47 protein-coding genes and 3 pseudogenes are annotated in these 53954 nt (G+C 40.6%); 39 read left to right on the top strand and 11 right to left on the bottom strand.

The window, feature by feature from the left end; translation table 11 throughout:
* From F8S12_RS37200 to F8S12_RS37225, 6 genes are all read left to right on the top strand, one after another.
* On the top strand, window positions 1-729 hold a 729-nt coding region (locus F8S12_RS37200; RefSeq protein WP_196521343.1), incomplete at its 5' end, for a tetratricopeptide repeat protein.
* A 109-nt stretch (window positions 730-838) separates the two neighbouring features.
* Complete coding sequence (locus F8S12_RS37205; RefSeq protein WP_230968538.1) at window positions 839-967, top strand: DUF2281 domain-containing protein; 129 nt, start codon at window positions 839-841, stop codon at window positions 965-967.
* A 329-nt stretch (window positions 968-1296) separates the two neighbouring features.
* A complete protein-coding gene (locus tag F8S12_RS37210) occupies window positions 1297-1551 on the top strand; it encodes a UPF0175 family protein (protein WP_196521386.1) in 255 nt (84 codons plus the stop codon).
* On the top strand, window positions 1544-1963 hold the full coding sequence (locus F8S12_RS37215; protein WP_230968540.1) for a hypothetical protein: 420 nt from the start codon (window positions 1544-1546) through the stop codon (window positions 1961-1963). Before F8S12_RS37210 ends, F8S12_RS37215 begins: the two co-directional genes overlap by 8 nt.
* Window positions 1964-2006: 43 nt before the next feature.
* Window positions 2007-3752 (top strand): GTPase HflX, encoded by a 1746-nt coding sequence (hflX, locus tag F8S12_RS37220; protein WP_196521387.1) that lies wholly within the window; start codon window positions 2007-2009, stop codon window positions 3750-3752.
* Between the two features lie 245 nt (window positions 3753-3997).
* Complete coding sequence (locus F8S12_RS37225; protein WP_196521344.1) at window positions 3998-4735, top strand: hypothetical protein; 738 nt, start codon at window positions 3998-4000, stop codon at window positions 4733-4735.
* Window positions 4736-4816: 81 nt separating this feature from the next.
* On the opposite strand, the gene F8S12_RS37230 is transcribed toward F8S12_RS37225, so the two are convergent.
* The 5 genes from F8S12_RS37230 to F8S12_RS37250 form a co-directional block, all read right to left on the bottom strand.
* The gene (locus F8S12_RS37230; protein ID WP_196521345.1) at window positions 4817-5962 is read right to left on the bottom strand and encodes a SpoIID/LytB domain-containing protein; all 1146 of its coding nucleotides are present in this window, start codon (window positions 5960-5962) and stop codon (window positions 4817-4819) included.
* A 158-nt stretch (window positions 5963-6120) separates the two neighbouring features.
* Window positions 6121-6702, bottom strand: coding sequence for a hormogonium polysaccharide biosynthesis acetyltransferase HpsU (gene hpsU, locus F8S12_RS37235; RefSeq protein WP_196521346.1), 582 nt, complete (start codon window positions 6700-6702; stop codon window positions 6121-6123).
* 100 nt (window positions 6703-6802) lie between these two features.
* Window positions 6803-7759 (bottom strand): glycosyltransferase family 2 protein, encoded by a 957-nt coding sequence (locus tag F8S12_RS37240; protein ID WP_196521347.1) that lies wholly within the window; start codon window positions 7757-7759, stop codon window positions 6803-6805.
* Between the two features lie 23 nt (window positions 7760-7782).
* A complete protein-coding gene (locus F8S12_RS37245) occupies window positions 7783-8715 on the bottom strand; it encodes a glycosyltransferase family 2 protein (RefSeq protein ID WP_196521348.1) in 933 nt (310 codons plus the stop codon).
* A 200-nt stretch (window positions 8716-8915) separates the two neighbouring features.
* Window positions 8916-9743, bottom strand: a complete 828-nt coding sequence (locus F8S12_RS37250; protein ID WP_196521349.1) for a hypothetical protein — start codon at window positions 9741-9743, stop codon at window positions 8916-8918.
* A gap of 422 nt (window positions 9744-10165) precedes the next feature.
* Here F8S12_RS37250 and cobU point away from each other — a divergent pair, with 422 nt between their 5' ends.
* From cobU to F8S12_RS37265, 3 genes and pseudogenes are all read left to right on the top strand, one after another.
* Window positions 10166-10723, top strand: coding sequence for a bifunctional adenosylcobinamide kinase/adenosylcobinamide-phosphate guanylyltransferase (cobU, locus tag F8S12_RS37255; protein WP_196521350.1), 558 nt, complete (start codon window positions 10166-10168; stop codon window positions 10721-10723).
* 97 nt (window positions 10724-10820) lie between these two features.
* Window positions 10821-11078: a hypothetical protein gene (locus F8S12_RS37260; protein WP_196521351.1), complete on the top strand. Its 258-nt coding sequence runs from the start codon at window positions 10821-10823 to the stop codon at window positions 11076-11078.
* Window positions 11027-11296, top strand: a pseudogene (locus F8S12_RS37265) (IS4 family transposase); the annotation flags it as partial. The gene F8S12_RS37260 and the pseudogene F8S12_RS37265, both read left to right, overlap by 52 nt.
* 88 nt (window positions 11297-11384) lie before the next feature.
* On the opposite strand, the gene F8S12_RS37270 reads toward F8S12_RS37265, so the two are convergent.
* Window positions 11385-13535 (bottom strand): GumC family protein, encoded by a 2151-nt coding sequence (locus F8S12_RS37270; protein WP_196521388.1) that lies wholly within the window; start codon window positions 13533-13535, stop codon window positions 11385-11387.
* Window positions 13536-14032: 497 nt separating this feature from the next.
* Window positions 14033-14374 (bottom strand): annotated as a pseudogene (locus F8S12_RS37275) (transposase); the annotation flags it as partial.
* Window positions 14375-15425: 1051 nt separating this feature from the next.
* Between F8S12_RS37275 and F8S12_RS37280 the strand changes: the two are divergent.
* The 29 genes from F8S12_RS37280 to F8S12_RS37420 all read left to right on the top strand — a co-directional run bounded on the left by F8S12_RS37280 (window position 15426) and on the right by F8S12_RS37420 (window position 48177).
* Window positions 15426-16772, top strand: coding sequence for a glycosyltransferase family 4 protein (locus F8S12_RS37280; RefSeq protein WP_196521353.1), 1347 nt, complete (start codon window positions 15426-15428; stop codon window positions 16770-16772).
* Window positions 16773-17350: 578 nt separating this feature from the next.
* Window positions 17351-17779 carry a hypothetical protein gene (locus tag F8S12_RS37285; RefSeq protein ID WP_196521354.1) on the top strand — a complete coding sequence of 143 codons (429 nt, stop codon included), beginning with the start codon at window positions 17351-17353 and terminating at the stop codon, window positions 17777-17779.
* 31 nt (window positions 17780-17810) lie between these two features.
* Window positions 17811-18656 (top strand): ABC transporter permease, encoded by an 846-nt coding sequence (locus F8S12_RS37290; protein ID WP_196521355.1) that lies wholly within the window; start codon window positions 17811-17813, stop codon window positions 18654-18656.
* A 15-nt stretch (window positions 18657-18671) separates the two neighbouring features.
* Window positions 18672-19952, top strand: coding sequence for an ABC transporter ATP-binding protein (locus F8S12_RS37295; RefSeq protein WP_230968542.1), 1281 nt, complete (start codon window positions 18672-18674; stop codon window positions 19950-19952).
* A 19-nt stretch (window positions 19953-19971) separates the two neighbouring features.
* Window positions 19972-20502, top strand: coding sequence for an acyltransferase (locus F8S12_RS37300; protein ID WP_196521356.1), 531 nt, complete (start codon window positions 19972-19974; stop codon window positions 20500-20502).
* A gap of 210 nt (window positions 20503-20712) precedes the next feature.
* Complete coding sequence (locus tag F8S12_RS37305; protein WP_196521357.1) at window positions 20713-21750, top strand: Gfo/Idh/MocA family protein; 1038 nt, start codon at window positions 20713-20715, stop codon at window positions 21748-21750.
* On the top strand, window positions 21747-22841 hold the full coding sequence (locus F8S12_RS37310; RefSeq protein ID WP_196521358.1) for a DegT/DnrJ/EryC1/StrS family aminotransferase: 1095 nt from the start codon (window positions 21747-21749) through the stop codon (window positions 22839-22841). Before F8S12_RS37305 ends, F8S12_RS37310 begins: the two co-directional genes overlap by 4 nt.
* Window positions 22842-22853: 12 nt before the next feature.
* A complete protein-coding gene (locus tag F8S12_RS37315; protein WP_196521359.1) occupies window positions 22854-23549 on the top strand; it encodes an acyltransferase in 696 nt (231 codons plus the stop codon).
* A 1-nt stretch (window position 23550) separates the two neighbouring features.
* Window positions 23551-24525 (top strand): NAD-dependent epimerase/dehydratase family protein, encoded by a 975-nt coding sequence (locus tag F8S12_RS37320; RefSeq protein ID WP_196521360.1) that lies wholly within the window; start codon window positions 23551-23553, stop codon window positions 24523-24525.
* Complete coding sequence (locus F8S12_RS37325; RefSeq protein ID WP_196521361.1) at window positions 24518-25744, top strand: DegT/DnrJ/EryC1/StrS family aminotransferase; 1227 nt, start codon at window positions 24518-24520, stop codon at window positions 25742-25744. Before F8S12_RS37320 ends, F8S12_RS37325 begins: the two co-directional genes overlap by 8 nt.
* Before the next feature lie 26 nt (window positions 25745-25770).
* Window positions 25771-28794: a N,N-dimethylformamidase beta subunit family domain-containing protein gene (locus F8S12_RS37330; protein WP_196521362.1), complete on the top strand. Its 3024-nt coding sequence runs from the start codon at window positions 25771-25773 to the stop codon at window positions 28792-28794.
* Window positions 28795-28817: 23 nt separating this feature from the next.
* Entirely contained in the window at window positions 28818-29780 is a 963-nt protein-coding gene (locus F8S12_RS37335; protein WP_196521363.1) for a hypothetical protein, read from the top strand.
* A 378-nt stretch (window positions 29781-30158) separates the two neighbouring features.
* On the top strand, window positions 30159-32456 hold the full coding sequence (locus F8S12_RS37340) for a glycosyltransferase (RefSeq protein WP_196521364.1): 2298 nt from the start codon (window positions 30159-30161) through the stop codon (window positions 32454-32456).
* An 84-nt stretch (window positions 32457-32540) separates the two neighbouring features.
* A complete protein-coding gene (locus F8S12_RS37345) occupies window positions 32541-33269 on the top strand; it encodes a class I SAM-dependent methyltransferase (protein WP_196521365.1) in 729 nt (242 codons plus the stop codon).
* 23 nt (window positions 33270-33292) lie between these two features.
* Window positions 33293-34219: a glycosyltransferase gene (locus F8S12_RS37350; protein ID WP_196521366.1), complete on the top strand. Its 927-nt coding sequence runs from the start codon at window positions 33293-33295 to the stop codon at window positions 34217-34219.
* A gap of 30 nt (window positions 34220-34249) precedes the next feature.
* Window positions 34250-35254 (top strand): hypothetical protein, encoded by a 1005-nt coding sequence (locus tag F8S12_RS37355; protein WP_196521367.1) that lies wholly within the window; start codon window positions 34250-34252, stop codon window positions 35252-35254.
* 26 nt (window positions 35255-35280) lie between these two features.
* Entirely contained in the window at window positions 35281-36144 is an 864-nt protein-coding gene (locus tag F8S12_RS37360) for a glycosyltransferase family 2 protein (protein WP_230968543.1), read from the top strand.
* 5 nt (window positions 36145-36149) lie between these two features.
* Entirely contained in the window at window positions 36150-37115 is a 966-nt protein-coding gene (locus F8S12_RS37365; RefSeq protein ID WP_196521369.1) for a hypothetical protein, read from the top strand.
* A gap of 55 nt (window positions 37116-37170) precedes the next feature.
* Complete coding sequence (locus F8S12_RS37370) at window positions 37171-37953, top strand: glycosyltransferase family A protein (protein WP_196521370.1); 783 nt, start codon at window positions 37171-37173, stop codon at window positions 37951-37953.
* A gap of 76 nt (window positions 37954-38029) precedes the next feature.
* Window positions 38030-39157, top strand: a complete 1128-nt coding sequence (locus tag F8S12_RS37375) for a glycosyltransferase family 4 protein (protein WP_196521371.1) — start codon at window positions 38030-38032, stop codon at window positions 39155-39157.
* A 15-nt stretch (window positions 39158-39172) separates the two neighbouring features.
* The gene (locus F8S12_RS37380; RefSeq protein WP_196521372.1) at window positions 39173-40285 is read left to right on the top strand and encodes a glycosyltransferase family 4 protein; all 1113 of its coding nucleotides are present in this window, start codon (window positions 39173-39175) and stop codon (window positions 40283-40285) included.
* Window positions 40286-40299: 14 nt separating this feature from the next.
* On the top strand, window positions 40300-41637 hold the full coding sequence (locus tag F8S12_RS37385; protein ID WP_196521373.1) for an O-antigen ligase family protein: 1338 nt from the start codon (window positions 40300-40302) through the stop codon (window positions 41635-41637).
* A gap of 163 nt (window positions 41638-41800) precedes the next feature.
* Complete coding sequence (locus F8S12_RS37390) at window positions 41801-43021, top strand: glycosyltransferase (protein WP_196521374.1); 1221 nt, start codon at window positions 41801-41803, stop codon at window positions 43019-43021.
* 12 nt (window positions 43022-43033) lie between these two features.
* Window positions 43034-44164: a glycosyltransferase family 4 protein gene (locus F8S12_RS37395; protein ID WP_196521375.1), complete on the top strand. Its 1131-nt coding sequence runs from the start codon at window positions 43034-43036 to the stop codon at window positions 44162-44164.
* 122 nt (window positions 44165-44286) lie between these two features.
* Window positions 44287-45081: a class I SAM-dependent methyltransferase gene (locus tag F8S12_RS37400; RefSeq protein WP_196521376.1), complete on the top strand. Its 795-nt coding sequence runs from the start codon at window positions 44287-44289 to the stop codon at window positions 45079-45081.
* A gap of 161 nt (window positions 45082-45242) precedes the next feature.
* Window positions 45243-46022, top strand: a complete 780-nt coding sequence (locus tag F8S12_RS37405; RefSeq protein WP_196521377.1) for a glycosyltransferase family 2 protein — start codon at window positions 45243-45245, stop codon at window positions 46020-46022.
* Between the two features lie 2 nt (window positions 46023-46024).
* Window positions 46025-47035, top strand: coding sequence for an SGNH/GDSL hydrolase family protein (locus F8S12_RS37410; RefSeq protein WP_196521378.1), 1011 nt, complete (start codon window positions 46025-46027; stop codon window positions 47033-47035).
* Between the two features lie 16 nt (window positions 47036-47051).
* Window positions 47052-47636: a YdcF family protein gene (locus tag F8S12_RS37415; protein WP_196521379.1), complete on the top strand. Its 585-nt coding sequence runs from the start codon at window positions 47052-47054 to the stop codon at window positions 47634-47636.
* 1 nt (window position 47637) lies between these two features.
* Window positions 47638-48177, top strand: a complete 540-nt coding sequence (locus F8S12_RS37420; protein ID WP_196521380.1) for a WcaF family extracellular polysaccharide biosynthesis acetyltransferase — start codon at window positions 47638-47640, stop codon at window positions 48175-48177.
* 208 nt (window positions 48178-48385) lie between these two features.
* Here F8S12_RS37420 and F8S12_RS37425 read toward each other — a convergent pair whose 3' ends face one another.
* Together F8S12_RS37425 and F8S12_RS37430 are read right to left on the bottom strand one after the other, a co-directional pair.
* Window positions 48386-50029 carry a hypothetical protein gene (locus F8S12_RS37425; protein WP_230968545.1) on the bottom strand — a complete coding sequence of 548 codons (1644 nt, stop codon included), beginning with the start codon at window positions 50027-50029 and terminating at the stop codon, window positions 48386-48388.
* A gap of 381 nt (window positions 50030-50410) precedes the next feature.
* Window positions 50411-50716, bottom strand: a complete 306-nt coding sequence (locus tag F8S12_RS37430; RefSeq protein ID WP_196521382.1) for a hypothetical protein — start codon at window positions 50714-50716, stop codon at window positions 50411-50413.
* Between F8S12_RS37430 and F8S12_RS37435 the strand changes: the two are divergent.
* Window positions 50703-50972 (top strand): annotated as a pseudogene (locus tag F8S12_RS37435) (YdcF family protein); the annotation flags it as partial. The gene F8S12_RS37430 and the pseudogene F8S12_RS37435 sit on opposite strands and share 14 nt — an antisense overlap.
* Before the next feature lie 259 nt (window positions 50973-51231).
* Here F8S12_RS37435 and F8S12_RS37440 read toward each other — a convergent pair.
* Together F8S12_RS37440 and F8S12_RS37445 are read right to left on the bottom strand one after the other, a co-directional pair.
* A complete protein-coding gene (locus F8S12_RS37440; protein WP_196521383.1) occupies window positions 51232-51924 on the bottom strand; it encodes a serine/threonine protein kinase in 693 nt (230 codons plus the stop codon).
* Window positions 51925-53016: 1092 nt separating this feature from the next.
* Window positions 53017-53634: a sporulation/spore germination protein gene (locus F8S12_RS37445; RefSeq protein WP_196521384.1), complete on the bottom strand. Its 618-nt coding sequence runs from the start codon at window positions 53632-53634 to the stop codon at window positions 53017-53019.
* Window positions 53635-53954 lie beyond the last annotated feature (320 nt).

Below are 53954 nucleotides of genomic sequence, written 5' to 3' on the forward strand. Positions count from 1 at the left end.
AAACCAGATTACCACCAAGCTTGGAACAATCGGGGCTATGCGCTAGGCAATTTAGGACGCTTTGAAGAAGCGATCGCATCCTACGACCAAGCACTGAAATTGAAACCAGATTACCACCAAGCTTGGAACAATCGGGGCTATGCGCTAGGCAATTTAGGACGCTTTGAAGAAGCGATCGCATCCTACGACCAAGCACTGAAATTGAAACCAGATTACCACCAAGCTTGGTACAATCGGGGCATTGTGCTAGATGATTTAGGACGCTTTAAAGAAGCGATCGCATCCTACGACCAAGCACTGAAATTGAAACCAGATTACCACCTAGCTTGGTACAATCGGGGCATTGCGCTACGCAATTTAGGACGCAATGAAGAAGCGATCGCATCCTACGACCAAGCACTGAAATTGAAACCAGATTACCACGAAGCTTGGTACAATCGGGGCATTGCGCTACGCAATTTAGGACGCTTTGAAGAAGCGATCGCATCCTACGACCAAGCACTGAAATTGAAACCAGATTACCACCAAGCTTGGTACAATCGGGGCATTGCGCTAGACAATTTAGGACGCACTGAAGAAGCGATCGCATCCTACGACCAAGCACTGAAATTTAAACCAGATTACCACCAAGCTTGGGACAACAGGAGAATTGCCGTTATAAAATTGAAATGGCAAAAATTAACTCAGGCTGTGACGGGATTTTTGCAAATGCTCGGTTTTAGGCGTTGATTCAAGAGTGGCGATCGCCTTACCACCTCACTTAGAACAACTGAAATTAAAAGCAATACTTATAAATGACAAATTAAAGAGTTAACCTATCTTGAAGAACGCAAATCAAATGTCAGAAACAATCAATATTGAACAAGCTGTATTAGATAATCTGCGAATTCTCTCGAATGACAAGCAACAAGAAGTATTAGATTTTATTGAGTTTCTTGTAAAAAAACAGTCAATAACCAACACTTAGACACTGAAGATTCAAATTATAGTATCTCATCAAATCTTCAACAGCAAAAACGGCTATCTCTCCGAGAAATTGCCCGACTACCTATAGCAGAACGTCACAAAATACTAGAACCTTTTATCGCCGCCACAGCCGAAGATTTTTTTAACGACCCTGAATTAACAGAATTCTCAGTTTTAGATGGTGAAGACTGGGAAACTGAGAATGACAACATAATTCATGGGGAAAAACTCGAAAGCATCTGTAGCCATGATGCTTTTTTGAACGGCTACATACTAGAAGACGAAGGACTTTATGACGACTGAAAATTAAAAGCTATTATCTTGATAAAAATCATGTCACAACTTAAAATTGACTATCCAGAAACTTTACCAGATGCCTTACAGCAAACGCGAGAACAGTTTGAACAAGAAGCAAAAATGGCAATGGCAGTTAAACTATTTGAAATGAAACGTATTTCTTCTGGTTTAGCGGCACAATTAGCAGGTATAGATAGAGTAACTTTTTTACTTAACTTACACTGTTATGGTGTAGCGATGATTGATTTAACTGAAGAGGAACTGATATCTGATTTAGAGAATGCTTGAAACTAATATAATTGTTATCAACACAGCACCACTTATTTCTATAATAGCAGCAATAGGAGATTTAAGAATTCTTCAATCTTTGTATACTCAGGTCTTGGTTCCCTTTGAAGTTTGTCAAGAAATACTTGTTGGAGGTGCAAGGGGATTTGGTGTAAGTGAATTTGAGGATGCACATTGGCTACAAAAATTACAAATACCCTTAAATAATATTTCTCCATTCTTACTTAATTCTTTAGATTTAGGAGAAGCTTCTGTTATACAACTTGCGCTCAATGAAAATATTCAGACTGTTTGCATGGATGCAGGTGAATACCACCAAAAGAGCCTCAAATCAAGACCCTGCACGACTAATTCACAATGTATGTCTCAGAGGAGAGAGCTAGCAGTCTTAACCTTGTTGTATGTAAAATAGACATATAAGGATTCGGGGGGCCATTAACTGGTCATAAACGCCTATAGAAACTATTTTTGGAAATCTCCAAGGTTTGAAGTCCAGCCAGCTGAAGCAACTACAGCGGCTGTATCACCAGCGCATACCAGGCGATCGCATCACCACGCCTGACTTTTCCCAGCGTCTGGCAGCAATTAGCACAGAAGTCAATCAGCCTGTGTGCGCCTACATCAACCGTCGTGGACAAGTGATTCGCGTCGGGGTAGGTACACCGCGTCAAACGCAAATACCACCACTGGAATTGCCCCGTTACGGTGCAGAACGACTCAGTGGTATTCGTTGTATTGCCACCCATCTCAAGCCAGAACCGCCCAATGAATCGGCGCTCACGGCGATGGCACTGCAACGCTTAGATGCCTTAGTTGTCCTAAACATTACCGGAACGGGATTTACACGGCGAGGAGGCGGTGCTACTGGGTATGTCAAAGAAGCTTATCTAGCTCATTTGATACCCCAAGAATCTCGCACCCTGATTACTAGTCCTGCGGCTCTCAAGGTAGAGCAAAGCCAAATCCAATCCCCAAGTTGGAATATATCGCCACCTCTGGACTTGGATGATCTGGCAGAGCAGGATTTAGTAGACTTGGTAGAAAATCTGGAAGCGGAATTCCAGCGCGAATTTATTGCCCAGGAAGTCGATGCTGACCACGATCGCGTGCTAATTGTCGGGCTGATGACCAGTGAGATAACTCCCCTACAATTCCAAGATACCCTCGTGGAATTGGCACGTTTAGTTGATACCGCCGGGGGAGATGTATTACAGACAATACAACAAAAGCGATCGCGCATTCATCCCCAGACGGTAGTTGGCGAAGGTAAGGTGCAAGAAATTGCCCTAACCGCCCAAACACTAGGAGTCAATCTCGTCGTCTTTGACCGCGATCTCTCACCCTCCCAAGTCCGCAACTTAGAAATGCAAATTGGTATCCGGGTGGTTGACCGTACCGAAGTCATTTTGGATATCTTTGCCCAACGCGCTCAGTCTCGTGCTGGTAAGTTGCAAGTAGAACTAGCACAATTAGAATATATGCAGCCGCGACTGGCTGGTAGAGGTCGCACCATGTCCCGATTGGGTGGTGGTATTGGGACTCGTGGCCCTGGTGAAACAAAACTAGAAACAGAACGCCGTGCTATTGGGCAGCGCATATCCCGACTGCAAAAAGAAGTGACCCAGTTGCAAGCTCATCGTTCACGGTTACGGCAGCGACGGCAGCATCAAGAAGTTCCCTCAGTGGCTTTAGTTGGATATACCAACGCTGGCAAGTCCACTTTGCTGAATGCTCTCACCAATGCAGAAGTTTACACAGCCGATCAGTTATTTGCCACTCTCGATCCCACGACGCGCCGCCTGGTAATTCCTCATGGCCAAACAGATGAACATCAGGAAATACTCATTACAGATACGGTAGGGTTTATACACGAACTGCCAGCATCATTAATGGATGCCTTCCGCGCCACCTTGGAGGAAGTCACAGAAGCCGATGCCCTACTACATTTAGTAGATTTGTCTCACCCCGCTTGGTTGCGTCATATTCGCTCAGTTAGGGAAATTCTGGCACAAATGCCAATAACTCCTGGCCCGGCGTTGGTTATTTTTAACAAGATTGATCAAGCGAATAGCGAGACACTAGCTTTAGCTAGGGAAGAATTTCCCTTAGCGGTGTTTATTTCTGCGAGTCAGCGCTTGGGATTAGAAACCCTACGTCAGCGCCTTGCCCAGTTGATTCAATATGCCGTTGACTGCGGGTAAATACTGCATTTAAATAAATTTTTGTTTTAACAAACCCCAGTATTAATACTGGGGTTTATCTTATATGAAGCCAAAAATAAAGTCTTTTTGAACTTAAGGCTTGTATCATAGACAACTCCTAATTCCATGTTTAGATTAGTAAAAGGCTTTTAACTAGGTGCATCTGATTTTAGATAGGTAGGAAGCAGCAAATTCCTATCATCCGCAATGAGTCTTACCATTTTGTTTTGCAAATATCGATTAACATGAAACATCTTTTTTCCATCGCAGCAATACCTTCTTTTTTAGCTGCTACTGCCGTTGTGATATCATCTTCCGCTTTTGCCCCAGCTAATGCCGCTTCGATGAATTTCACTATCAATGATTTCACAGGCGCGGATACTCAGGTAAAGTTTACCTTGGATGACGCAATAGCAGGAGCTGGTAAAGTTCAGTTTAAAGTAGATTATTTAGCGACTGGGAGCAACACAATTGCTGACATCCGCGGAGTCTTCTTCAACATTTTCGACGATACGCTTCTCAGTGGTATCCAAGTGACAGGTACACATATAACAGCCAGCAAATTTGGGACTGCCGGAGCAGTTAACACTGTTGGCAGCAGTAACAACAATCTGAACGGCGGGGGCAAGAATGGCCCGATAAACTTCTTTGATGCTGGGGTACAAATTGGTCAAGAAGGTATAGGTGGGGCAAAAGGCGACATTCAATCGACAACCTTTACCCTATCGCACAATTCAAAAGCTCTAACTTTAGCTCAGTTTTCTGGGCAAAGCTTTGGAGTGCGCTTAATGAGTGTCGGTTCTGGAAACAATCGTGAGGAAAGTAGCAAACTCAAAGGAGAAGCTCCTTTCTACACTCCCCCACCACCACCACCTAAAAAGGTACCTGAGCCTACCACAGCCGCCGCCCTTGGTCTATTTGCTGTGGGTGCACTGAGAGTAGCGAAGAAAAAGCCTTTAATGTCAGTTTCAACAGTCTCGTAGTCGGACGTTAAATGAAAGGGGATATTAGGTATGGGGCATGGGGCATTAGTTATTCTTTTTCCCCCAGTCCCCAGCCCCTGATTACTTCGCCTGAATGGGTGTGAGAGCTACACCTTGATAATAATGCCCCAAAATTTGCAGGTGATTCACTCCTTTCCGAGCGAGATTGTACGCCCCCCACTGACTCATGCCCAAACCATGACCGAAGCCAAGCCCTTGGAGTACAAAACTACCATCTGCTCCCTTGGCAACGGTAAAACGGGTACTTTTTAGTTTCAGGGCTGTCCGCACTTCCTCGCCCCTCAGCATCTTTGTACCCTTGCTGCCAACAATTTTTAAGACTTTAACACTACGGAAACGCGAGAATGTTTCTGGAATCATATCTTTGACATTGCCCACCTCAGGAAATTTAGTACTAATTTCACTAGGCGAGAAGGTTTTCACCCAACTACACTGGCGGATATTTTGATCGTAGTCTTGAACAGCACGCAGGTAAGGCAGGGTATTTCCCCAAACCTCTTCGACATTTTCGGTGTGTCCTCCAGAACAAGCGTGGAAGACTGAGAGAATAATCCGGTTTTTGTAAGTTAGTACTTGTCCTACTGTGGCATCAACTGCTTTGTAAGTAGCAGGAGATTCACTAATTACACCTTTGTAAATTTGCCAACGATCTGGGGTATTGCCTAAATCGTAAATGGGATTATTCCGTTGCTTTTCTCGTTCGTAGAGGGCATAGGTACGGGCTGCGATCGCTTGAGCTTTTAGAGCTTCTTGGGGCCAGCTAGCATCCATTTCGCCACCAAGAACGCTGTAGAGATATTCTTGATCATCAACCCAGTTAACAGCAGTTAAGCCTTTATCTGTGGGAACAACCAGAGTTCTGCCCCGATACCAGCGATCGCCAATATAAACGAATCCTTTACCTGTTGGCTCAATCCAAAATAAACCAGACTGCCACTTGTCTAAAGCCACTCCGCCAGGAACGGCTTGGGCATAATATGCACTCATCGCTGGCAACTGTCCGAGAGTCCGTCCGGTACTATCCTTGACGATCCCAGTGGTGGAACTGCCTACTTTTACCTGATTAACCTCCCTCTCAATTGCCACGCGCAGGATTACAGACGCTTGAGCTGGCACAACCAAAGCAATCCACAAGAGGACACTTACCCACCAATGACGTACTTTAATCTGAGAAAATAAAAAGCCTAAGTAAAGTTGGAATTTCATGCTGACCATCTAATCACATTAGTATCTAATTGACGCTCTGGATTATGGCGTCTACTACTTAAGATGAGACACTTCTCCAACGCAGGAGGTTGCCACCTCCTACTAATTCAACGCAGGAGGTTGCCACCTCCTATTAATTAATTATTTTATTCCTAAAATTACAGCGTTGTGGGGGAATCAAGTTTTATCCGAACTGTATTCGGACGACAGGGACTTCCCCAACAAACTTGCCCAGAAGGCATATTAGTAAAAACACTACTACGAGCGCCAATCACAGCATTAGCCCCAATTTGCACTCCTGGAGCAATAAAACAATCTGCTGCTACCCATGCACCATTGTCAATGGTGATACTCGCTGTTTTCAACCCAAAGGCAGGGTCTTGGAGATCATGACTACCAGTACACAGATAACTTTTTTGCGAAATTACGCAGTGTTCACCGATATGGATCTGATCGAGGCTGTATAAAACTACATTATCTCCAATCCAACTGTAGTTGCCAATGGTAACTTTCCAAGGGTAGGTGAAGCGGGCGGTGGGTCGAATTAATACACCTTTACCGATATGAGCGCCAAATAATCGTAACAGAGCGCAACGCAGAATATTTAGCGGTTGAGGAGTGAGGGGAAAGGCGATCGCTTGTACAAACCACCATAACAAAACATACCAACTTGGACGGCCTCGATCAAACCAAGATTGGTCATATTTGCGTAAATCTACGAAAGGTTGATCATTTGTCATTCAATTTTAGATTTTAGACTTGTCGTGAGCGTTCAGTCGAACGATTTTAGATTTTAAATTTTTCCTTCAATCCAAAATTCAAAATCTAAAATTGGCGGAGTTAGGAGTCAATGGTTAATAGTTCTCCCTCTGTTTCCCTGCTCACTGGCTCCCCTGCTCCCTCCTTGGGGATAGTTGCAGTATTTAAGTGACCGCCACAGTTGCGTAATTCGTAAAGTTTAACCCCAATTTGATATTCATATTGACTTAGCAAGCGTGCATAGATATATCCGGCTTTGCCATCCAAAAAACCGCGTTGAATAATATAAAACAAAACAAACCGCAAAATGGGTTTAAGTGGCAGGTGTACCCACACTTTTTTCAAAAAGCGCTTGCGTTGGACTGCATCACCAAATAGATTAGCTCCGATGGTACCGCTATCACCTTTACCTGTGAGAATATTAAAATAAACACTAGCTTCCCAATTGGAATAGCGGTTATGTCGTTCTAACCAGTGGTAAAGGTCGCGGAAGTCCTCGTGGAGCATATCATTTTTGAGATACCCAACTTTCCCCTGCAAAATTACATGTTCGTGAACTTCGTTGTCACCAGTGTTGGGAATATCCTCAGTATTTAAGTTTTCGTAGCGACCTTTTTTATGCTGAAATAAACGCAGATTCCAATCGGGATATTTACCACCATAGCGAATCCATTTGCCTAAGAAAAATACGCGGCGGTTGAGATAATAACCTGTATATTCATTGTTTTGAATTGCTTGGTCAATTTCTTCCCAAAGTTCGGGGGGAATGCGCTCATCGCAATCTACAATTAGCACCCATTCGTTGCGAAAAGGTAGATTATCTAAAGACCAATTTTTCTTTTTAGGCCAGCGTCCATTGAAGCTGAATTGCACGACATTTACACCGTGACTTTTAGAAATTTCAACGCTGTTATCGGTACTTTGAGAATCTACTACAAATATTTCATCTGCTCTGCTGAGGCTAGCGAGACAGGCAGGCAAGTTCACTTGTTCGTTTTTTGCCGGAATGAGTACGGAAACTGGTATTTTAGATGTCATAGGAGTATAAATTATGTTGTTGGTTATTTCTTATTTGATGGAGATAAAAGACCTTGAATAGCAGCATTTAAGTAACCAATCTGACCGTAAGCATATACAAGTTTGTCAAACCGTTCTGCTGGATCAGAGAAATATTGTAATGCTTTATACAAGCCGCGCACAAATCGTTCGCTACCTCGCTGCAATTGAGCGATGCCAGCTTTACCAGCGAGTTGTTCTCGATAGCATTCACTGATACCCTGCCACCAGCCTCGGTTTAAAAACCAGGAGCGTTGGAGGCGCTCTGGGGCAACATTGTGAGCGACTAGTGCTTCGGGAAGATAGGCAACTTGCCAACCACGCTGTAGGGCAAATTCGGTCATTTGCAGTTCTTCATTAGATAATAGATTTTTCCCTACTCGACCGAGGTGAGGATCAAAACCGCCAATTTCTTCTAGGAAACTGCGGCGGATGGAGTAATTTAAGCCTCTGGGTGTTAAGCCAGGTTGCTCAATGTATGTGATACTGTCACCCAAGTCGTATGCACCCAGATTTGCAGCTAGCCCCGGAGATAGCCACCGGGGTTGTTGGATTCCTTGAGGCCATAGGAGAGTGACTTTGCCACCTGCGATCGCTAGTTTAGAGTTATTATAATAGGCAAAATATAAAACTTGTAGCCAGCCCTTGGTAGCAACGGCATCGTCATCCAAATAAGCAAGAATATCACTACTAGCCACTTTTGCACCCGTGTTGCGGGCGACCGATAAACCAACGGTGGGTTCAAAGACATACTTCAGGCGCGGATTGTGGGTTCTTTGTTCTACAACCTCACGAGTGCGATCGCTAGAAGCATTATCAACTACTACAACTTCAAAGTCAGCACCGAAATCTTGGGCTAAAAGACTATCAATTGCAGCTCCTAAATAGTTATCTCGATTGTGAGTACAGATAATGGCAGAGATTTGGGTGTCTGGCATAGATTTAATTTTCGATTTGAGATTTGGGACTTCGGTTTCTCTCTGAGACGCTACGCGTAGCTTGCTTCCCCGTAGGGGTACGCTCAGTCGAACGATTTGAGATTAAAATATTAAATCTAACGTACACCTGCTGAGAGTTAATCTAAACCAAAAGTTACTGACCCACCAACCGAGTTTCTTCGGATATAATCTTTAAAACTTCATGTTTGTTGAATATGGCTGTGTAAAACTACAAGAGTTTGGGCTAGTTGACTCAGGCGGGTTTCTAAGGATTGTTTGCGCCCTAACAGTTGACGTAACTTTTGGTAACGAGCGATCGCCATGCTAATATTGGGAACCTGATCCGCCGGACATGGGCGCGACCAGACTTTACCAGCATCGTCCACACCACAGAGGCGGTAGCCAGTACTAGATGATTGATAGGATACTTTGCCACCAGTCGCGCAAATTTCTTCTACGTAGTCCATTAGGCGGCCAACTTCTGCGTGGCGCAGTGTTGCGGTTCCTCCCGGTTCTGGTTCCTGGGGATTAGATTCTAACCAGCCATTGACAATTGGGCCTTCTAAATAAATATCTTGAATTTGCTGCAAGATATTTTGCAGTTCTATTTGCCAACCAGCGACAGTTTCTTGAATTTCTTGCAATAGATTCATCGCCAATGCTGGATTGGCTCCGTGGCGATGGCTACTAAAGGTCGGAGTTTTCAACTTGGGTAGGCTGGGTGTTTTGCTACCGTTCTCTTGTGCTTGAAAGGTTTGCACAGAGTCATGGTGAGGAAAGAAATTTTGTTCAGGAGGATAATCACTCTCAGTATCTACGCCGAGATCAACTGTTTGTTCTTGTGTATTGAGTTCTCTATCCTGGGAGGATGCAGTTTGTGTATTGTCTGTGGGTTCGTTAGCTCCGACGCTGATTCTAAAGGAGAAAGGCCGTTTTGTCGTCGAATCACTTGTTTCAGCGTCAGAGGCAGTGCCGCGATTTCCTAAATCGTGTAGAGTTGCTTCAATGCGTTTTAAGCCTGCGTTCATAAAGACATCCTAAAGTTTGCTGTCCCCAATGGTGTTGAATAATTAAGAATGGGGTTGTTGGGATTTTCGGCTTTTGCCAGCCGTGGCATCAATGATGCTGGTGCTAATTTTATCTCTTAAAAGTTATTTAAAACCAAAAATCTCACTCATGAAGTAAAAACTTCGATGATACATTGCAACTAGTACAATGTGGCGAAAGTTTGATTACCTTTAACCAGTTGCTCAGAGCAACTGGTAGCTGAATTGACACCAAGCCATACTATAGGACTCATATTTGATTTTTGAAAAAAATTCGGTACACCTTAATCTTCTGAAATCCTCTTGCCTATTGCCTTTTGCCTATTGCCTACCTACGCAAGTGATTTCAGTAATCAAACCGGATTCCTATAGCTACTTATTGTTAAAATTCTCAGGAAACAACTTTGGGTAAAGTCATTTTAGTAACAGGCCCAGCACGTTCTGGTAAAAGTGAATGGGCAGAAACTCTGGCCATGCAGTCAGGAAAAGTAGTTGTTTACGTAGCAACAGCCACCGATAATCTAGATGATCAAGAGTGGCATCAACGCATTTTAGAACACCAACAACGTCGTCCCCAAGACTGGGTAACTCTATCTGTACCAGTGGAATTGTCTGCTACCCTTGCTGATGCGAAACCCTATACCTGCCTTTTAGTTGATTCTTTAGGAACTTGGGTAGCTAATCTCCTGGAACAAGACGAATTTACCTGGGAAAACATCCTTGTGGAGTTGTTAGAGACGGTGGATTTGGTTGCTGCTGATATCCTGTTTGTAGCAGAAGAGGTAGGTTGGGGTGTAGTACCAGCTTATCCCCTTGGGAGGACGTTCCGCGATCGCCTGGGTTCTTTAGTGCGTCAGCTAGGTGCTATCAGCGAAACTGTTTATTTAGTTACTGGTGGTCATGTTCTAAATCTGAGCGTCCTTGGTTCGCCATTGCCAAATATAAAGAAGCTTCCAGAGTAAGGAGTCAAGATTTTTAACTCTTGTAGGACTAGCCATTTCAAAGTGACTCGTAAAATCTCTTTTTTTCTCTCTGAATTGTCCGTGCCTCTATAGTTTTATGGTTAATATTCAGGATTTAATGGACGGTTGTAGAGGTGTGATTACTGAGGATGAAGCTAAGGAGTTGATTTTGCAAAAGTATTATGATTTAGTGTCTGAACAGTTAGAGAGGTTTTTGAATAGGATTAGAAGAACGGTTATTTTTGTGTTTGAGAATGTTTGGGATAAATATGCGATCGCTGCTGGAACTTTGGAAGAAGAAAGGATGGTATCAAGCTACAAGTCTGGGCTACTTGGTTATTTTATGCTGTTTTGATTGACTTGGGAGATGCTGTTGCAGACGAATTATCTCTGCCATTTGACCGCATTTCTCTGGAGATGATATTTCGCGGTTTGTACCATTTTAGTGTCGCAAATGACAAAGGCAAAGCGGATGACCCGATTAAGTACTTCGCTGCCCCAGAGAATCAAGACTTAGGCATGGTTAAATATCTGCGAAAGACAGTCTCCAAGCTAGATTTATCGCCTTTTCCTGCACCCTCTTGACAAATGTGCAATTATCTTAACCTCTCACAGATGATACATAATAGTCTCAGGCAGATGTTAATTTTCAGACATCCCCTTACATTTTTTGACCGTTACAAACTATGCCTAATATATTTAGCCGAGAAATTTTCAGGTTATCTAAAGCGACTTTTAGCATTGAAGAATTTGTTTTGTGAATTCTGGCTACTATCAAAAGCCCGTCAGTGTGGGGTACTATTAGGCTAGTATCGGCTAATCCCAGCAAGGGAGGAACATCATAAATTACTAGGTCAAAATTGTTATGTAAATCTGCCATTAGTTGCTTCATTTTTTGAGATGAGAGCAACTTTGTGGGATCGGGTGGTATTGGACCAGCAGTAATTACAGATAATTGGCTCATAGAAGGTAGCTCTCGTATTACTTCTCCCACTGACAAGTTTGTAGAAATTAAATTACTTAATCCGAATAGATTATTTAAATTTGATAGGTCGTGAATTGTGGGTTTACGAAAATCAGCATCCACAAGCAGGACTCGTTGTCCCATTGTTGTAGCTATTTGAGCTAGATGGAGAGCAATCGTAGACTTACCATCACCAGGCATAGCTGAACTAATAACTATGGAGCGAATTGGATGATCGGAACTCAGTAGTTTGATATTGGTATGAAGTACCCGTAGGGCTTCTGAAAAGTAAGTAGAAGAGTCACCATACTCTTGATCTGGTAAAACAGCTAACCCAGGAATTCTCAGAGAAAAAGGATTATCTATATTTGCTAAGGATATCTTTTGATTAAAAGTGTGGTTTTTCTTACTTTGAACTTGCTTTTCAAAAGGAATATTTCCTAACAATGGCTGTTTGAGCTTTTTTTTCAGATCATCAACAGTATTATAGGTATTATCTAACTTTTCTACAAGTAAGACAATCCCAATTCCTGAGAAGATACTTGCAAGTAGTGCCACGATAAAGCTGCGTTGGCTATTAAATGAAGAAATAGGAACCTCTGGTGTAGTTGGTGCTTGAAGTAATTGCCAACCAAGCTCTGTTTGGGATATTTCAATTTGGAGATTTTCGCGGGTTAGTAAAAAGCGATTTAAACTCTCTGTAGCAATTTGTAATTTGCGCTGTAAGTCAGTGTATTGTCGAGTTAAAACTGGCAGTTGGTTGCGCTGTTGTGCAAGGTTACGTTCTATTTTGGCAAGTTCTTGGCTTTGTACTTCTAACGTCTGAAGTTGCGTCGCCACTTCAGCAAATTTTACACCCAATAAGCGCTCTGACTCCTGACTTAACAAAGGTAAAAGACTAGCTCGTTTCTCTTTTAATATTTGGATCGTTGGATTTTCTTCTTGCAAACGAGTTGATTCTGTAGCAATCTGAACATCTAATTGACGTATTTGAGTAATCAACTGTTGATATAAAGGAGCACTATTCAGCGTTGTCGTTGCTCCATTTTTTCCTTGCAGGATAGCAATATTAGCACGAGCTTGGGCTAACTGTAGATCAATTGTTTGTTTCTTTTCATAAAAGTCAACAGTTTGTGAAGCAACTTGTGTTCCTTGGGCTTCAGGATTGCTAAAATTGTACTTTTGTCGAAAAACTTGCAATTCTTTTTGAATCTGATCAACCCGATTTTGTATAGATGGCAATTGTTTTTCAATAAATTTAACCCCTTGACGTAACTTAGTTTGCCTTCTTACTTGACTATAGTCTAAGAAATTTTCTGCTAGACGCTCTAGTACAACTTGAGTTTGCTTGAAATTGCTACTTTGATAACGAACTTCTATAATCTTGGTTTCCCCTAACCGAATAATCTTCAGAGACTGGAGAAGAGAATAATAATTTATTTCTGGATAGGAGGCTTGCAACTCTTTAAGAGTGCTTATCATCAATTCAGGGCTCTTAAGAACTTGAATTTGGCTTTCATAATCTAAACTAGAGTTCTGTGAGTTAGAGTCTTTGACGATATCCACAACTTTGGTGTCATCATTTACGGGTTCTACTAGCAGTTGAAAACTACCTTCAAATTCTGGAGGCTTCCGGTTTACTACCAAGTAAATCATTATAAGTGGCATCACAGCAATCGCTACACTTACCAGGAGTAATGATCTTCGCCGTAAAATACTCAGAAATTCTTGAAAGTTCCAGTTGTCTTCTTGTTCTTCAACCCAGGGAACAGGTTGATTTTGAGGAAATGGAGATACATAATTATTACTATGCTTGGAACTGGAGGATTTGGAAGAAGAATTCTCCATCATGTGCTTAATATTTGGTAATATACTGGACAGGATTAAGTAGAAAGAGTTTTAAAAACTTCAGTGAGGTAGCTTGGGCATAAGTAAGAATCTATCCTATGATATTTATCTAATAAACTTATGATTAAATCCCAGGATTTTTCTTGAATGCAGGTTGCTATTTAGTGTCCATGAATAGTATTTATTCAGGTAGAAACATTATAAATAGATTGGCACAAAAAAAACCAAACTATGTAAATTTTGATCAACTACGATAAGGTCGTGCATCAAAGAAGTGTGGGGTTGATAGCCAAGTTGTTCTAAGTCTATTTCTCATCAGTTACAGCACTTCCAGCAGCTATGAGGTAAATTGAGGTACATTTTCAAAGCTGAAAGCTATGCTAGGAAAGGGCAAGGAGAAAAACTGTATTGCATAATAGCGGGAAGCGCTGTAATCCCGCTCTCTGAGCCGCTGTCGTTCCTAACCGACTATTTTCCCAAATCCAGTTAAAATAGCTGACGACTAACCACATCTCATCAGCACTGAGTTTCTCTGTTTCTATCTGTCTGACTTCTTGATTGTGCATCATTTGCGCTTTTTGACTGGCTACTCTCACCAGGGAGGCAACGGTTCTGTAAGCCCTGCCACTAATCCTGCTGACTCCTCGCAGACTGCTCCCTTCGGCATGGGATTGAAGGATGAGCCGAACCTCCTCGGCATTTGAATGGCGGCGATAGTAGAGGGTATCAAAAGTGTCTGTGAAACTTTGTTGGCAATGGGGACAGTAGTATCTCTGACTTCCTTTGCTCGTCTTCCTATGCTTATGAACCTTGTTATGACCACACAGTAGACATTCCATCTAGCATTTTCCGGAATTCATCTACCTTGTTCAGACGTTTCCCACGTTTTCTTGTTGCACCACCGACCAGCCATGTTTATATCTACTTTATAAATAGCTTTTTAGTTATTTGACAATATGATGTTTAAAACCTGATATTTAGCATTTGATCTATTGCAGTTTGCTAGTTAATAGCTTGGTGTATAGAGCTTATAAATGGTAAAACATTTATTTTATACAAGTAAGTGCAATAAAACCGATATATGTTTAGTTTTGTCAAAACAGTAAAACAACGAATTTATAAGCTATGTGCTAAATCTACATTTTGTTCTATATTTAGAAATTTTATCGCTCACTTACTTAAATTTAATTTAAATTTGTTATTCCTTTATAAATTTTCCGTTATGAAAATATATTTTTTTAATGAAGAACTTGATTTCATTTTGAAACATGGTAGTGTAAAAATCTAACGTTAAATCTAACTAACAGCAGAACCTAAACAACTTATTTATGTGATAAAAAACCGCAAAAAACCAAATAAACATTGCTCAAAAGGAAGTACACTAGGTTTGAATTCAAACAGCGCTCTAAATTTCTCAGTTGCCTTTACGGAGAAATAGAGGTTACTACTGTTAAGTATCTATTTTAAAATTGAAGCGATACTAATCTTCTGTAAATTTACACTTAATGGTTCTTCCTTCTCCTGTATCTAGGAGACGCTGTGCAATGGTGGTTCGCTTAATAAATATTAGTGCATTCTCATAGCGGAATGGCAAGTACCTTAAGCCTTCACCACAAAAAAGATTTATCTACTGTCAAATAGTTTGTTGCTGCTTATTCATTGAAAAGCAGACTCTAACAGTATTGCCGTAAATTATGTTCATAAACTCAATTGAAGGGCTGGTAAGGGCCTGGAAAAGTTTTTGAGCTACTAAATTTAGATTAGTTTGACATGAGTTGTAATGTAGGCAGTTATCAGTCATGATATATTTAATAATAAAAATTAATGGCTAGGTTTATTTCAGCGACGTATTTAAAGAAAACTTTCCTTTTTCAGACTAGGACATAGCGTATGAGACTTAATAAATGGATTAATAATAAATTTTTGCAATCTATTTATACTCAGTTAGATGCGAAGAATCAATATTCAGTAAAAGCCCAAAAATCAATTAAATTGTCTGTAGTCACTCAATTTTTCCCCCCAGATTATGCTGCTACAGGGCAGTTGATTGAAGAACTAGTGAACCAGTTAGGGAAGCAAGGGGTAGATATTGAAGTCTTTACAAGCCAGCCAGGATATGCGTTTAGCTCTCATACGGCCCCAACAGTTGAATGGGCTGACCAAGTCCGAATTCAGCGATCACGTAGTGCCCAACTCTGGCCGGGAAGGATTCGTGGTAAAGCTGTTAATGGCGTGCTATATACCTTACGTGCTATGCTCTATCTCCTCAAAGCTTGGCGTCGTAACAATATACTGTTATTAACTACAGCTCCCCCATTTTTGCCAGTGATTGGATATCTGGCTTATATCTTATTTAGATTGCCCTATGTCTGCATCCTATATGATTTATACCCTGATATAGCGATCGCACTAGGGGTAATTCCCAAGGGTAGCTGGCTAGCGCGCTTGTGGCGTGGGATCAACAAACAGGTTTGGTTAAATGCTAAGGGGATTATAGTACTTAGTCCGGGGATGAAACAAAAGATAGTAGCGCATTGTCCTGAAGTCGCTGATAAAATTTCGATAATTCACAGTTGGGCTAACCCAGAAGCGATCGTACCAATTGCCAAGCGAGAAAACTGGTTTGCTTGGAAGTACAACTTAGTTAACAAATTTACCGTACTTTATTCTGGCAATATGGGTCGCTGTCATGATATCGACACAATGTTGGAAGCTGCAAAAGAACTAAAAGATGAGCCAATTCAGTTTGTTTGCATTGGTGCTGGTGCGAAACGCGATGAATTAATTATGGAAGTCGAGCGGTTAGGGCTGAACAATTTTACGTTTCTACCTTATCAAGACAAGCAAGTGCTACCTTATTCCTTAACAGCTTGCGATCTATCACTAGTGAGTGTAGATTCAGCTACAGAGGGTTTAGTTGTTCCCAGCAAACTATATTCAGCTTTAGCCTCTGGGCGACCAATAGCAGTAATTTGCTCGCAGACTTCATATCTTAGAGAAATGATGGCTGAAGCAAACTGTGGTGGAACATTTGACAATGGAGATGGTCAAGGTCTAGCACAATTTATTCGCTTTCTGAATCGAGATCGACAGATAGGAGAGCAAATGGGCAAAGCAGGTCGTCAGTATTTGCGATCGCACTTCACACCTAAAGTTATCTCTCAACAATACTTGCATGTTTTACAGCAGATAGTATTTGATGAGGTAATCACCAGGACTCGAAGCGATGTAAAGTAAGTATGTTTAGGTTTATTGAATTTTTATGATTTTGATAAACCTTAAGCAACTTAAACTTAATCCCTGAATATTTGGTTAGTTATATGGTATATAAATATTATGATAACAATCCAATATTAAAAGCTTTTAGTTTAGTAGGAGGATAACTATTTAAAAATTAAATCTTTTCAATTGTCAATACCTTTGCCAAAATAAGAGCCAACAAAAATTTGGGCAAAAATGGCAAAATGACCCATACATAAGCGTTTAGCTTATAAGGTAGCTTGGAATATCAAACCCTTGATACTACGGACAATACGTTAAAAAACCTTGTGGGAAACCTTGAAGGAATTTTTAGGACTTATTGTTTTTGCCAAGCCTCAGAGAAAAGGGAGTTCAGATATCAACTCACCCTCGTAAATTGGCAAAGGTATTGATTGTAATAAATATTAAATTAATTAAGCGGCAAGGAAAAAATCATCATTATAATTGAATACTTTTGCATTCTTTTTAGGAGTTGGGCTTCGATGGTCTTTTTGATCTCAGTCCCTCCAATGTAACCTTCTGGATTTCACTATTTAATCGAGTGGGAGGTCAAATTGCAGAGAAGGTGTGACCAAAATCGAAAACGTTCAAAACGACGAGATATCTATTGTCCAAATCATGGCTGCTACCTTGAAAGCAGGAGTCAAAAATATCAATTGTTTGCCGATCAGCCAGGGCAGTTGCAGCAACGGGGTATAAGTCGGCGAAGCGCATTAATGTTAGTAGCCAGCCAAACCACAGTTAGCATAGGAGGAGAATGGTTAGAAGCTTTTTGGTGTGACCACTGCAACCAAACAAAGTGGTATCACGTTTGTAAGTCGAATGATCGCACTTATAAAGTTTCTATAGCGCCACAAGAGCTTTGGCGGCAGGTAGCAGGAGTGATTGATCCTCAAGGGAACCCTTCTGTTGGAGAATTTACTCGCAGGCAAGCAAAGGTGCTTAACTATCACAACATCAAAGATTTTAAGTTTGTCAATTAATGCTTAAAAGCAGTGGTCTTTAATCAATATTATGAGTAGTAAAGAAATTACCTCAAAGCCAGAGTTGGTAATTGAAGTTGGACGAACGGATGAGCAGTATTGGAAAGACTTGTGGCGTTATCGAGAGCTATTTTATTTTCTGGCTTGGCGTGACATTCTAGTACGCTACAAACAAACAGTAATTGGTATGCTCTGGGCACTGATTCGACCCTTTTTAACAATGATCGTTTTCAGCGTCATCTTTGGAAATTTGGCAAAGTTACCTTCGGAGGGGGCAGCGCCTTATCCAATACTGGTATTTGCTGGCTTGCTACCCTGGCAATTTTTTTCCAATGCCCTAAGTGAGTGTAGCAGTAGCCTAATTAGTAATGCCAACTTGATTTCTAAGGTCTACTTTCCACGCTTGATTGTCCCTGCCAGTTCAGTGATTGTCAGCTTTGTGGACTTTCTTGTTTCTGCAATGATTCTCTTAGGGCTGATGGCTTGGTATAATTTTGTTCCCACTTGGCGGATATTATTCTTACCATTATTTATTAGCATTGCTTTTGCTGCTTCACTAGGAGTCGGGCTGTGGTTGGCAGCCTTAAATGTGGAATATCGAGACTTCCGATATATTGTACCGTTTATTGTGCAGTTTGGCCTATATGTATCGCCCGTCGGTTTTAGTAGCAGCATTGTGCCAGAGCAATGGCGTTTGCTTTACTATTTGAACCCAATGGTGGGCGTCATTGATGGCTTTCGCTGGGCAATTTTAGGAGGAGAATCTAAACTTTACTGGACTGGATTCACACTATCTCTAGGACTAGTTGCCCTGTTACTGGTAAGTGGCATTTGGTACTTCCGCAGAATGGAACGGTCATTTGCTGACGTAATTTAGCAAGGATCTATGCAGATGTCAGACAATATGATTAGTGTAGAGAATTTAAGCAAAAAATATATTATCGCTCACCAGCAGGAGGGAAGAAGTAACTACAAAGCGCTGCGGGATGTAATTGCTGATGGTGTTACATCTTTTGCCAAGACATTCATCAAACCTAGTGGCAAAAAAATGCCCAACCCAACACGGGAAGAATTTTGGGCATTAAAAGATGTTTCCTTTGATATTCAACAGGGTGAAGCCATAGGTGTGATTGGACGCAATGGTGCAGGGAAATCTACGCTGTTAAAAGTTCTGAGCCGAATTACCGAACCGACGAGGGGACGTATCGCCATTAAAGGGAGGGTAGCAAGCTTATTAGAAGTAGGGACGGGATTTCACCCAGAACTGACGGGACGGGAGAACATTTATCTCAACGGTTCCGTTCTGGGGATGAGTAGAGTTGAAATTAAGAAGAAATTTGATGAAATAGTAGCTTTTGCTGATGTAGAAAAGTTTTTAGATACCCCAGTGAAGCGCTATTCTTCAGGAATGTATGTCCGCCTTGCTTTTTCCGTTGCAGCCCATTTAGAGCCAGAAATTTTAATTGTCGATGAAGTTTTGGCTGTAGGTGATTCGGCATTTCAGAAAAAGTGCTTGGGCAAAATGGGTGATGTTGCGACCAAAGAAGGACGAACAGTTTTATTTGTGAGTCATAGTATGCAAGCGATCGCTCAACTCACGAAACGTTGCATACTGCTTTCTAAGGGCAGCATCCAATTTGATGGTGATAGTAGCAAAGCAGTACAGTTATATCTGGCTGGGCAGAAAGATGATTCTGTCTCACAAGCATATTACCAAGCTCCTGTCAATAAAACTGGCAATCATCTAGCTTGGGTAAGGGTACACACGTCTGAAAAAGAAGGAATTCACTGTTGGGGAAAACCGATGACCTTTGAGTTTGCCCTACATATCACCGAACCTCATGAAAGTCTGCGTTTTTCGTTTCAGATAGTCAATTTTTTACAACAACCGATTTGTATCTTCTGGTTTTTTGAGTCTGACACTCCGTTTCATCGAGAGTCGGGAACATTTATTCTGCGATGTGAGATTCCAAAATTTAGACTGTATATGGGTTCATACACCTTAACGACATGGTTCTCCAACCGTCGTAGTGACACTCTCCTAGAAAATCTCAGAGAGATTTGCCCGTTTGAAGTGACTATGCATAACTTCGAGCGTGCAGATTATCAATGGCAATCTGATGAGTGTACCTATTTAGAAGATGCTATTTGGCAAACTGTAGAAAAGTATTAATTTGAAGGCAGATTAACTAATGGCTGTAAATGATGATGTGAAGTTAGGCACAAACGTCAAGATTTTCCATCCCCATCTCGTCAACCTCTACGGTTGCGTTATTGGTGATGACACGAAAATTGGTACATTTGTCGAGATTCAGAAAGATGTCACCATCGGAAGTCGATGTAAAATTTCATCCCACAGTTTTCTGTGTGAAGGCGTTGTCCTAGAAGATGAAGTGTTTATTGGTCATGGAGTGATGTTCACGAATGACCTTTATCCTCGTGCAACCAATGAAGATGGTAGTTTAAAAACAGAAGATGACTGGTATACAATCAAGACTCTAGTCAAGCGCTGTGCATCTATTGGTAGTAATGCTACCATCCTGCCAGGTGTAACTATTGGTGAAAAAGCCATCATCGGTTCTGGAGCAACAGTAACTCACGATGTTCCTGATTATGCAATTGTAGTTGGAGTTCCCGCACGTGTCATTGGGGATGTGCGCGATCAGCTACGCTCTGCTGTAGGCGATCGCCAAAATTTGCAAATATCAGCTAGCAGTTTGTGAGATGCTTGCTCTGTGCTGTGTGAACAATTTAAGTTTTGTACGCAATCTGTTTATAAATATTGAAAACTACTTGGTGAATTCTGAAGCGTTGCAAAAATAAAGGTTTTTTTATATCAAATAGCAAGTAATTGCCAATACGTCCATAAGCTATTGCCACCTATGAGTGGCAATATTTGATATTGCATAAAAAATTCTGATTAGTTAAAAGCAATGGGAAACATGATTAATATTGGTGTCATTGGTTATGGTTATTGGGGTCCGAATCTAGTAAGAAACTTTGTAGAGATGCCAGGTGTTCAGGTGAGAACCGTTAGCGATTTTCAACCAGAACTATTGGCAAAGGTGCAAGCTCGGTATCCGGCAATTCAAGTTACTAAAGATTGTCGAGACATATTTACAGATCCCAAAATTGATGCTGTAGCGATCGCCACACCAGTTTCAACTCACTTTGAATTAGCTTTAGCTGCTTTGCAGGCTGGTAAACATGTGCTAGTAGAAAAGCCCATGACAACTACCTCAGAACAAGCAATGCGGCTGATTGAAGAGGCAGAAAAACGCAACCTAGTGTTAATGGTCGATCACACCTTTGTCTACACAGGTGCTGTCCGCAAAATGCACGATTTGATTGCCACTAATTCACTAGGTGATATTTACTACTATGATTCTGTCCGCGTCAATCTCGGACTTTTTCAGCATGATGTTAATGTCATCTGGGATTTAGCAGTCCACGACCTCTCAATCATGAGCTACCTATTGCCATCCCAGCCTTATGCTGTCTCGGCTACAGGCATCAGCCACGTTCCTGGAGAACCAGAAAATATCGCCTACTTGACCTTATTCTTTGAAAAGAATCTCATTGCTCACATCAATGTGAATTGGTTAGCGCCAGTAAAAATTCGTCGCACATTGATTGGTGGTAGTCAACGGATGATTGTTTACGATGACTTAGAACCAAGTGAGAAAGTCAAGATTTACGACAAGGGTATTACAGTTAATGGCAACTCTGAAAGCGTGTATCAAATGATGATTGGTTATCGCACAGGGGATATGTGGTCACCCAAGTTGGATATGACAGAAGCATTGAAGACAGAAGGATTGCACTTCATCAATTGTATTGAAAAAGGCGATCGCCCGATTACTGATGGAGAAGCAGGACTGCGGGTAGTCAGAATTCTCGAAGCTGCAACCCAGTCTCTCAAACAGCAAGGCCGATTAATTGAACTGAATACGGCAGGGGTAGCAGCATGATTCCATTTGTAGACCTAAAAACTCAGTATTTAAGTATTAAAGACGAAATTGATACTGCTGTCTTGAAAGTACTTGAAAGTACGCAATTCGTCTTAGGGAATGAAGTCAAAGCTTTAGAAGAAGAGTTTGCAGATTACTGCAATGCAGATTATGGCATTGCCGTCAATACAGGTACCAGTGCCCTGCATCTAGCATTACTAGCAGCAGGCATCGGTGCTGGTGACGAAGTAATTACGGTACCTTTCACCTTTGTGGCGACCACAGCAGCAATTTGTTACACCGGAGCCACACCAGTTTTCGTAGATATCGCTCCTGTTTCCTACACCATCGATGTCAGCCAAATTGAAAAAGCGATAACTGAACGCACCAAAGCTATCCTACCCGTACATTTGTACGGTCAACCAGCAGACATGGAGCCAATTTTGGAAATTGCCCGTCGTCATGGTTTGGTGGTGATCGAAGATGCAGCCCAAGCTCATGGGGCTGAGTACAAAGGGCAACGGGTTGGTAGTATTGGCGATTTCGGGTGTTTTAGTTTTTACCCTGGTAAAAACTTAGGGGCTTACGGAGAGGGAGGTATGGTAGTCACCAAAAATCCAGAATATGCCCGCACTATGGGAATGCTGCGCGACTGGGGTCAAGAACGCAGGTATCACCATATCCTCAAAGGTTATAACTATCGCATGGATGGCATCCAGGGAGCGATTTTACGGGTGAAGTTACGCTACATCGAAGCCTGGACAGAAGCCAGAAGAACCCACGCGGCACAATACGACAAACTCTTGGCAGACTCTGGTGTTAGTACGCCGACTGTAATGCCCTACAGCCGTCACGTTTACCATGTCTACGCAGTGCGCTCGCCAGAGCGAGATGTCCTGCAACAAAGCCTGCAAGAGATGGAAATTCAAACAGGCATTCATTACCCAATTCCTGTTCATCTGCAACCAGCTTATTCAGACTTAGGCTACAAGCCAGGTGATTTTCCGCACTCAGAAGCAGCGTCTAGCGAAGTTTTATCCCTCCCAATGTATGCAGAACTAAGCACAGAGTCACAAACTCAGGTTGCTAAAGCAGTAATTAACTTAACATAACCAAGAAATTCGATGTCCGATCAAGGTAAAATTAAGATAGTCACAGCTATCCACGGCTTACAAGCAGAAAAGCTAGACCCTGATTTTGAAATTCAACTAGCAGAATATTTAAATACTCAATATGAACAAAAACCATTAATCGAATTATATGCACGCTTTGCTACAAGTGATGGCGACTTTGACGGGTTAATGCGGCGAGCTATTTGGCGAGCAGTAGCACGTAAATTTGGACATAACATTCGTATTGGCAATGGCGTAGGTTTTAAGCATCTTGAAACCTTTGAGATTGGGAACCAAGTATTTATAGGTTCACAAAGCTATATTCAGGGAAGGTTCGATGGTACTTGCATCATTGGAAATCATGTTTGGATTGGCCCACAGAGCTACTTTGATGCCCGTAATTTAATTATTGAAGATTATGTGGGATGGGGCCCAGGTGCAAAAGTACTGGGATCATCCCACACTGGATTGCCAATTGATGTTCCCATCATCCAAACAGACTTAGAAATTAAATCAGTAAAAGTGGAAACAGGAGCCGATATTGGGATGAATGCGGTGATCCTACCTGGTGTAACTATTGGCCAAAGCAGCATTGTTGGGGCTGGTGCAGTTGTCACTAAGGATGTACCACCATTTGCGATCGTCGCTGGTGTCCCTGCTAAGTTTTTACGCTGGCGGGAAGGATATGAACCATTGGAGAGTAAATAATATGCAAAATAAGCGAATTTTAATCACAGGTGGTGCAGGTTTAGTTGGTTCCCATATTGCCGATTTGTTGGTCAATGAAGGAGTCTCAGAGATTATTGTTCTAGATAACTTCACCCGTGGACAACTGAACAACCTTGCTTGGGCAAAAGAACATGGTCCTTTGGTAATTGTAGAAGGCGACATTCGGGATCAAAAACTCCTGGGTGAAGTCATGCAAGATGTTGATATAGTATTTCATCAGGCAGCAATCCGTATTACACAATGTGCCGAAGAACCACGTTTGGCATTAGAAGTTTTGGCAGATGGCACTTTCAACGTTTTAGAAGCAGCAGTGAAAGCCGGGGCAAAAAAGGTAGTCGCGGCTTCATCAGCCTCAATCTACGGTATGGCAGAGCAGTTTCCAACAACTGAATCCCATCACCCGTACAACAACCGCACTCTCTACGGTGCAGCAAAGGTCTTTAACGAGGGTTTATTACGCAGTTTCTATGATATGTATGGTCTGGACTATGTAGCCCTACGCTACTTTAACGTCTACGGGCCACGTATGGATATTTATGGTGTATATACTGAAGTATTAATTCGTTGGATGGAGCGCATTGCTACAGGTCAGCCACCATTAATTTTCGGTGATGGCAAACAGACAATGGACTTTGTGTATATCGAAGACATTGCTAGAGCAAATATCTTAGCTGCCAAAGCCGATGTCACTGATGACGTGTTTAATATTGCCAGTCATGTGGAAAGCAGCCTGAACGACCTAGCTTATAGTTTAGCTAAGGTGATGGGTTCAGATTTACAGCCAGAATATGGCCCAGAACGCAAAGTAAACCCCGTAGCACGCCGACTGGCAGATGTGAGTAAAGCCAAACAATTGCTGGGTTTTGAGGCGCAGGTATCTTTAGAAGAAGGATTGCGTCGGCTAGTGAGTTGGTGGCGCGAACAGAAATTGGCAAAGGAAGCAAGCAATGTCTGAGAAAATCCAGTCTATCCCGATCGCTAAACCCTGGATGGGTGAAGCTGAGGCGGAAGCAGCTAGCCGTGCCATTATGTCTGGGTGGGTAACCCAAGGGCCAGAAGTCGCCGCCTTTGAGCAAGAGTTTGCAACTTATGTGGGAGCAAACCATGCTTGTGCTGTCTCCAATTGCACCACAGCATTGCATCTAGCCTTATTAGCTGTAGGTGTGCAACCTGGGGATGAAGTGATTACCGTCAGCCATTCTTATATTGCCACCGCCAACAGTATTCGCTACTGCGGTGCAATACCAGTGTTTGTGGATATTGAACCACAGACATACAACATCAACCCGATGCTAATTGAGGACGCGCTCAGTGATCGCACCCGTGCCATTTTAATTGTCCACCAGATCGGGATGCCTTGCAACCTCAAAGCCATCTTAGATATTGCCCACCGCCACGGGTTGCCAGTAGTTGAAGATGCGGCTTGTGCCATCGGTAGTGAAATTCTCTGGAATGGGCAGTGGGAGAAAATTGGCAAGCCGCATGGGGATATCGCCTGCTTTTCTTTTCACCCCCGGAAAGTCATCAGCACTGGTGACGGTGGGATGCTGACTACAAATAATCCCCAATGGGACAAGCAGTTTCGTCTCTGGCGGCAACATGGGATGAGCGTTCCCGATACTGTGCGCCACGGTGCAAAACAGGTGATATTTGAGTCATACCCCATGCTGGGCTACAACTACCGCATGACTGATATTCAAGCAGCAGTCGGCCGAGAACAACTCAAACGTCTTCCAGAAATTGTGGAACGTCGGCGTTATTTGGCACAGCGATACCAGGAAAAACTCCAAGATGTGCCGGGATTAAAGTTACCCACCGAGCCAAGTTGGGCCAAGAGTAACTGGCAAAGTTTTTGTGTAAGGCTTACAGAGAGATACGACCAGCTTCAAGCAATGCAGCGAATGTTAGATGCTGGCATTGCCACGCGACGCGGAATTATGTGCGTTCACCGTGAAAGTGCTTATCAAACAGAAGCTTGGTCATGTGGAGTTGAGCCGAAAGCTTGTGAGTGTCAAGTTGGAAAGTGCGATCGCCTTTCTGAGAGTGAACAGGCACAAGACCACACAGTCCTGCTACCTCTGTTTCATCAGATGACTGAACAGGAACAGGACTATGTGGTGGAAGTTTTGAAAGTGGCTTGTCAGGTTAAGGAAGTTACTTTTTATCTTCCGTAGTCATTAAACCTTATGAGAAATTAACTATGGCTACCATCTTCAGCAATCAAGTTCCCAGCATTGGGAATTACAGTGATGGCTTTCCCTACGAATTAGGGATGAAATTCCGCAGCACCGCAACGGGAGAGATTTTGGCCGTTCGGTTTTGGAAAGCGCCTAGCGAGACAGGAACTCATATTGGCAAGATATGGTCAGCAACCGGAGTTCTGTTAGCAAGCACCACTTTTACTAACGAAACCGCTTCTGGCTGGCAGCAGCAGGCTCTGAACACACCATTGATCGTTCAAGCAAACACGACTTATGTGGTCTCTGTCAACGTAAATAGCTATTACGTTGCTACTTATCATGAACTGGATAGTGCGATCGTCAATGAAGATATTAGCTCAGTCGCAGACGGTCAAAATGGTGTTTATAATACCGTACCTGGATCTTTCCCCAATGGTTCTTACCGGAATACGAACTATTTCCGTGACATCAACTTCGTAGCTATTCCCCAACCGACGATTAAAAAGATCGGCGGCGACAATCAAACTGGTGCAGCCGCAACTGCCTTACCCAATCCCTTGGTTGTTCAGGTCAAAGATGCAGCTGGCAATCCCCAGTCAGGGACTACGGTGACCTTTGCCGTTAGCAGTGGCGGGGGATCAGTATCGCCTTTAAGTGCAGTCACCGATACTAATGGTCAGGCTAGTACCACCTTAACCGTTGGAGCAAATCCTGGCGCTACAAGTCCTGTGATTAATACTGTAACTGCCACAACACAAGACATAGGCAGCGTTATCTTTTCTGCTAATGCCAGTCCTTCGGGGGAAAGTCAAACTCTGTTTACAAATCAAGTCCCAAGCTTTCCAAATTCTACTGATAACTCTTCCTATGAATTAGGCTTGAAATTCCGTAGCACTCAAGGCGGACGAGTTGCCACCATTCGCTACCGGAAAGCTGCTAGCGAAACAGGAAGTCATGTTGGCAAAATCTGGACGGTAACGGGAACTCTATTAGCAAGTGTCGTTTTTACTAACGAAACGGCTTCTGGCTGGCAGGAGCAGATTTTAGAAACACCGATAAATATTCAAGCCAATACGACTTATGTGGTTTCTGTGAACGTAAACAGCCATTACGTAGCCACTTATGATGAACTGGCTAGCCCGATAGTTAATGGCAATCTTAGCTCAGTAGCAGACGGCAGTAATGGGCTATTTAACTTAAATCCAAATTCTTTCCCAACCAATTCTTTCCGGAATGCCAACTATTATCGCGACATTGGTTTTATCGTCGGCAGTGCCTTAGTTAAAGTCAGTGGAGACAATCAAAGTGCCACAACGGGAGCAGTTCTTTCCAACCCCTTAGTTGTAAGAGTTGTAAACGCTCAAAACATCCCTCAGTCAGGCGTGACGGTGAACTTTGATATTATCAGTGGTGGGGGATCGCTCTCGGTTTCCAGCGCAGTAACTAATGCTAGCGGTCAAGCAAGTACAACTGTAACTTTAGGACAGGCTCCTAGCGCACCTGGAGGGGTGATAGTCAGGGCGACGGCAATAGGTATTGGCACTACCTCCTTTTCTGCTACGGCAATTCCGACAAACCCGAATCCTATCTATTTGGAAAATCTCAATCCAGGCACGACTAACTGGAAACTGGACAACCCTGGCAATGGAGAGATCGCGGGTTATGCCTCGGCCACCAGTGTTAATAAAGGGGGATCGCTAGATATTAAGGTTTCTCTTGGACAACAAGGACAGTATACCATCGATGTGTATCGCTTGGGCTACTACAGTGGCAAGGGAGGAAGGCTGATTGCCAGCAGCGGTACCCTCACAGGCGGGACTCAACCCGCCTGTAGTTTAGACTCTGATACCAGACTTGTTGAATGTAACTGGACAACTTCCTACGTTTTGCAGGTAGGTAGCAACTGGACTAGTGGTCTTTATGTAGCGAAACTCACTGACCTGGCAACAGGCGTAGTAGCCCACGTGTGGTTTGTAGTCCGGGATGATAGCAGTACTGCTGATGTTTTATTCCAGAGTGCCGTTTCTACTGTCCTAGCCTATAGTTCCACGGGGGGTTACAGCTTGTACAGTTCCGACAGCCTTGATGGTCAGCGGGCTTTCAAGGTTTCCTACGACCGGCCGTTCTTCCAAGCAACTTATCAAAATTCTAGCCAACCAGCCAAACCTTTGCAGTGGGAATACAACATGGTGCGTTGGCTAGAATCTCAAGCTTACGATGTTACCTACACCGACAACATGCAGGTTCACACCAACCCACAAGAATTATTCGGTCACAAAGTATTTTTGTCTGTAGGCCACGATGAGTACTGGTCTAAAGAAATCCGCGATCATGTGGAAGCTGGCCGCGATGCCGGAATTAATTTGGGAATTTTCTCCGCCAATAGTTGTTATTGGCGAGTGAGGTTTGAAAGTTCTACTACTGCTGCGGGACAAGTGAAACCTAACCGGGTGATGACCTGTTACAAAGCAGATTGGGCATTAGATCCAGTCGCCCAGCAGCAGGGGCCATCAGCCGCAACTAATAAATTCCGCAGCGTCCAGAACCAGCGGCCAGAAAATGCTTTGTTCGGAGTGATGTACGGTAGCGACCTAGATACCTACGGTGGTTTTAATTTTACCGTCACCAACGCTAACGATCCTTACTACGCGAACACAGGACTTCAGAATGGAGATCAGCTGGCTATGTTAGTGGGTTATGAATGGGATTTTATTGTTAATAATGGGTCTGCTCCTTCTGGACTCGTCATATTGTCCGAGTCGGCAACCATACCCTCCACTGTATTGCCCACCTTCGACGAACGAGTTGGAGAACGGTCACTTCCTGCCAATCAGGATTTTACTAAAGCTCACTCAGTGCGCTACACAGCTAGTAGTGGGGCTAAAGTTTTTGCCTCTGGTACCATTCAGTGGGCATGGGGGTTAGACAGTGACGGCGTTAGCCCATTTCGGGAAGATATTCGCGCCAAGCAAATAACTGTCAACATCTTAGCAGATATGGGGGCTAAACCCCAGACACCAAATGCAAATGTGATTGTTCTTTAAAGCACCGCACAAGGAGTATCATAATGCCATCATTGAAACGCCGACAATTTGGCCAGCTGGCCGCTGCTAGCTTGACTTCTACTGTTGTTGCTGGTTTGTCTAATAAGGCACTTGCTCAGAAGACCGGACTCAAGCAGGAAATTCTTTATGGAGTCAAGCCTCTTAGTACACCCAACAATGAAAACCCGGAAAACCAAACTCCGTCAATAGAGCTGAGTACTGCCGAATTCGCAACGGGGAAAGTTCTCTCTAGGCTCAACCGCCTATCTATGTTCGTTGACAATCCCTTATCCGTACCGAAAAAACCAAGAGCTTTCCATTTTGCTAACTCAAACCGAGTTACAAAGGCGGTAGCGCTTAAAGATGGGAGTCTTGTAATTTCTACTGTGTCTAGCACCAGAAATGGTTTTTTCAACCATCTGCTTTTCACTGTCGGTAATGCTGCTGTCCCTGTATTTAAAGCGAAAAAAGTACTAGGCTTTAAGAAATCCAATCAAACCGTTGAAAGTTTGCTGAGCCTTCCCAATAATCGACTTCTGTGTCTGGTAGGAACTGAGGGCATCCCGCCTTTTAGTCTCAGAACGATAGATTTCGCAACAGGTAAAGTTCTTGACCGCGACGATTTGGATCTACCTTCACTACCGGTCACCCATCGATTCGCTAACCTGTGCCAAGATGCCAAGGGGAATATTTTAGCAACTGAAATCGGCTCAGAAGGTATCCCGATTTTAATTTTAATTAACTTGCAGGAGAAAGCCCTAATTACTGGCAAAGTAAAAATTAAGAGACTGGCGCCACTGATAGTTGAAGGACGCCCTCTTTCCAACGATCTTAAAGACTTGGCCTTCTCTGGTTCTGGTCAATTGTATGCGCTTGCTGCTGACAGTAATAGAAAAAACACTTCCCTGTTTACAGTGGATGTGAAAACCGGCAGAATGGGGCGAGTAAGGAACTTTGAATCTGAGAAGTTTACATTCGCTCTGTAGTATTAGAACTTTATACTAAGAGCCTGTCAAGAAACAACTTTTACAATTTGCCGTCTAAAAAGCTTACTGAGAAAGCATTTCTAACTCAAAAGAAGAAAGGTTGTTTCGTGACAAGCTCTAACCCTCTTGTGTCACTCTCCGAAATTTTTTTTTGTATAGCCTGTGATCGCGCGATTATTTTCTAATAACAAATACAAGAGCGATTTTTTCTAATAGTATAGCTTGTATTGATTGCCTCATGAGGCTTCTAGCGATCGCCCTCCCGGAAAGTGACACAAGAGGGCTAAATAAAACGGTACAAATAAACAGAGCTATGTAAAGAAAAGTAAAGTTGCTTAAAAACCTCTTTAAAAAAATAAATTTATATAAAGGTAAAGTATGAATAATATTAATAAACCCAAACTTGTTTTTTTTCAATGGAATAATCAAGGATCGTCCAAATTTTACAATGTACATAAACAAGAGCATGTTAAGTGCTTATCAGAATTCTTTGAAGTAATTGTTATTAGCGACGAAAGTGACTATCAAGAAATTTGCGAACAATATCAACCAGATTTAACATTGTTTGAAACTGGTAATGCTTCATCTGATAAACGGCGGGTTAAAAATACTCATTATTATCCAGAAATACCAAAGTTAGCTTTCTATAACGGAGATTCTTTTTGTGGATTTCATTCAGCCTTTCTTTCCGATATAGAACATTGGGGAATAGAGACAGTCTTTACAATATCAATTCCTTTAGCTGAATATCTTCCAGAGATTGCCGACAAATTATTTATCTGGCCAAATTTTATAGATTCTGACATATTTAGAGACTATAATCAGCCTAAAAATATCCCAGTGCTGATTACTGGAAGCCAAACATCACTATATCCTTGGCGACAAAAAATAAATAGACTTGTTGCTAAATATTATCCCACTTTAATTTGTCCGCACTTAGGATATATGCAAAACCGAGAAACATCAAGAATGCTTTTTGGTGAGCAGTATGCTCGAACGCTCAATGCTTCTTGCTTTTCACCTACCTGCGGCACAATGGCAAGGGAGTTTGTTCGCAAATTTATTGAAATTCCTGGGTCTAAATCCTGTTTGATCACAGAAAAAAATGCAACTGTTGAAGCGGCAGGTTTTGTTGATATGCAAAATTGTGTGTTCGCTGATGAAAATGACGTATTAGATAAGCTGGATTACCTGTTTCAAAACACAGAAAAATTAGATAAAATTACGAATGCTGGTTATCAACTAGCCCATTCCCAGCATACAATGAAACAACGAGATCAAATTTTGCAATGGTTTCATCTACAGAAAACCCTGAAGCCAAATCAAAGAATTTTTCAAAAAAGCCCTTTTGAACCTTTGACCATTCTAGATAGTTCATCGGCAATTAAAAATTCACATATTGTTCTTAACCCATCAGATATAGTGCTACTGCGTCAAGGAGATGAAAAACTCTGGGCGGGTAAATATGATGAAGCAGAAGCTTTGTATCTCAAATGCTTAAACTTTGTAGACTCTCAAGCACAACCAAAATTCCGGCTGACATTATGTAACCTCTACAAAGGAAATGCAGCAACGGCACATTATTGGATTATTCAGCCAATAGAATGGACTCTCGATCTACTAAAAGCTATAGATCCAGATCCATTAGAGTGGGCTTATTTAATTATTACTCTCCTTTGTCAAGGAAAATTAAATGATGCTGTTAACTATGCTAATAAGTTTCCCTCTCTTTGCCATCCCGAACTATATCGGACTCGTTGGGTTATTAATACTCTCATAAGTGGAAATATTTTACCCTACAGTGACTCATTAAAATGTCGGTATAGCGCTCACCGATTGCCTAGCCGAAACTTCCAAGACTGGCTCAATCAAATATGTATGATGCTTACAAGATGTCAACAATTTGAATTTGCTAAATTGTTGAGCGATCCGGCTTATTTAAAATCTCAATCATTAAACAAACAAACCAAAAGTTTTGCCAAATCATCTGATTTGGGTTCTAAATCGATTGAGTTTATCAGCTTAAAAACTTATAAAACTTCGGTAAAGCAGTGGCTGAGTTTAAATTTAAAAACATTATTACGTAAGCCGCTATCTCGTTTAGAAACTAGATTTGGTTACTTCCTGCCTTACGAATATTCAACTATAAAATCTGATGAATTTTTTCATACAATCCGCCAAATAGTCAAGGAAGAAGATATCAAAACAGCTTTAGTGATTGGAGCGTCTAGTGGAGAAGTGATTACCGAAGCACTTTTAACAGGCATCAGAGAGAATCCAAGCAAGCCAACCGCCTTTTGTATCAATATTTCTAGTCCTAAATTTAATAAGTTGCAAAAGCGTTTCATCGGTGAGTCTGTTGTTAAATTTTATGATATTTTGGCCAGTTATTCAGAAGACTTAGCGAAAGAAACCAGTAAAGTTATCAGAAATATTAAAGAAGAAAACAATGTTAATCTTTTTGACATTGTTTTAATCGATGGTTCTCAATTAAGCATAAGTATTGAAGAATTAGATAATGAATTGGAAGACTACAAATTTGTTTTACTGGATGACATAAATACATTTGAAAACTACAAAAATCATCAAAAACTCCTTTTAGATTCCAATTATTTAGTATTCAGTCAAAATCCGGAATTACGTAACGGTTATGCGATTTTTGAGCAACTTACCTAAATAATCAACTAGGAAAATAGTGATTAGGCAATGGGAAGTGAAGAGTAGAAAATATAAATTTTTATTACTTGTTGTAAGTAGTTGATGAAAACAGATTTTTGGAGATTTAAGAAAATGAAAATGCAAATGAAGGATTTTTCTTACAGAGCATCATATCACTTGGTTTGGCGAGCAGAACAATTATTAACTGAGTTCCAAAGTTCTTCAATTAATAGGGAACTTAGCAAACTAAGTTGCTTAAATAAGAAAAACATAAGCACACACATGACTGCTTGCGAACTAAATACGCTCTACATATTAGCTAAAGAACTTGGAGAATCTGCAAAAGCTTTAGAAATAGGCTCTTATTTAGGAGCATCTAGTTCTTATATTGCGGCTGCTTTGGCTCCAAAAGGCGGACACTTATTTTGTGTTGATACTTGGGAAAACCAAACTATGCCGGAGGGTGAAAGAGATACATTCAAGGAGTTTAAAAATAATACTAAAGCAGTAGCTCATCACATCACTATGATTAGGAAGAATAGCCAAGAACTGATACCTTCAGATTTTCTTGATAATCATCTAAATCTTATTTTTATTGATGGCGATCATAGTTACCAAGGAGCCAAAAGTGATTATGAAAAAGCAACTCCTTGGATTGTGGGAGGAGGTATTCTTGCATTCCATGATTGTATTGCTTTTGAAGGTGTAGCTAGAACAATTGGTGAAGCTCTTGCCAGCGGTAACTGGAAGTTTGGTGGACAAGTTGATAATCTACTTTGGCTACGCAAAGTAGAAAAAGGTTGTTTAGAATTTGAACATTCAGCATTTTAAAAGCAAGCCCAAAGTCATTTTGTATGGAACTACCGCTCAGTATAATTATCTGTGCCCACAATCCTCGTCTAAATTATTTAAAGAGAGTTTTACAAGCACTTCAATCTCAAACATTATCCAAATATTTTTGGGAACTTTTGTTAGTTGATAATGCTAGCGATCGCGTTCTAGCTTCGGAAATTGATTTAAGTTGGCATCCCCAGGCTCGTCATATTCGAGAAGAACAACTGGGGCTGACTGCGGCCAGGCTCAGAGGAATTCGAGAAGCCATAGCTGGAGTAATATTATTTGTCGATGATGATAACGTTTTAGATTCAGATTACCTAGAAATCACATGGCGGATTAGTAAAGATTTTCCATTTATTGGTGCTTGGGGTGGACAAATTAAACCTGAGTTTGAAGTAGCACCTCCATCGTGGGCAAAACCTTATTTAGGAAATTTGGCGATTCGAGAATTTGAGGGCGATCGCTGGTCTAATTTAACAGAGCAATATGAAACAACCCCATGTGGGGCTGGGCTTTGTGTTCGCAAGGTTGTTGCACAAAAGTATAGTGAGTTAGTTCATAAAAATCCTAAACGAGCAAGTATGGATCGCAAAGGTAAAATGCTTACCTCCTGTGGAGACTCAGACTTAGCATTTACAGCCTGTGATATCGGTTTAGGTACAGGGCTGTTTGCATCCTTAAAGCTGACTCACTTAATACCTGCTAATCGTTTGAAAGAAGACTATCTGTTGCGTTTAGTGGAAGGACTCGCTTATTCACAAATTATCCTCGCATATTTTCGAGGCGTTCTTATGCCTCAATCTTTTTGGAAAAGCTCAAAAATATATTCGCTATATTTATTTTTACGATATGGCTTAAAAACATACTCTTTCCATCAAGCAGGAATTAAGGGTAAAAATTTAGCTCTTAAAGAGATTAAAATGCAAGAAAATGCCGTTATATAGTTATTATTAATAAATAACATCCAATTTTATATGAATACGATAATTAGTTCGTTTTTGAATATAAGTAGATATTTAATTTCTCGAAGAAGACCTGGAATTTATAATAGAAATTTAGATAAATGTAAAATAAACTTTGATATCCAAGGTCAAAATGCAGGAGATTATATAAAAGATATTTTATCGAAAGATAAACCATGTATGATTAGCAGACTGGGTTCTACAGAACTCGATACTATTTTGGTATACTTGAATATCATCGATAAATCAAGCCTTTTGCTGAAAAGCATTAAATATATCAATGGTGATTTTGGTTGGTTTTGGTGGGATGAATCAGTCGAGAAAAAAATTATAAATTTATCTGGTTTTTTCCCAGCTGACGAAACTAATTTAAATCGTTTTTGCGAATTGATGATTCGTGATATCAAAAATATTGATGTACTTGGTTCTTGGTTAGAAGCAGAGGAAGAGTTTGCTAAATTATTACCTAATACAATAAATGCAACAAGGGTATCGCTCAAAGATTTAGAACCGTATCGCCATGAACGGCCTTGGTCAGCAGCTTTAGAAGGAAAAACAGTTTTAGTGATATATCCTTTTGAAGAAAGTATTAAACAACAGTATAAGAAAAGACATTTGTTATTTGCAGATAGCAAAGTTTTACCAGAATTTGAACTAAAAACCATACCAGCAGTTCAATCTATTGCCGGAAATAGTGTAGATTTTCCTACATGGTTTGATGCTCTGAATTTTATGTGCGATCGCATTTCCAATATTGATTTTGACATAGCTGTTATCGGCGCAGGAGCCTATGGTTTGCCATTAGCTGCTTTTGTCAAGAATATTGGTAAAAAGTCCATCCATCTTGGTGGAGGTACTCAAATTTTATTTGGAATTCGTGGTGCAAGATGGGACGAAAGGCCTTATTATCAAGAATTATTTAACGAACATTGGGTACATCCCCTCCCCTCAGAAAAGCCAGCAACGGTTAATAATTTTGTGCAATCTCATGGAACTGAAAATGGTTGCTACTGGTAAAACTTTAACCAAAAATAAGGGTTGTGATGGTAAGCAAATATGACGGATTCAAGGATTTTGCTGCTCAAGAGCAGTCCTTGAGGGAAAAATATCCAAAAATTTCTGTGATTACAGTAAGTTTTAATCGCTTAGAGGGACTACGTGAAACATTTTCCAGCATTATTTCTCAGACATACAAAAATGTAGAATATATCATTATTGATGGTGGTTCTCAGGATGGCACGGTAGATTTCCTACACAAAAACAGTGCAAATATATCCTATTGGGTGAGCGAAAAAGATGCTGGAATTTATGATGCCATGAACAAAGGAGCCTTAGCGGCTACTGGGGATTGGATAATTTTTATGAATTGCGGTGATAAATTTTTTGCAGAGGATACACTGGTTAACGTTGCAGAATATCTTGATAATTCAGTCGATGTTATTTATGGCAGAACTGAATATGTTGTTAATGATAAATATGGGTATCATACATATCAACGGCAGCCATATAACCTGTCTATAATCTGGCGTGAAATACCTAGTTGTCATCAGAGTATTTTTGTTAAAAGAGAAATACAAGTTAAATATCCCTTTGATACGTTATTGGCTTGGTGTGCAGATCATGATTTAGTCGCCAAGATTTACGTTGCTGGCTATCGCTTTCAGGAAGTTCCTGTAGTTATTTCTAGATTTGACGCTTCAGGAGGAGCATCTAGAGATTTATTGAGCTTTACTAAAGAGCGTTGGTCTATTTGTAGAAGATACTTTGGCAAATCTTTGCAACAAGAGTTGTATTTTATGAATGAGTACAAAAGTTTTTGGTTGGAAAAAAACATCATTAGTAAAATACGCGAGATGGTTCCTAGTGAGTGGATTCTTACTTTACGTAAATATAGAAAAATATATTGATTAATATGGCTCATTCTAAAAATATTGGAGTCTATTTTTCAGCGAATGATGCAGTTTATGAATGGACGATCGCTTTTCTCAACAGCTTCAGAACATTCAACCCAGATTTACGCCTGATTCTGATTCCTTTTAATGAGCAGTGCGATCGCCTACTAAAATTGAGCGATACTTATAAATTCGAGGTATATACTGATTCATCTTTTTCGCGGCTGGAAGCGATCGGTCAAGCATTTGAGCTAGGCTATACCTCTACTGGCCCCTATTGGTTCAGACGCTACGCATCTTTTTGGGGGCCACTAAACTATTTTATGTACTTAGATGCTCGGCAAATTGTGTTAGCAGATATTAAACCATTTATTGAAGCAATAGAAACTTTTGGTTTTGACTTTTTGCATTATGACTGTGCGATCGACCAAGTTTATGAACAAGGAAGATTTCGCCAACAACTATTAAAACAAAGACGAGGACGTGGATTTAACTCTGGTCGTTGGGCTTCCCGAAAAGGGCTATTTTCAATAGAAGAATTTGAGCAACTAGCAGAAAGCGCATTGAAAATACGTAACCAACTCAACCCTCGAAATACAGATCAAGCTTTCATTAACTATTGCTGCGATATGAAACCCGTATGCTATGGGCATTTTGCAGAAGTAATCGGAGGTATCTGTCAGAACGGTTGGGCACGTCAATCAGGTAATATTTTCGAGAACAGTGGAAAATACTTTCTGTGGAATTATGGCAGTTTAGACCATAAAAAACAAGTTATTCTCCTGCATTGGGCAGGATATAAACTTAATTCTTTGATACCTTATAGAAATTTATTTGATAAATCTTACCTCAAAAGACAACCTATTTTCAAATCTTGCATATCTTATTTATACACAACCTTAGATTATTTATGGAGAAATCCTTTGGAGATTTTGCGACAAAATCGTTTTATTAATGGTGTATATCATCTTTTAAGAAAAAAATAATTTAATTATATTGCCTGATTTCAACGACAATTATTGAAGCCGACTTATTTATACTATGCAATCGCCAATTCTCACTTTTATTGTTCCATTAAAGAGTCCAAAAGTTAGTAAAGACTGGTCTCTTGTCTCTCGCCTTTGTTCCCAAACATTAAATAGCATTCTTCGACAAACTTGTCCTGAAATCAAAATAATTTTAGTCTGCAACGAACCACCAGAAAATTATCCTCAAGATTCGAGAATAGAAATAGTAACTGATTCTTTTCCCATTCCCAAAAATACTGGGGAAGTATATCTTGACATAAAACTTAAAGTTAAACGAGGTATGATTGCCTGCAAAGGTTTTGGTGAAGGATATGTCATGCGGATGGATGCAGACGATTTTATTCATCAAGAACTTGTCAGTTTCGTGAAAAATAATTATGGCTCCAATGGATGGTATTTTCCAAAAGGCTTTGTGTATCAAGAAGGCATGAAATGGATATATCTACGCAACGACTTTTATTGTTGGTCAGCTACTTCAAATATTGTATGGCTAACTGAAAAAGATTTACCCAAGTCTATGGAGACTCCAGATGACGAGTATTTTGTAGATTTATGGCAGCATTTAAAAATGAAGAAAGTTTGTGAACAAATAGGCAAGCCATTACAGCCTATGCCATTTAGAGCAGCAGCTTACACTATTGGTCATTCTGAAAGTATTATGCTTCACTCACTTGCTAACTGGCGTTCTCTGAAAAAATTAATTTGGCGGACAATTAGTGCTAGAACATTAACACCACAGCATATTGATAATTTTGGATTTGAAGATTTTTCAGAGATGATGCTGAAGATTCATTAAATAATGAGACAATTATTTCTGGTGTAGATATACATTATAATTTTTCTCTAAAAAACTACAATAATCAATTTTATTTGTGAAGTTAGTTGCTTACATTCATCCCATTCGCACATACCTACCTTGTACAGGAGTAGGGCGGCATATAAATCAGATGTTGCTTGGACTTGCAAAACAAAGTGGGGTTGAGTTGGATCTGTTTTTCTCAAAACAGTGGTTAGAGAGCGACGGTAAGCTTAACCCACGCTGTCCCCTGCGTGAACTACCCAACCGTACTTTTCCTGGACTAGAAAATACTACTGAGCGGACATGGAAACTATTTGGCTATCCTCGTATGGATAAATATTTGCCAGCACAGACAGACTGGCTTTATGCACCAATGGAAACTTACATCCCAGTATCGAAATGTCCCGTCGCTGTTACAATTCATGATGTACAAGCATTTGAAATAAATTTGCCTTGGTCAGGTACTTGGCAGCATCAATGGTTTCGCTACAAGTGGGGGCGTTGGGTGCGTCGTGCTTTGTCTGACTGTCGGGTGGTTTTTACTGTCTCGGAATTTTCTAAACAACGGATGGTGGAATTATTAGGAGCCGATCCGCAGAAGATTGTGGTAGTTGGCAATGGCATTGAGCAGTCTTTTTTTGATATTGCCTTAATTAATTCAGTAGATTTAAAGCCACCAGTGGAAGCACCTTACACTTTGGTCATAGGTGGTTTGCGTCAAAAAAAAGGAGGCGATCGTGTTCTTGCTGTTGCAAAAGCTCTCCTTGAGCGCAAAAGTAATTTAAACATTGTTGTAGCTGGTGAATTAGAAGCTGAATACATTGAAGCAGCTAAAACTTACTCTAATATCACCTTATTGGGCATGGTTCTAGACGAAGACCTACCAGGATTACTACGCCAAGCATCATCGCTTTTATTTCTTTCTCTCTATGAAGGCTTTGGTATGCCAGCGCTAGAAGCAATGGCTGTAGGGACTCCAGCAATTGTTTCTAATAGAGCTTCTCTTCCTGAAGTTGTTGGGGATGCTGGGATTGTTGTTAATCCAGAAGAAACTGATGCCATTGTGGAAATACTTATAAACTTAGAAGCAAATCCTCGTCTAGCGGAAGAATATGTTCAACGAGGCCGCAAACATGCAGCAGAACATACTTGGTTACGATGTGTAGACAGGGTAGTAATTGCTTTACAGGAATTTGCTTAACATCAACAAATCCTTATGGCTCTAAAAGTTGTTTTTTGCTGGTCTGATATCTCTGGTTATATGGCAGCTTGCTGGCGAGCTTTGGATCAAACACCAGACATTGATGTATTTGCCATTGGCTTTCAAGCTCGTACTGAAACAGCATTTTCCGATCAATTGATGCAAGGTATTCCTTGCCGACTCTTGGATATACAAGAAAGACAGGATGCAAATTTAATCAAACGTTTGGTGTTGGCAGAATCTCCAGATGTGGTTGTTCTTTGCGGTTGGTTGCATAAACCTTACCGTAAGTTGGCCTTTGCTTCCGAATTATGTGAAGCCGCCTTAGTTATGACTATGGATACCCCTTGGTGGGGTACGTGGAAACAACATTTAGCCCCTTGGTTTTTGCGCTCCTACTTGCAATCAATAAATAGTGTTGTTGTTGCCGGAGAACGTAGTTGGCAATATGCTTCACGTTTAGGAATTGAACCAGCAAACATAGCACATGGAGTTTATGGTATTGATTATGATAGTTGGTCTCCATTGTGGGAACAGCGCCTCCAGTCTGAATGGCCGCGTTCATTTTTATTTGTCGGTCGCTACGTGGCTGTTAAGGCAATTGATGTCCTGGTAGAAGCTTACCAAATTTATCGTTCTCAAGCATCTAATCCTTGGACTTTGGTATGTTGTGGACAAGGAACATTGGAATCACATCTTCAGGGAAAACCAGGAATCGAGAATCGAGGATTTTTACAACCATCAGAAATGCAAGCAGTATGGCAATCAGCAGGAGCTTTTATTTTGCCCAGCCGATTCGATCCTTGGCCGCTAGCTTTAGTAGAAGCCGCAGCAGCTGGGTTACCTATTATTTGTACTGATGTTTGTGGTTCTGCGGTTGAGGTAATTCGACCTTGGTATAATGGCTTAACTGTACCAAAAGAACAACCACAAGCTTTAGCTAAGGCAATGTTGACTTTACACGATCACTATGATGAGTTACCAACTTGGGGAAAGCGATCGCAACAATTAGCAGCTCCTTACGCTGCCAATATCTGGGCAGCTCGTTGGCAGGAATTGTTACACAATTCCTACAAGATGAAAACAGTCAAGGAGAATATTACAAATATGGTTGCTGAAAACTTGTAATCGAATCTTAAAATATGTCTGCAGATTATATTAGTAAAGTTTTTGAACTCATCTTTAGCCCCTATGGCTTAATCGGCATTATTATCGCCATAGTAGTATTGAACAAAGCTACACATTCTCCCCGTGTAGCTTGGCTGTTATTCTCAGTTTGCTGTTATATAGCTTCATTAGGAAAATTTCAGGATGAATGGATACAGGAGCCTCCTCCTTTAGTTTTTCCATTACAGCAGCTACGTGATATGGGCCGGCCTCTAACCATTGTTCTACTTGGTTTGCTGCTGATCCTAGCACTACAGACAAAAAATGGATGGCGTAGAATATTAGTGCCGGAGCCTATTAAATACTTAATAGCTGTTCAGACAGTAATTTTATTTAAAATATTAATATATGGTAATTCAGAATTTGCTCTCCAAGCAGCATTTTCCTTTGGAGCAGTAGTACTAACGATGAAATTAGGACCTTCTAAGTGGTTGCAGAATGAAAATAATTTCCACTTAGGTGTTTGGTCAATTGCAATAGTTGGTGTAATCTTTACTGTAGCTTGCTCCTATCAAGGAGCCATTAATATGTATGCCATGACATTCAATCAAGGACGCTTTCTTGGAACTACTGGCAACCCAATACACGCCTCAATTTTATTATCGATTATAATTCCCTGCTTGATATTCTTGATTGAAAGCCGCAGGCGCTGGGATTTGATAAAGTTATTTTGGATAGCTTTTCTATTTGTTCACGCTTACTTTTTATTTTTAACAGGTTCTCGTACTGGTATGATCATGGGCATAACCTCAATTCTACTTTTCTATCGCAATAGAGTAGGTATGTTACTACGTTTTGGTTTATTGATTGGGCTAATTTTAGTAATTGTTTTGTCATTTATAAATCAAGATTCAGGTACTACTAATTATGCTTTATTATCTGATAGATTTGTCTCAGGTGGCAATACTAGAGAAGGTGCTTGGCAAGGAATGTGGAATGGTTTCATGAGTAACCCTTGTTTCGGTAAGCCATTATCTGGCGAGCGTTTAGTTTTTGGTGAAAGTTCATGGTTAGCTACAGCTGATACCACAGGGGTGGTTGGATTAATACCTCTAATAATGATGGGATTAGGATGTCTAAAAATGATGTTTCATCTTCATAAATTGAGTTTTAGAAAACCTCACCACTTTCTACACACCAGTACAATTATTTCTGGTTTATCATCCCTTTTAATAGGAAGTTTCGGAGAACCATTTTTATTGGGAAATCTATCTTTTCCTGTGATGTCACTTATGATATATTTGTCGCTTGGACAGTATTTACTTGATGTAGATAAAATAGAAAAAAAGTACTTATTACGGCAGCAAAATTAGAATATTTGTATTAAAATATGCAATCAAGTATTTATATAATTAATTTCAATTTGAATATTCAAATAATATTTATATATTGAAACAGCCTTTTTAGTCATATTTGATATTTAAAATATTTTAAATATAATTAAACATATTTCCTCATAAAACTGGTGAATTAAAATTGCCAAAAAAAAAGCATCTTATCAAAACGCCTGAAGTTTGTCATGTTGTAGCAAGTGTTAATGAATATGTAGGAGGTGTTGGATGTACAGTCATCAGTCTTGCGGAAACACTTTTTGCTCAAGGAATGTCCTCTCATATATTCACGCTTGATGATCGATATTTGGGTAAACAAAAAATACCGACATCTGTAACATTTCACAGCTATCCAGCACACTTCTTGGCTCGAAAACTGCGAGGATTTCATCCCCAAGCGTCTAATGCTCTTTTGCAATTAGCTTCAACAGAAGTAAATCTAATTCATAATCATGGATTGTGGATGTTTCCGAATCTTTATGCACGACAAGCTGCATTAACCAATCACTTACCTTTGGTTATTTCTCCTCATGGAATGCTGGAATCTTGGTCTTTAAAACGTAGTGTTGTCAAAAAGCGGTTGGCATGGTTACTATACGAACGAAAAAATTTGAATAGTGCTACTGTTTTTCATGCTACTTCTGCTCAAGAGGCTTGTTCTATCCGTAGTCTTGGTCTCAAGCAACCAATAGCATTGATTCCTTTTGGTATTGATATTAATGAATTCAATGAAAACATTGAAAAAGAATTATTAACAAAATTATTTCCACAACTTGCTGATAAAAGATGGTTACTTTTTCTTTCGAGACTTCATCCTAAAAAAGGTATAGATAATTTGCTTTATGTCTGGCAAAAAATAGAAGCACAATTTTCAGATTGGCATTTAATCATTGCTGGTCCTGACTTAATTGGTTATCAAGCTAATTTAGAACAGTTAGTAGAACAGTTGAATTTGAAACAACGCGTGACATTTACTGGTATGCTTTCAGGACAATATAAAGCTTCTGCATTTAGTAATGCTGATTTATTTGTCTTGCCAACCCATTCAGAAAATTTTGGAATTGCAATAGCGGAGTCTCTTGCTTATAGTCTACCTGTTATCACTACTAAGTGTACTCCTTGGCAAGATTTAGAAACCTATGGTTGTGGTTGGTGGATTGAAGATAATCAGCAGGCGCTAATGGATATTTTATTAGATGCTATGCAATTGCCTGACAATAAGCGGCGAGAAATGGGTTTAAAAGGACGAAATTTAGTAGAAAATAAATATTCTTGGAATTCGATCGCCAAGGATATGGCAAGTGTTTATGACTGGATTCTTGGTGGTGGTGAATTGCCTGATTGCCTGCAACTTTATGACTCTTAAGGAGACAAATTAGTGATTATTTCTATTTTTACAGGTCCTTGGCTGCCTGTTCCAGCAATTCAAGGAGGTTCTGTACCTCGGCTATGGCAAGGTTTAGCAGAGGAATTCGCCACTAAAGGTCATCAAGTCAGCATTTTATGTCGTTCTTATCCTGGACAACCAGACCAAGAGGTAATTAATGGTGTAAACTATATTAGACGAGGTGGTTTTCCCCAAAGTACTAATATTTGGTGGGATCTCCTAAAAGACCTAGCTTATGCTTTGATGACATTGCCAACTTTGCCTGCTGCCGATATTTTGATAATAAATGATTTTTGGTTACCTGTGTTTGCAGCCTTACGCCCTAGAGTAGGAAAAATTGTAATTAACGCTAATCGATTTCCTAAAGGACAATATCGCTTGTATGCAAAGGCTGACCACATTGCTGCTGCATCAACAGCAATTAAAGAGGCGATCGTACAACAATATCCTACCGCAGCTCCTCGAACCAAAGTTATTCCCAATCCTATTGACACTACGATATTCCATCCGTCAACTCACTCCATTCCAGACAAAAAAGAGCGAGTTATTTTATACGTTGGTAGACTGCATCCTGAAAAAGGAATTGATTTATTATTAAACGCATTTTCAATCTTATCCCAGCAATTTTCTAATATAAAACTTAAAATTATTGGGCCTTATAAAGAAAATCAAGGTGGCGGTGGCAAACAATATCTGCGTATTCTCCAATCAAAAGCAGAAGGATTAAATATTGAATTTGTACCACCAATTTTTGATATTAGTAAGCTAGCTGAAGCTTATCGTGAAGCTGATATATTTTGCTATCCTTCGTTGGCTGAGCAAGGCGAAGCTTTTCCAGTAGCTCCTTTAGAGGCAATGAGTACTGGTTTAATTCCTGTAGTGTCTAATCTAGAGTGTTTCAAGGATTTGATTGAAGAAGATGTAACGGGGTACTTTTTCGATCATCGTAGTTTTGATGCAGCAGGCAATTTAGCACTTAAACTCAAATCAGTTCTTCTTAATCCTGAAAAAACTCATAAAATTAGTATTAACGCTAGCCAAAAAGCCTCAGAATTTAGTTACGACAAAATCGGTAGATTATATCTTTTTGATTTTGAAAAGTTACTCAAAAATAATAATTAATAATCAAGCTGATTTAGGAGTAAAAAAATATCTGGGTTTGTAGACCAAAAAAGCTATTTTAGTAACTTGCAATTTCGTTTGATAAAAATGTAAATATAATAATCAAAATCAAGAGTTAAATAATGATTAAAAATTTTGGTAACGAAGATAATACAAAAGTCATTGACTTGAGACACCAACTAGATAGCTTTTATTCAAAGACACAAGAATATACGCCGTTTCATGAGGCCAACTCAAAACCAGAATTTTGGCAACCAATTAAAGCTAATGCACAAGAAATTCTAGAGAGAACTGGCTCATGTCGTATCCTTGAAATTGGTGCAGGATGTACAGGATTTGCTGATTATCTACAGGAGTTAAGGAAACTTGTAATTTTCGATAGTCAAGATGTAACTGCAAGCAATAAAGATTATTTATTAAGCAAATCAGATAACATTTATATTGGTGATATATGTGAGATACAAAATAAATACGACATAATTTTTTCTACTTTTGTATGGGAACATATTAGCAATCCAAAAACTGTTATTAATCACCTATTGGGCTTATTAAATCCTGGCGGTAGTTTATTTATTGTATCCCCTCGTTATGATTTTCCTTTTTATTTGAGTCCGTCAGCTAAACATTTATCGTTCTTTCAACGTTTGAGAATTAGTATTTGGTTACAGTGGCGTAGGTTATTGGTGCTAACTGGGGGAAGTCCTGATTTCTTGCTTCACTTCGACCCGGCATTATTTCATTGTCCTTGGTTTCGAGATTCTGATGCAATACATTGGGTATCATTATGGGATTTGAAGAATCATTTACCTAAAAATATACAGCTAGATCAGTTACGCATACCAGTCACAGGTTTTCGTAGCAAAATCTGGGAAAGTTTTCTTCTTCTTTTCGTGAGAATAAAAAAACCGTTGAATTGAGTTTTAGAGATTAAAAAATGGTTATCCATTAACTAAGGCATTAATCAACAGTTATAAGGAGTAAGCTATCTGGAAACATCCTATTGCACAATGCTTATTAACTCTGATAACAGAGGGATAACGCACTCTCATAAATACTTTTAATGCCATTTTACTCAACTATGTTTCAAGAATTGACTCCCCTCATCCTTACCTATAACGAAGCACCCAATATTGGTCGTACTCTCCAACGTTTATCTTGGGCAAAGACAATTGTAGTTATTGATAGTTACAGCAATGATGAAACTTCAGAAATTTTGGATTCTTATCCACAGGTACAAGTTTTTCAAAGAAAATTTGATACTCATGCTAAACAATGGAACTATGGATTGGAAAAAGTTAAATCTCAATGGGTACTTTCTTTAGATGCAGATTATATTGTTACAGATGAGTTAATTGCTGAAATTGAAGCCATACCAGATGATGGACAAATAAATGGTTACTTTGCCAGATTTAAATACTGTGTTTTTGGCAAACCACTTAAAGGAACAATACTTCCTCCCCGCAAAGTTGTTTTTCGTAAAGACAAAGCAATTTATGTAGATGATGGACACACTCAGCTTTTGCAACTTACTGGGAAATCAGCAATACTCTCTGGCTACATCCATCATGACGATCGCAAACCTCTGAGTCGTTGGTTATGGGCGCAGGAGCGTTACATGGTGATTGAAGTCAAGAAATTATTGAAGACTCCTGCAAATGAGCTGAGTTTAGGCGATCGCATTCGGAAACAAAAGATTTTTGCTCCCTTTATTATCCTTTTTTATTGTTTAATTTTAAAAGGAGGAATCTTAGACGGATGGGCAGGTTACTACTACGCTTTCCAGCGAATGCTAGCCGAAATTTTATTATCAATACGCTTGATTGAATATGAAAAATTAGATAACAACGAGGTTCGCTGAAATTGACGAATAAATTTTTTCGGAAATTTCGTAAATATACAATAGCCATCTATATAATAGTTGCTCTAGTAATTACTGAAATTTCTTTAAGACTTGTACTAGGACTAGGCAATCCTGTATTGAGTCAAGCAGATCCTAATACAGGTTATCGTTTTCAAGCGAACCAAAAAGTATTTCGCTTTGGTAAAAGAATTGAATATAATCAGTACTCTCAGAGGTCAGAACCTATTACTCAAGAAAAGCCTAAGGGAGTACTGAGAATTATGGCGCTCGGTGATTCCATTCTCAATGGTGGTAATCCTACCGATCAACAACAAATAATTACTGAGATTTTTAAGTCTAAATTAATAACTGCTGGACATCCAGCACAAGTACTCAATGCCTCTGCTGGTTCCTGGGGAATTGGTAACCATTTAGGATATCTACGCAAATTTGGCACTTTTAATAGTGATGCTATCATTGTGGAAATTGGCACTAACGATCTAGCTCAACCTACAAGTACTAGTGCTGTTGTTGGAAACGACCCTAATTTCCCTAATCATCGTCCCCTGTTTGCAGTTCAAGAAGCTTGGATTCGCTATATTTGGCCAAGGTTATTACAAACTTTGCAAATTGGCTCTGCGCCTTCTGATTTTCCGGTAACTCCTTCATCTGCTGAACCCAATCGCCAGTTTCAGGAGAATATGCAGAACCTAAAAACCACAGTACAGCTAGTTCGTAATCAAAAAATTCCAATTTTTGTCCTGTTCGTACCCCAAGTTTCTAACTTAGTTCCTTCCAACACCCCACCTAAGTATAAATTGGAGTTTATTGAACAGTTAAAGTCCTTACAAGTTCCTTTAATTGACGCTGAAATTGAGTGGTCAAGCTTGCCGAAGAAAATAGTGGAAACCTTCTTTCGAGATGATATACACCCAAATGAGGTAGGAAATCAAGCTCTAGCGGATTTATTGTTTCAACAGCTATGTGTTGCTGGGCAATTATCTGCGTGCCATGAGAATATACCTCAATGAAGGGGTGAGTATATTTGTGAATCGCTTTCATCGCCGACTGAAAAAATATTGGATTTTTTTTCTCACAGGCTCGATGCTAATTTTGCTCAGTATCATTCCTGTGCATATAGCGATCGCCCTTTACCAAGCACCCCAACCCCAAGCGATCCTTACCCTTGGTGGTTGGACAGATCGAGAACAGACTGCTGCTGAAATTGCTCGTTGGTATCCTTCTTTAGAAGTTTGGGTTTCTTCTGGCACTCCACCTGAACTAGTGCGACCAATTTTTCAGGCTGCTGGTATATCCAAGAACCGCCTTCACCTTGATTATCGTGCTGTTGATACTGTTACAAACTTTACTACAATTATTCCTGAACTCAAGAGTAAACACATACAACATATTTACTTAATTACTTCTGATTATCACATGCCTAGAGCCAAGGCGATCGCCACCATGCTTCTTGGTAGTCAAGGTATCGCTTTTACGCCAATTTCTGTACTATCAGATCGATCTAAAAAAGAAACTATTTTTCCTATGATTCGGGATTTAGGGCGCTCTTTACTTTGGATTGTCACAGGTCGTACAGGAACCAGTCTTCAGTCTGCTATTAATTTACCCTAGTATGCGTCTAGATTCTTACACAGTAGGTAATTATATTCCTGGCGCACCTTACTGGAAGCAACTTCTGTGGTACTTTTTAGGCTCACCCTTAGTACAAAGTCGCTTGCTGCCGATGTCAGGTTTAAAAGTTTTGCTACTTCGTACTTTTGGAGCAAAAATTGGTCAAGGTGTCCGTATCAAACCAGGAGTTCGCATCAAATTCCCTTGGCGATTAATAGTTAACGATTATGTATGGATTGGAGAAGATGCTTGGATTGATAACCTGGCTCTAGTTACTATCGAAAGTCATGTCTGTCTATCTCAAGGCGTTTATCTATGTACTGGTAATCATGATTGGAACCATCCTGATTTTCAACTGATTACTGCACCTATTTATATTCAACAGAGTAGTTGGATTGCAGCCCAAGCAGTAATTGGCCCAGGAGTTACTGTTGGTCGCGGAGCAGTACTTACTTTAGGGGGAGTAACTACTAGTTCTTTAGAGGCGATGACAATTTATGCGGGTAATCCAGCTCAAGCCATAAAACAACGGAAATTGTAGGTAGAGAGTGTTGTGGATTGATATCCTACCCCACTGCATTGTGTACTCGTAATGCAGTGGGGGTAAGACTTAAGTAGTTAAGGGGGTAGGTTTAAGACAGCTAATCACGGGAAAATCCTACAACCAACAATCAAAAAAAATACACCCTACTTCTTACATCTGTACAGACACGATTAATCGTATCTGTACCTACTCCCTATTTTGATGATTATGGAGACAAGAACTTAGTCGGGTTCATGGCATCAGAATCTATCAGACTCTGTTGGACGCGACCATTTACAAGTTTGACGACATACACAGACCCCGCCTTCCTAGCTCGTAAAGTCAGAGTTCCTAGTTTGTTATCAATTTTCACCCTCACATTGCGATCGCTACCCACATTCGCCCAAGCAGTAACTAGCCAACGGTCTTCGCCGACTATTTTGCGTGCCAGCACGCGCGCTGTTGGTATTGTGATTAATCCCCAATTACCTTGTACTTGCTGTGTCTGACCTTGTGCCGGAAACTCCATTGCTGGTAAGAGCTTAGTCCAACTTTGATAGGGATGCAGATTTGGTCCTGGTAAAAGGTCGCCGTTACGCAAGTACTCTTCCAAATGCGAGAACAACGCCTGGGCATGACCTTGTATTGTTAATTGCCGAATTAATGTCGGGGTAGTCGTACCAACTGGCTTGTTATACTTGAGTGCTTCCCACAATGGTCCACTGCATACGAAATACCCGCCCACAGAGCCGATGGCGCCTGCGGTGTAGTAAGTCTTCATCATACCCATAAAGGTATCCGAGCTGGAGATTGGTTGACCTGGGTAACCTTCCCAACCCATGGTGATCCAAGGATAAGTGAACTTCTGCCCTAGACTGATTGCCCCAGAGATGTTGTTCAATGCTTGTGTCAATGCGTCCCAAGGCACCATGTGCTCTGGTCGCACACCAGTCCAGCCAGAGTTACCATGCTGATAATACATTTCAGGCGCAGTATAGTCAGAAACAATCGGCTTTTTCATCGAGTCCAGAAAATGCTCGTATAAGAACATATACCAAGACCATCCAGCCCATCGCCCACGTTCATTACCATAGGTTTCTTGATACCAGAAATAATTTGGTCTCGATTGCAAGTTCTTAAAAATAGCCTCTTTAAGCGCCCCTTCCTGTCTTGCTTTATTGCGAGACGCATAAACAAACCAGTCGTTTAAACCAGAGTTGTTAAAATCCGCTAGAACTGTAGGGTCTTGTCCCCATAGCTGCTCAGGATCGTTATCAAGAGGTGGCCACAAACCAGATTCACCTTCGTTAATGAGCACCTTGATAGGCTGTCCAGCAGATTTTTTTAATTGAGCAAACTGTTTACCATAATAATTACCGATGATTTGAAATGCCTCATTTGGGGCAGCAGGGCTAACTGTAGGTCGGCCACCATTGAGAATGATCTTTCCATATTTGTCACGTAACCAAGTGTTCGGTGGCAGGGGAGGAAGGTCAGAGTTGCGCCCATCATAGTTATCATAAAATCTATACACTCCTCCTATCGCTGCGATCGATTGGTAGCGACCAGGATTAGCTTGGGCGACTTGTGCCAAATTATCAGTCTGTACTGGTAGTCCATACCCCCAATAGTTAGCTAATTCAATGTAAGTATCTCTCGATAGCCCACAATGCGCTTGACCCAAAGGTAATAGAGTATTGCCTTTTTTAAATACAGGTCGAGGTGCGGCCTTAAGGTGATCTAACGGAGTCGATTGTGAATTGAGGGTTTGAGCATATAGTGGCGTGTTAACGACCATACTCAGAGTCATAGCAAAGCTAAGCGCAGAGGAAATACTCGAACGCATTGAACGTAAATGAAGCTTTATCATTAAGTCTCCTTACACCTTACAGTAGCAATAATCTGATTTGTTCCTTAATGAGTCAAGGGTAATTTCTCTTACTCAATGTCTCCGAAAAGTTCAAAACTAGTCTCTGACTAGCTTAGAGGGCTTATTTAAAAATTTAAAATTAACCTAATTATGTGAAGATACAGAGAAGATGCAGATTAAAACTGAGTTAATCAGTATTTAAGCTGTATAATAGAAGCTTCAAATAATCTGGCTGTTAGCGAAGAGATACACAGCAGGAGAAGTTGCAAAAGTCACAGGATATAGGTCGGGTTCGATTTATAGAATCGCAGTATCCTGCAACTAAGTTGGAGAAGTTATAGTAGGGAATACCTTCGGGTGTAAAGCCATCAGGATTGCGTACTACAACAGTCGGGTCGCTGATGTGGTAACAGCAACTATCATTGGAGCATCAACGCTATAAGAGCCAATGTTGTGTATTGCGATGTCTGCATATAGTAAGTGGGTATCTGCATTAAAGCTAGTGCGGTGATAATCTGCACTGAAACTTTGAGAGACATCTGTCAAGTTGTTAAAATTAAGCGATGTCGTAGTGTTTGCAGATGGCTGCGTACCAAAACCTGACTGTAAAGGAGATTGTGTATTAGCTGGTACAGTTTGCAGAGCAAATTCGGTAATGCTGACATTGGTAGCTGCTGATATTCTCACTGAAACTCAATCTCGCACAACTCACCAGAACCTCAAAAATGCTTTAGAAGTAGCGAATGCTCATCAATTAACCAAGTTTCTGATTGTTAGCGATCCATTGCACATGAAGCGAGCGGTATTGATGGCACGAGGTTTAGGGATGGATGCACATTCGTGTCCCACACCAACTACCCGCTATCGCAGTTTTCACAGTCAGATGGAGTTTTTGAGCCGAGAAACTTATTTTTGCTTTGTCTATTTAGTGTTTAAAATCTAGCTGTAGTCACTAACATGGACGATGTTATTTGGTAGTTTTATGTTTACCTCGACAACTTACTTATTAATGCAATGGCTAGTTGATTAACGCAGAAGCCGCAGAACTTACAGAAGTTATCGATAAAATTTGGCTATCGCAAAAAGTATATTATTTATCCGCTTAAACTCGAAGCAATAGCGAGAGGGTTCAATACCATTTTCTTTTTACTCTTTAGCATAGAAATACTTAATGTTTGCAAGGCTAAATTAGCCTAACGTTTTCAACATTTAAAACGAGTTAATCTTAGAACTAGTTGACAAGAGGAAGTTTTGAAAGAGGTTGCCAGACGATAAGATTTGCGGATTATATCTAAGGCAGAGTATGGCACACGGAGTCGAAGTGGGCATAACACGGGGAGATATAACCAGTAATAAGCCTTCTTCAAGTTATTCCACTTTGAGCAGGCTTCAAGATGTAAAAAATCTGAGATGTCTACAACTAATCCTCTGCCTTGGTGCATCATAACATTACGCCCGTGGACATCATGAGGGTGAAGGGAGCAACGCCGGGCATAGTCAAGAGCTTCATCGATGTCTCTTATTACCTGCTTGGGAATCGGTAAACCTAAGTGCATACAGTCGTACAGAGTTGTTCCATAAAGCCGTTTCAAAATTAGAAAGTTATCTTTGGCGTACAAACACTCAGAAAACGCCGGATAAGAACCTAGACGACGGTAGACTTCTACTTCCTCTTCAAAGCCTGGTCGTCCTGGGGCATAAATTTTAACTACACACTCAGGGTAATCGGGATGATAAACTACTGCGGCGTAATTTCCTTTGCCAAGCAGCCGCCAGGGTTGGGGAAGATAGCTGACCTGAATGGGATTACGGGGATTGACACTTTCAATTTGTAATCTAGGCAGTAGTTCCTGATAAATGCTTTTGACCAGCTGTTCTGGAAGCAATTTTTCCATACCGGATAAGTTTCTGACACCAAAGAACAAGATAAACTACTCGATTTATCTCAACTATTACGGCAACAGTTGGAATTGAGCTTAATTTTGAAATGGCAATCCCTATATTGCGACAACAGAGCTAGCATCATGAAGCCATTGTGGAGAACTGCCATAATCTTAACTGCGATCGCTGGAGCTATCATCACTGCTGTCTTGATTTTCCAAAGAACTAAAAGCATATCCATCACGCTTACCGAAGAGTAAATTCTTTGGCCATCATGAAATGCGTTTTAGCCTTGCACAGCATTAAAACTGCCCAAAACAACTCATGCCAAACTCGAAAGACCACAAGCAAGCCTTATCTAATCTTAGAGGATGTTTGAAAAGTCCTCTTGTCGGTATCAAAAGTTTTAGATCCCTCTAAATCTCCCGATAAATTCGGAGACTTTGATTCCGGTTCCCCCCTTTTTAAGGGGGGTTAGGGGGGATCTAAAGTGCCTAAAGTCACAGCGAAACACTTTTCAAACAACCTCTTACGCAACTTCCAGTTTGGTGATGGATTAACCAACATCAGCGATCGCTCTATTAGCCGTGGCGTGGCGTAGCCCATCGTTGCAGTAAAAAGATTTGTAAAGATAATGGATTGGATGCTTATCCAACTTGAAAAAACTTTTTCACTTTTGACAAATATATCCTCTGCTAGATCCAAAGGAACTACTTAATTAAATAAAGTCAAGTATATTATAGCGTTTACCAGTCTAATGAAGTACACTAATTAAGATAAATCAGTGCATCTACTCAAGGGTGAAAATGAAACCATATTCCCTCGACTGCGGAAAACCTTGTCTTTGTTGACGAAGCAGGAGCTAATCTATCTTTAATAAGACACTCCGCTCGCTCTAAAAAAGGTAAAAGAGCGCATGGCTCACGACCTCAAAAACCCTGTAAAAATGTCTCTATAATTGGAGCGTAGGCGAAGCCCGCCGTAGGCATCGCTGATTTTTGATCCGACCTCACAAAATCGCGTTGCTCCCTTAAGGAAGTTGGTTTGGTTGAATGTTTTAATAGTAATTCTGACTTGTCTGTTTGAATTACCAATTATTTGATTATTTAAAGAATAATGTCCTGGCCTCGCTCCGTAAAGCGAACCTCTTTAATATTCCATTGGGCATTACTCGTTAGGGTTTTGCGGAGGCTGCCAAATAAAGCAAACTGTTCACAACTAGAAAGAGAAGCTATTTGCCGCTTTGACTGAGGAGATATTCGCAAATCAACTGTAGCAATCCCATTTTTGATGTTGACGCGATACCCAGACAAGCTAAAGTCGCTTGTATCCCGTTTTTCTATAATTTTACCCACTACGTTTGTTACGGGTTCCTCGGCTGGTACTAAAACCTTTTCTGGAATTAGTTCTTGACATTGGGTATCACTTGTGTAAATTGTGACGTTGGTAGTTTTGCCGTTGACAGTTTTAGAAGTTGATGAGGAAGGCGTATTTTCCTTAGGAGATTCTTGATTGGGAGATTTTTCTCTCAACTGAGCTACGGGAGGAATTTGGCTGGGAGTCGGAGACGATGCGCTGTTTGTAGGTGTAGTGGTAGGGGATGGTGTTCCGGTGTCAATATTATTAGCGGTGGGGTTAGAACTACAACTGCTGAGGCTGACAACAATTGTCGCAAAAATAAGGGGTAAAAAATATCTCTTGGTTGTGTTCATAATTTTGCTCATAATTTATTTGTATTGCTGCTATCAATTTCAGTGTTGCTGGTATTAATTCCGCATAAATTAGTGAATCTTGAGCCAGTCTATAAAGTGTCAACCTAGAATTTGTTAAAGTCAAGGGTTCTACTCGTTTGGTAATCAATTTATGGTGGACACAAGCATTTACTGGTTGAAAGGTAAGATTCGTTTATAAAGATGCCAAATATATCGTAGGTGTAGCCCCAATACAGTTCGGTTAAGGTGCACAGTCCTTAATGATCCCCCTTAATCCACGCCAGTCGCTCATGGGGGAAACCCCCAAGACCGCGCTGGCTCCCCTTAAAAAG

The sequence above is a fragment of the Nostoc sp. WHI genome (genome assembly GCF_015714725.1).
Lineage (GTDB): Bacteria > Cyanobacteriota > Cyanobacteriia > Cyanobacteriales > Nostocaceae > Nostoc.

Excerpts from the sequence above, each read along its gene's own strand:
- F8S12_RS37205 (WP_230968538.1), top strand. The coding sequence starts at position 839 with ATGTCAGAAACAATCAATATTGAACAAGCTGTATTAGATAATCTGCGA.
- F8S12_RS37215 (WP_230968540.1), top strand. The coding sequence starts at position 1,544 with ATGCTTGAAACTAATATAATTGTTATCAACACAGCACCACTTATTTCT.
- F8S12_RS37225 (WP_196521344.1), top strand. The coding sequence starts at position 3,998 with ATGAAACATCTTTTTTCCATCGCAGCAATACCTTCTTTTTTAGCTGCT.
- F8S12_RS37230 (WP_196521345.1), bottom strand. The coding sequence starts at position 5,962 with ATGAAATTCCAACTTTACTTAGGCTTTTTATTTTCTCAGATTAAAGTA.
- hpsU (WP_196521346.1), bottom strand. The coding sequence starts at position 6,702 with ATGACAAATGATCAACCTTTCGTAGATTTACGCAAATATGACCAATCT.
- F8S12_RS37240 (WP_196521347.1), bottom strand. The coding sequence starts at position 7,759 with ATGACATCTAAAATACCAGTTTCCGTACTCATTCCGGCAAAAAACGAA.
- F8S12_RS37245 (WP_196521348.1), bottom strand. The coding sequence starts at position 8,715 with ATGCCAGACACCCAAATCTCTGCCATTATCTGTACTCACAATCGAGAT.
- F8S12_RS37250 (WP_196521349.1), bottom strand. The coding sequence starts at position 9,743 with ATGAACGCAGGCTTAAAACGCATTGAAGCAACTCTACACGATTTAGGA.
- F8S12_RS37260 (WP_196521351.1), top strand. The coding sequence starts at position 10,821 with ATGGTTAATATTCAGGATTTAATGGACGGTTGTAGAGGTGTGATTACT.
- F8S12_RS37270 (WP_196521388.1), bottom strand. The coding sequence starts at position 13,535 with ATGGAGAATTCTTCTTCCAAATCCTCCAGTTCCAAGCATAGTAATAAT.
- F8S12_RS37280 (WP_196521353.1), top strand. The coding sequence starts at position 15,426 with ATGAGACTTAATAAATGGATTAATAATAAATTTTTGCAATCTATTTAT.
- F8S12_RS37290 (WP_196521355.1), top strand. The coding sequence starts at position 17,811 with ATGAGTAGTAAAGAAATTACCTCAAAGCCAGAGTTGGTAATTGAAGTT.
- F8S12_RS37295 (WP_230968542.1), top strand. The coding sequence starts at position 18,672 with ATGTCAGACAATATGATTAGTGTAGAGAATTTAAGCAAAAAATATATT.
- F8S12_RS37300 (WP_196521356.1), top strand. The coding sequence starts at position 19,972 with ATGGCTGTAAATGATGATGTGAAGTTAGGCACAAACGTCAAGATTTTC.
- F8S12_RS37305 (WP_196521357.1), top strand. The coding sequence starts at position 20,713 with ATGGGAAACATGATTAATATTGGTGTCATTGGTTATGGTTATTGGGGT.
- F8S12_RS37310 (WP_196521358.1), top strand. The coding sequence starts at position 21,747 with ATGATTCCATTTGTAGACCTAAAAACTCAGTATTTAAGTATTAAAGAC.
- F8S12_RS37315 (WP_196521359.1), top strand. The coding sequence starts at position 22,854 with ATGTCCGATCAAGGTAAAATTAAGATAGTCACAGCTATCCACGGCTTA.
- F8S12_RS37320 (WP_196521360.1), top strand. The coding sequence starts at position 23,551 with ATGCAAAATAAGCGAATTTTAATCACAGGTGGTGCAGGTTTAGTTGGT.
- F8S12_RS37325 (WP_196521361.1), top strand. The coding sequence starts at position 24,518 with ATGTCTGAGAAAATCCAGTCTATCCCGATCGCTAAACCCTGGATGGGT.
- F8S12_RS37330 (WP_196521362.1), top strand. The coding sequence starts at position 25,771 with ATGGCTACCATCTTCAGCAATCAAGTTCCCAGCATTGGGAATTACAGT.
- F8S12_RS37335 (WP_196521363.1), top strand. The coding sequence starts at position 28,818 with ATGCCATCATTGAAACGCCGACAATTTGGCCAGCTGGCCGCTGCTAGC.
- F8S12_RS37340 (WP_196521364.1), top strand. The coding sequence starts at position 30,159 with ATGAATAATATTAATAAACCCAAACTTGTTTTTTTTCAATGGAATAAT.
- F8S12_RS37345 (WP_196521365.1), top strand. The coding sequence starts at position 32,541 with ATGAAAACAGATTTTTGGAGATTTAAGAAAATGAAAATGCAAATGAAG.
- F8S12_RS37350 (WP_196521366.1), top strand. The coding sequence starts at position 33,293 with ATGGAACTACCGCTCAGTATAATTATCTGTGCCCACAATCCTCGTCTA.
- F8S12_RS37355 (WP_196521367.1), top strand. The coding sequence starts at position 34,250 with ATGAATACGATAATTAGTTCGTTTTTGAATATAAGTAGATATTTAATT.
- F8S12_RS37360 (WP_230968543.1), top strand. The coding sequence starts at position 35,281 with ATGGTAAGCAAATATGACGGATTCAAGGATTTTGCTGCTCAAGAGCAG.
- F8S12_RS37365 (WP_196521369.1), top strand. The coding sequence starts at position 36,150 with ATGGCTCATTCTAAAAATATTGGAGTCTATTTTTCAGCGAATGATGCA.
- F8S12_RS37370 (WP_196521370.1), top strand. The coding sequence starts at position 37,171 with ATGCAATCGCCAATTCTCACTTTTATTGTTCCATTAAAGAGTCCAAAA.
- F8S12_RS37380 (WP_196521372.1), top strand. The coding sequence starts at position 39,173 with ATGGCTCTAAAAGTTGTTTTTTGCTGGTCTGATATCTCTGGTTATATG.
- F8S12_RS37385 (WP_196521373.1), top strand. The coding sequence starts at position 40,300 with ATGTCTGCAGATTATATTAGTAAAGTTTTTGAACTCATCTTTAGCCCC.
- F8S12_RS37400 (WP_196521376.1), top strand. The coding sequence starts at position 44,287 with ATGATTAAAAATTTTGGTAACGAAGATAATACAAAAGTCATTGACTTG.
- F8S12_RS37405 (WP_196521377.1), top strand. The coding sequence starts at position 45,243 with ATGTTTCAAGAATTGACTCCCCTCATCCTTACCTATAACGAAGCACCC.
- F8S12_RS37420 (WP_196521380.1), top strand. The coding sequence starts at position 47,638 with ATGCGTCTAGATTCTTACACAGTAGGTAATTATATTCCTGGCGCACCT.
- F8S12_RS37425 (WP_230968545.1), bottom strand. The coding sequence starts at position 50,029 with ATGATAAAGCTTCATTTACGTTCAATGCGTTCGAGTATTTCCTCTGCG.
- F8S12_RS37440 (WP_196521383.1), bottom strand. The coding sequence starts at position 51,924 with ATGGAAAAATTGCTTCCAGAACAGCTGGTCAAAAGCATTTATCAGGAA.
- F8S12_RS37445 (WP_196521384.1), bottom strand. The coding sequence starts at position 53,634 with ATGAGCAAAATTATGAACACAACCAAGAGATATTTTTTACCCCTTATT.